The 56,416-nt window shown below is 59.0% G+C and carries 58 protein-coding genes and 2 pseudogenes (2 of these 60 only partly in view); 22 read left to right on the top strand and 38 right to left on the bottom strand.

The window, feature by feature from the left end:
- Nucleotides 1-382 carry the 3' end of an MBL fold metallo-hydrolase gene (locus tag IFT84_RS16530; RefSeq protein ID WP_192121328.1) on the top strand. Its footprint begins 485 nt before the window's first position, so the window shows 382 of its 867 coding nt (coding positions 486-867); its start codon lies beyond the left edge, outside the window; the stop codon is at nt 380-382.
- Between the two features lie 70 nt (nt 383-452).
- Nucleotides 453-1,343 carry an SIS domain-containing protein gene (locus IFT84_RS16535; protein ID WP_192121330.1) on the top strand — a complete coding sequence of 297 codons (891 nt, stop codon included), beginning with the start codon at nt 453-455 and terminating at the stop codon, nt 1,341-1,343.
- 32 nt (nt 1,344-1,375) lie between these two features.
- On the opposite strand, the gene IFT84_RS16540 is transcribed toward IFT84_RS16535, so the two are convergent.
- Nucleotides 1,376-2,677, bottom strand: a complete 1,302-nt coding sequence (locus tag IFT84_RS16540; protein WP_192121332.1) for an MFS transporter — start codon at nt 2,675-2,677, stop codon at nt 1,376-1,378.
- 326 nt (nt 2,678-3,003) lie between these two features.
- On the opposite strand from IFT84_RS16540, the gene IFT84_RS16545 reads away from it, so the two are divergent.
- Nucleotides 3,004-4,053 carry an ornithine cyclodeaminase gene (locus IFT84_RS16545; protein ID WP_192121334.1) on the top strand — a complete coding sequence of 350 codons (1,050 nt, stop codon included), beginning with the start codon at nt 3,004-3,006 and terminating at the stop codon, nt 4,051-4,053.
- A 16-nt stretch (nt 4,054-4,069) separates the two neighbouring features.
- Nucleotides 4,070-4,999, top strand: coding sequence for a citrulline utilization hydrolase CtlX (gene ctlX / locus IFT84_RS16550; RefSeq protein WP_192121336.1), 930 nt, complete (start codon nt 4,070-4,072; stop codon nt 4,997-4,999).
- A gap of 43 nt (nt 5,000-5,042) precedes the next feature.
- Here ctlX and IFT84_RS16555 read toward each other — a convergent pair whose 3' ends face one another.
- From IFT84_RS16555 to IFT84_RS16630, 16 genes are all read right to left on the bottom strand, one after another.
- The gene (locus IFT84_RS16555; RefSeq protein ID WP_192121338.1) at nt 5,043-6,017 is read right to left on the bottom strand and encodes an arginase family protein; all 975 of its coding nucleotides are present in this window, start codon (nt 6,015-6,017) and stop codon (nt 5,043-5,045) included.
- Nucleotides 6,018-6,074: 57 nt separating this feature from the next.
- Complete coding sequence (locus tag IFT84_RS16560; protein ID WP_192121340.1) at nt 6,075-6,767, bottom strand: ABC transporter permease; 693 nt, start codon at nt 6,765-6,767, stop codon at nt 6,075-6,077.
- Entirely contained in the window at nt 6,764-7,465 is a 702-nt protein-coding gene (locus IFT84_RS16565) for an ABC transporter permease subunit (protein ID WP_206757417.1), read from the bottom strand. The genes IFT84_RS16560 and IFT84_RS16565 overlap by 4 nt, the downstream gene beginning before the upstream one ends.
- Nucleotides 7,458-8,225, bottom strand: a complete 768-nt coding sequence (locus IFT84_RS16570) for a transporter substrate-binding domain-containing protein (RefSeq protein ID WP_197975584.1) — start codon at nt 8,223-8,225, stop codon at nt 7,458-7,460. The genes IFT84_RS16565 and IFT84_RS16570 overlap by 8 nt, the downstream gene beginning before the upstream one ends.
- 65 nt (nt 8,226-8,290) lie before the next feature.
- Nucleotides 8,291-9,061, bottom strand: coding sequence for an ABC transporter ATP-binding protein (locus IFT84_RS16575; RefSeq protein ID WP_192121344.1), 771 nt, complete (start codon nt 9,059-9,061; stop codon nt 8,291-8,293).
- Between the two features lie 176 nt (nt 9,062-9,237).
- Nucleotides 9,238-10,164: a LysR substrate-binding domain-containing protein gene (locus tag IFT84_RS16580; protein ID WP_192121346.1), complete on the bottom strand. Its 927-nt coding sequence runs from the start codon at nt 10,162-10,164 to the stop codon at nt 9,238-9,240.
- Between the two features lie 199 nt (nt 10,165-10,363).
- Nucleotides 10,364-11,218 carry an ABC transporter permease subunit gene (locus IFT84_RS16585; protein ID WP_192121348.1) on the bottom strand — a complete coding sequence of 285 codons (855 nt, stop codon included), beginning with the start codon at nt 11,216-11,218 and terminating at the stop codon, nt 10,364-10,366.
- Nucleotides 11,215-12,006 carry a taurine ABC transporter ATP-binding protein gene (locus tag IFT84_RS16590; RefSeq protein ID WP_192121350.1) on the bottom strand — a complete coding sequence of 264 codons (792 nt, stop codon included), beginning with the start codon at nt 12,004-12,006 and terminating at the stop codon, nt 11,215-11,217. The genes IFT84_RS16585 and IFT84_RS16590 overlap by 4 nt, the downstream gene beginning before the upstream one ends.
- A 65-nt stretch (nt 12,007-12,071) precedes the next feature.
- A complete protein-coding gene (gene tauA / locus IFT84_RS16595) occupies nt 12,072-13,082 on the bottom strand; it encodes a taurine ABC transporter substrate-binding protein (protein ID WP_192121352.1) in 1,011 nt (336 codons plus the stop codon).
- A 244-nt stretch (nt 13,083-13,326) separates the two neighbouring features.
- A complete protein-coding gene (locus tag IFT84_RS16600) occupies nt 13,327-14,616 on the bottom strand; it encodes an NAD(P)/FAD-dependent oxidoreductase (protein ID WP_192121354.1) in 1,290 nt (429 codons plus the stop codon).
- The gene (locus IFT84_RS16605; protein ID WP_197975585.1) at nt 14,609-15,358 is read right to left on the bottom strand and encodes an ABC transporter ATP-binding protein; all 750 of its coding nucleotides are present in this window, start codon (nt 15,356-15,358) and stop codon (nt 14,609-14,611) included. Before IFT84_RS16605 ends, IFT84_RS16600 begins: the two co-directional genes overlap by 8 nt.
- Nucleotides 15,282-16,112: an ABC transporter ATP-binding protein gene (locus IFT84_RS16610; protein ID WP_192121356.1), complete on the bottom strand. Its 831-nt coding sequence runs from the start codon at nt 16,110-16,112 to the stop codon at nt 15,282-15,284. The genes IFT84_RS16605 and IFT84_RS16610 overlap by 77 nt, the downstream gene beginning before the upstream one ends.
- The gene (locus IFT84_RS16615; RefSeq protein WP_192121358.1) at nt 16,109-17,104 is read right to left on the bottom strand and encodes a branched-chain amino acid ABC transporter permease; all 996 of its coding nucleotides are present in this window, start codon (nt 17,102-17,104) and stop codon (nt 16,109-16,111) included. Before IFT84_RS16615 ends, IFT84_RS16610 begins: the two co-directional genes overlap by 4 nt.
- Entirely contained in the window at nt 17,104-18,054 is a 951-nt protein-coding gene (locus IFT84_RS16620) for a branched-chain amino acid ABC transporter permease (RefSeq protein ID WP_192121360.1), read from the bottom strand. Before IFT84_RS16620 ends, IFT84_RS16615 begins: the two co-directional genes overlap by 1 nt.
- 122 nt (nt 18,055-18,176) lie before the next feature.
- Nucleotides 18,177-19,286 carry a branched-chain amino acid ABC transporter substrate-binding protein gene (locus IFT84_RS16625; protein WP_192121362.1) on the bottom strand — a complete coding sequence of 370 codons (1,110 nt, stop codon included), beginning with the start codon at nt 19,284-19,286 and terminating at the stop codon, nt 18,177-18,179.
- Between the two features lie 204 nt (nt 19,287-19,490).
- Complete coding sequence (locus tag IFT84_RS16630; RefSeq protein WP_192121364.1) at nt 19,491-20,297, bottom strand: FCD domain-containing protein; 807 nt, start codon at nt 20,295-20,297, stop codon at nt 19,491-19,493.
- Nucleotides 20,298-20,429: 132 nt separating this feature from the next.
- Here IFT84_RS16630 and IFT84_RS16635 point away from each other — a divergent pair, with 132 nt between their 5' ends.
- The gene (locus IFT84_RS16635; RefSeq protein WP_192121366.1) at nt 20,430-21,197 is read left to right on the top strand and encodes a pyrroline-5-carboxylate reductase family protein; all 768 of its coding nucleotides are present in this window, start codon (nt 20,430-20,432) and stop codon (nt 21,195-21,197) included.
- On the opposite strand, the gene IFT84_RS16640 is transcribed toward IFT84_RS16635, so the two are convergent.
- The 10 genes from IFT84_RS16640 to IFT84_RS16685 all read right to left on the bottom strand — a co-directional run bounded on the left by IFT84_RS16640 (nt 21,167) and on the right by IFT84_RS16685 (nt 30,742).
- Nucleotides 21,167-21,922, bottom strand: coding sequence for an SDR family oxidoreductase (locus IFT84_RS16640; RefSeq protein WP_192121368.1), 756 nt, complete (start codon nt 21,920-21,922; stop codon nt 21,167-21,169). The two genes, IFT84_RS16635 and IFT84_RS16640, sit on opposite strands and share 31 nt — an antisense overlap.
- A 56-nt stretch (nt 21,923-21,978) precedes the next feature.
- Nucleotides 21,979-22,917: a 3-hydroxyacyl-CoA dehydrogenase NAD-binding domain-containing protein gene (locus IFT84_RS16645; protein ID WP_192121370.1), complete on the bottom strand. Its 939-nt coding sequence runs from the start codon at nt 22,915-22,917 to the stop codon at nt 21,979-21,981.
- A gap of 4 nt (nt 22,918-22,921) precedes the next feature.
- On the bottom strand, nt 22,922-23,785 hold the full coding sequence (locus tag IFT84_RS16650) for a hypothetical protein (protein ID WP_192121372.1): 864 nt from the start codon (nt 23,783-23,785) through the stop codon (nt 22,922-22,924).
- A 158-nt stretch (nt 23,786-23,943) separates the two neighbouring features.
- Nucleotides 23,944-24,267, bottom strand: coding sequence for an NIPSNAP family protein (locus IFT84_RS16655; protein ID WP_192121374.1), 324 nt, complete (start codon nt 24,265-24,267; stop codon nt 23,944-23,946).
- Between the two features lie 96 nt (nt 24,268-24,363).
- Nucleotides 24,364-26,115 carry a cobalamin-dependent protein gene (locus tag IFT84_RS16660; RefSeq protein ID WP_192121376.1) on the bottom strand — a complete coding sequence of 584 codons (1,752 nt, stop codon included), beginning with the start codon at nt 26,113-26,115 and terminating at the stop codon, nt 24,364-24,366.
- Entirely contained in the window at nt 26,102-26,908 is an 807-nt protein-coding gene (locus tag IFT84_RS16665) for an alpha/beta fold hydrolase (protein ID WP_192121378.1), read from the bottom strand. The genes IFT84_RS16660 and IFT84_RS16665 overlap by 14 nt, the downstream gene beginning before the upstream one ends.
- Nucleotides 26,908-27,699 (bottom strand): aspartate dehydrogenase domain-containing protein, encoded by a 792-nt coding sequence (locus IFT84_RS16670; protein WP_192121380.1) that lies wholly within the window; start codon nt 27,697-27,699, stop codon nt 26,908-26,910. The genes IFT84_RS16665 and IFT84_RS16670 overlap by 1 nt, the downstream gene beginning before the upstream one ends.
- A gap of 3 nt (nt 27,700-27,702) precedes the next feature.
- Nucleotides 27,703-28,239: a cupin domain-containing protein gene (locus IFT84_RS16675; RefSeq protein WP_192121382.1), complete on the bottom strand. Its 537-nt coding sequence runs from the start codon at nt 28,237-28,239 to the stop codon at nt 27,703-27,705.
- Between the two features lie 43 nt (nt 28,240-28,282).
- Nucleotides 28,283-29,884, bottom strand: coding sequence for an FAD-dependent oxidoreductase (locus IFT84_RS16680; protein WP_192121384.1), 1,602 nt, complete (start codon nt 29,882-29,884; stop codon nt 28,283-28,285).
- Between the two features lie 126 nt (nt 29,885-30,010).
- Nucleotides 30,011-30,742 (bottom strand): GntR family transcriptional regulator, encoded by a 732-nt coding sequence (locus IFT84_RS16685; protein ID WP_192121386.1) that lies wholly within the window; start codon nt 30,740-30,742, stop codon nt 30,011-30,013.
- Nucleotides 30,743-30,902: 160 nt separating this feature from the next.
- Between IFT84_RS16685 and IFT84_RS16690 the strand changes: the two genes are divergently transcribed.
- The 4 genes from IFT84_RS16690 (at nt 30,903) to IFT84_RS21640 (ending at nt 34,370) form a co-directional block, all read left to right on the top strand.
- On the top strand, nt 30,903-31,877 hold the full coding sequence (locus tag IFT84_RS16690; RefSeq protein WP_192121388.1) for a thiamine pyrophosphate-dependent dehydrogenase E1 component subunit alpha: 975 nt from the start codon (nt 30,903-30,905) through the stop codon (nt 31,875-31,877).
- The gene (locus tag IFT84_RS16695) at nt 31,874-32,851 is read left to right on the top strand and encodes an alpha-ketoacid dehydrogenase subunit beta (protein ID WP_192121390.1); all 978 of its coding nucleotides are present in this window, start codon (nt 31,874-31,876) and stop codon (nt 32,849-32,851) included. Before IFT84_RS16690 ends, IFT84_RS16695 begins: the two co-directional genes overlap by 4 nt.
- Nucleotides 32,852-32,927: 76 nt before the next feature.
- Nucleotides 32,928-34,229: an alpha/beta fold hydrolase gene (locus tag IFT84_RS16700; RefSeq protein WP_192121392.1), complete on the top strand. Its 1,302-nt coding sequence runs from the start codon at nt 32,928-32,930 to the stop codon at nt 34,227-34,229.
- 9 nt (nt 34,230-34,238) lie between these two features.
- Complete coding sequence (locus IFT84_RS21640; protein WP_274603615.1) at nt 34,239-34,370, top strand: hypothetical protein; 132 nt, start codon at nt 34,239-34,241, stop codon at nt 34,368-34,370.
- 3 nt (nt 34,371-34,373) lie between these two features.
- On the opposite strand, the pseudogene IFT84_RS16705 reads toward IFT84_RS21640, so the two are convergent.
- A pseudogene (locus tag IFT84_RS16705) lies at nt 34,374-34,702 on the bottom strand (integrase core domain-containing protein); the annotation flags it as partial.
- 393 nt (nt 34,703-35,095) lie between these two features.
- Nucleotides 35,096-35,980, bottom strand: a complete 885-nt coding sequence (locus IFT84_RS16710; RefSeq protein ID WP_192121394.1) for a LysR family transcriptional regulator — start codon at nt 35,978-35,980, stop codon at nt 35,096-35,098.
- A 252-nt stretch (nt 35,981-36,232) separates the two neighbouring features.
- Between IFT84_RS16710 and IFT84_RS16715 the strand changes: the two genes are divergently transcribed.
- The 5 genes from IFT84_RS16715 to otnC all read left to right on the top strand — a co-directional run bounded on the left by IFT84_RS16715 (nt 36,233) and on the right by otnC (nt 41,738).
- On the top strand, nt 36,233-37,648 hold the full coding sequence (locus tag IFT84_RS16715) for an SAF domain-containing protein (RefSeq protein ID WP_192121396.1): 1,416 nt from the start codon (nt 36,233-36,235) through the stop codon (nt 37,646-37,648).
- A gap of 97 nt (nt 37,649-37,745) precedes the next feature.
- Nucleotides 37,746-39,086 (top strand): CitMHS family transporter, encoded by a 1,341-nt coding sequence (locus tag IFT84_RS16720; protein ID WP_197975586.1) that lies wholly within the window; start codon nt 37,746-37,748, stop codon nt 39,084-39,086.
- Between the two features lie 66 nt (nt 39,087-39,152).
- A complete protein-coding gene (locus IFT84_RS16725) occupies nt 39,153-39,824 on the top strand; it encodes an arylsulfatase (RefSeq protein WP_192121398.1) in 672 nt (223 codons plus the stop codon).
- A 4-nt stretch (nt 39,825-39,828) separates the two neighbouring features.
- Nucleotides 39,829-41,106, top strand: coding sequence for a 3-oxo-tetronate kinase (otnK, locus tag IFT84_RS16730; RefSeq protein ID WP_192121400.1), 1,278 nt, complete (start codon nt 39,829-39,831; stop codon nt 41,104-41,106).
- Complete coding sequence (gene otnC, locus IFT84_RS16735) at nt 41,103-41,738, top strand: 3-oxo-tetronate 4-phosphate decarboxylase (protein ID WP_192121402.1); 636 nt, start codon at nt 41,103-41,105, stop codon at nt 41,736-41,738. Before otnK ends, otnC begins: the two co-directional genes overlap by 4 nt.
- Nucleotides 41,739-41,773: 35 nt before the next feature.
- Here otnC and IFT84_RS16740 read toward each other — a convergent pair whose 3' ends face one another.
- Nucleotides 41,774-41,941 (bottom strand): hypothetical protein, encoded by a 168-nt coding sequence (locus IFT84_RS16740; RefSeq protein ID WP_192121404.1) that lies wholly within the window; start codon nt 41,939-41,941, stop codon nt 41,774-41,776.
- Between the two features lie 37 nt (nt 41,942-41,978).
- Nucleotides 41,979-43,093, bottom strand: a pseudogene (locus tag IFT84_RS16745) (NADH:flavin oxidoreductase).
- Nucleotides 43,094-43,189: 96 nt separating this feature from the next.
- On the opposite strand from IFT84_RS16745, the gene IFT84_RS16750 reads away from it, so the two are divergent.
- Nucleotides 43,190-43,555 carry a winged helix-turn-helix transcriptional regulator gene (locus IFT84_RS16750; RefSeq protein WP_192121406.1) on the top strand — a complete coding sequence of 122 codons (366 nt, stop codon included), beginning with the start codon at nt 43,190-43,192 and terminating at the stop codon, nt 43,553-43,555.
- A gap of 128 nt (nt 43,556-43,683) precedes the next feature.
- Here the strand turns inward: IFT84_RS16750 and IFT84_RS16755 are convergent, their stop codons facing one another.
- Nucleotides 43,684-44,076, bottom strand: coding sequence for a winged helix-turn-helix transcriptional regulator (locus IFT84_RS16755; protein WP_192121408.1), 393 nt, complete (start codon nt 44,074-44,076; stop codon nt 43,684-43,686).
- 81 nt (nt 44,077-44,157) lie between these two features.
- On the opposite strand from IFT84_RS16755, the gene IFT84_RS16760 reads away from it, so the two are divergent.
- Entirely contained in the window at nt 44,158-44,889 is a 732-nt protein-coding gene (locus IFT84_RS16760; RefSeq protein ID WP_192121410.1) for an SDR family NAD(P)-dependent oxidoreductase, read from the top strand.
- A gap of 199 nt (nt 44,890-45,088) precedes the next feature.
- On the opposite strand, the gene IFT84_RS16765 is transcribed toward IFT84_RS16760, so the two are convergent.
- Nucleotides 45,089-46,099 (bottom strand): zinc-dependent alcohol dehydrogenase family protein, encoded by a 1,011-nt coding sequence (locus IFT84_RS16765; protein WP_192121412.1) that lies wholly within the window; start codon nt 46,097-46,099, stop codon nt 45,089-45,091.
- Nucleotides 46,100-46,247: 148 nt separating this feature from the next.
- Here IFT84_RS16765 and IFT84_RS16770 point away from each other — a divergent pair, with 148 nt between their 5' ends.
- On the top strand, nt 46,248-47,144 hold the full coding sequence (locus tag IFT84_RS16770; protein ID WP_192121414.1) for a LysR family transcriptional regulator: 897 nt from the start codon (nt 46,248-46,250) through the stop codon (nt 47,142-47,144).
- A gap of 139 nt (nt 47,145-47,283) precedes the next feature.
- Here IFT84_RS16770 and IFT84_RS16775 read toward each other — a convergent pair whose 3' ends face one another.
- Both IFT84_RS16775 and IFT84_RS16780 read right to left on the bottom strand, forming a co-directional pair.
- Complete coding sequence (locus IFT84_RS16775; RefSeq protein ID WP_192121416.1) at nt 47,284-47,583, bottom strand: putative quinol monooxygenase; 300 nt, start codon at nt 47,581-47,583, stop codon at nt 47,284-47,286.
- A gap of 58 nt (nt 47,584-47,641) precedes the next feature.
- Entirely contained in the window at nt 47,642-48,658 is a 1,017-nt protein-coding gene (locus IFT84_RS16780; protein WP_192121418.1) for an NADP-dependent oxidoreductase, read from the bottom strand.
- 102 nt (nt 48,659-48,760) lie between these two features.
- On the opposite strand from IFT84_RS16780, the gene IFT84_RS16785 reads away from it, so the two are divergent.
- Nucleotides 48,761-49,651, top strand: a complete 891-nt coding sequence (locus tag IFT84_RS16785; protein WP_244651250.1) for a LysR family transcriptional regulator — start codon at nt 48,761-48,763, stop codon at nt 49,649-49,651.
- A 177-nt stretch (nt 49,652-49,828) separates the two neighbouring features.
- Here the strand turns inward: IFT84_RS16785 and IFT84_RS16790 are convergent, their stop codons facing one another.
- The 3 genes from IFT84_RS16790 to IFT84_RS16800 form a co-directional block, all read right to left on the bottom strand.
- Nucleotides 49,829-50,497 carry an NAD(P)-dependent oxidoreductase gene (locus IFT84_RS16790; RefSeq protein ID WP_192121423.1) on the bottom strand — a complete coding sequence of 223 codons (669 nt, stop codon included), beginning with the start codon at nt 50,495-50,497 and terminating at the stop codon, nt 49,829-49,831.
- Between the two features lie 69 nt (nt 50,498-50,566).
- Nucleotides 50,567-51,040 (bottom strand): SRPBCC family protein, encoded by a 474-nt coding sequence (locus IFT84_RS16795; protein WP_192121425.1) that lies wholly within the window; start codon nt 51,038-51,040, stop codon nt 50,567-50,569.
- Nucleotides 51,041-51,077: 37 nt separating this feature from the next.
- A complete protein-coding gene (locus IFT84_RS16800) occupies nt 51,078-51,947 on the bottom strand; it encodes an SDR family oxidoreductase (protein ID WP_192121426.1) in 870 nt (289 codons plus the stop codon).
- A 104-nt stretch (nt 51,948-52,051) separates the two neighbouring features.
- Here IFT84_RS16800 and IFT84_RS16805 point away from each other — a divergent pair, with 104 nt between their 5' ends.
- From IFT84_RS16805 to IFT84_RS16820, 4 genes are all read left to right on the top strand, one after another.
- The gene (locus IFT84_RS16805; protein ID WP_192121428.1) at nt 52,052-52,942 is read left to right on the top strand and encodes a LysR family transcriptional regulator; all 891 of its coding nucleotides are present in this window, start codon (nt 52,052-52,054) and stop codon (nt 52,940-52,942) included.
- Between the two features lie 499 nt (nt 52,943-53,441).
- Nucleotides 53,442-54,389, top strand: a complete 948-nt coding sequence (locus tag IFT84_RS16810; protein WP_192121430.1) for a substrate-binding domain-containing protein — start codon at nt 53,442-53,444, stop codon at nt 54,387-54,389.
- A gap of 75 nt (nt 54,390-54,464) precedes the next feature.
- Entirely contained in the window at nt 54,465-55,964 is a 1,500-nt protein-coding gene (locus IFT84_RS16815) for a sugar ABC transporter ATP-binding protein (protein WP_192121432.1), read from the top strand.
- Nucleotides 55,954-56,416 carry the 5' end (the start) of an ABC transporter permease gene (locus IFT84_RS16820; protein WP_192121434.1) on the top strand. It continues 500 nt past the right edge of the window, so only the first 463 of its 963 coding nucleotides appear in the window; the start codon lies at nt 55,954-55,956; its stop codon lies beyond the right edge, outside the window. The genes IFT84_RS16815 and IFT84_RS16820 overlap by 11 nt, the downstream gene beginning before the upstream one ends.

The raw sequence follows: 56,416 nt of genomic DNA on the forward strand, positions 1-56,416 counted from the left end.
CGATGGCGACGGCAATCATCGCTTTCTAGGCTATTGTGTTCAAAGCGCTGCCGTCACTCTCTGGCATTCCGGCGATTGTATTCCTTTCGATGGTCTCATCGACGAGGTCGGCCTGCTCCACCCCGATATCGCCCTGTTGCCGGTCAATGGGCGCAGACCGGAGCTTTCGATGAATGGCGTTCCGGGCAATTTCACGCTGGACGAAGCGGTTCACGTTGCAAGCTCCGTGGGCGCGGGTGCTCTTGTTGCGCATCATTACGGACTGTTCGAGTTCAACACGCTTGCCCCTGACATTATCGATCTTCGATCACAATCGCAGACAGCGCCGCGTCTTGTGCGCGCACGGCACGCGATTGTCCTTCATGTATCCAATCCAGACTGATTGAAAATCCATTCCGAAACTCGAGCCGATGCTGTAACATAAGCGGGTAAGGCTGAAGGATACTGACTTTATGGACATGGATACGCGCACGGAAAGCCGGGGCCTCGGTGGCAGCAACATCATTGAGATCATCCGCAACCTGCGGCCTGACCTGCGCAAATCGGACAGAAAAGTAGCCGATGTCGTGCTGGACGACCCGCGCCGTATTCTTAACGCTACGGTCGGGGAAACGGCCGCCATGGCAGAGGTCAGCCAGCCGACGGTGTTACGCTTCGCCACCGCCATTGGCTGTTCGGGCTTTCCCGATTTCAAGATCCGCCTGGCCCAAAGCCTCGCATTTGGCACCCCGGCCACCCACTCGGTGCTGCTGGACACGGACAGCCCGGACATTGTGACTGAAAAGATCTTCGACTACACGATGACCAGCCTGGACTGGGCACGCACGCGGCTGGACAGGGAGTCTCTCAACAAGGCCATCGACATCCTGACCAACGCCAAGTCGATAGTCTTTTTCGGCTTCGGCGCGTCTGGTATTGTTGCCCGGGACGCGCAACAGAAGTTTCCCCTGTTTGGTGTTCCCTGCGCGGCGGAACTGGATTCGCACCAGCAGGTCATGGTGGCCTCTATGATGAAGCCGGGCGAAGTTGCCTTCGTCATATCCAACACCGGCACCACGCGCTCCATCATCGAGATTGCCCGGATCGCCCGCGACAACGGAGCCACAATCATTTGCCTGACCGGCTCAGACTCGCCGCTGACCAGCTATTGCGATGTTTCACTGATTGTCGAAACACTTGAAAATACCAACATGTACACGCCGACCATCTCGCGCATCGCTGCGCTCGTCATCATCGATATCCTCTCCACCAGCGTCGCCATGCGCCGCCCCGCCGACTACCAGTCGCGCATTCATCAAATGAAACGCCAGTTGACCGATATGCGGCGGATGCAGCCGCTGTGACACGAGGGCTGCCCCACTGTTCGCTCCGCTCGTTAGCGCAGAGTCCGACCCTGTCGATCCTTCGCCTGCGCCTTTCCGACGAGCAGCACGGAAAGCAGCGTGATGAAGCTGAAGCCTGCGGTAATCAACGCAACCGGCCAGACGGAGCCCTGCCAGGCGATGAGCGCAGTCGCAACCAACGGCAGCGGTCCGACAAGCAGCGCCCCGGTCACTTCACGCGCGAATGCGATGGCGCTGTAGCGCACATGCGCGGGAAAAATATCGCAGTAGAACGAGGGTTGCACACCGAAGGTTGACCGGGCGCCAATGGCATGGCCGATGATGATCAGCACCACCGCCGTCCACGGCGTACCCGCGCCCAACATCTGGAAGTAAACAAGCGAATACAGTGTGGCGAACGCTGCTCCGATGGCCATGACCGGTCGGCGGCCAAATCGATCCGAGAGCGCGCCAAACAGAATGCAGGTCACCGCACCAAAAACACTGGAAAGCATGACCCCCGTCAAAATAACGTCCCGGGGAAAACCGAGTTTGGCCGTTGCGTAAGACAGGGTGAATGTCTGGAAAACATAGGACAGATTCGGCGCAAGATTGGCACCCATGGCAGCCAGAACCGTGCGCGGGTGATCGCGCAGCAGTTCAACAATCGGCATACGCGTTTCCTTACGCTCCGTTTTGATCTTCACGAACTCCGGCGATTCCGGCACGCGATTGCGGATGTAAACGCCCAAGGCCAGAACCCCACCGCTGAGCAGGAATGGAATTCTCCAACCCCAGGCCATAAATTGCTCGTTCGGCATAAGGGAAAACAGCGCAAAAACGCCCGCCGCCAGGATTGTCGCGACATCAACCGCTGCCGCCGGAATACTGGCATAGAACCCCCGACGGTTGGGAGCCGCCTCCGCAGCCATGACGATGGCGCCAGCATATTCTGCACCGGCACCGAGACCCTGAATGAGACGCAGCACGACCAGCAGGATCGGTGCCCAGATACCCACCTGACTGTAGGTCGGAAGCAGGCCGATCAGCGTCGTCGTCACCCCCATCAGCATCAGCGTCAACAGAAGCACGGGTTTGCGGCCGACGCGATCTCCCATCCACCCAAAGAAGATACCCCCGACGGGGCGTGCGAGAAAGCCGACCGAGTAAGTGGCGAAAGCCGCAATCGTCCCCGTCACCGGGTCGAACTGGGGAAAAAACAGCGTGTTGAAAATCAAGGCTGCAGCCGTTGCGTACAGGATAAAGTCATACCACTCCACAACCGTGCCCACGGTGCTTGCCAGAATGGTGCTGGTCAGTTGCCGGCTTTTTTCCGGCTCGCTTGCAAGTGTCAACGTCCCTACTCCTCAAGAAATATTGCTGCCGTGACCCATCACGACACGCCCCCCACAAACCGCCCGGTGCAATCACTGCTGTTGGCAGCGATCTCAAGACCGACTGCAAACTACCCGTTGTTTCGGCAATGTCCATAGTGAGCGCTAACATTTTTGAGCGATTTCGGTAGACGCTACTTCAAGAGCGATAGTTTAGCGACTTGTCTGAATTGCACAAATAATTTACGCAAATTGCTTTGATAACCGAATGAATTTGAAAAACTTGCAAGTATCAACGAACAATTGGGAAGGTACGATAGGTTTATTCAAACCTGGAGAATACGCCCGTGCTTGCACCAAAACCGTCCAGCAAAGCTTTTGTACCCTTCGTCAGCGTTGGAAACATGATGCGGCTCGTCCATCGGATCGGTATCGAGACCATGCTGGTTGAGCTGACCGATTCTATCGAGGCAGATTTCCGCCGTTGGGAGTTGTTCGACAAGACGGCCCGCGTGGCGTCGCACTCCACCGATGGCGTCATTGAACTGATGCCCACCTCCGATGGTCAAACCTACGGGTTCAAATACGTCAACGGCCACCCAAAAAACATGGGTCAGGGCCTGCAGACCGTTACGGCCTTCGGCCTTCTGGCGGATGTGGCCACCGGCTACCCCATCCTGTTGACCGAAATGACCATGCTGACGGCGCTCAGAACGGCGGCCACCTCCGCCATGGCTGCCCGCTATCTGGCACCGGCTGGCGCAACGACCATGGCGATGATTGGGAACGGCGCACAGGCAGAATTTCAGGCGCTGGCCATGAAAGCCGTTGTCGGCATCACCACGGTTCGCCTGTATGATATCGATCCTGTGGCCACGGAGAAGACACGGGTCAACCTTGCCGATACCGACTTGAACGTCATCGTTTGCTCCACGGCGCAGTCGGCAATTGAAGGGGCAGACATCATCACCACCTGCACCGCCGACAAACAGTATGCCACGATCCTGACTGACAATATGATTGGCGCGGGCGTGCATATCAACGCCATCGGCGGCGACTGCCCCGGCAAGACTGAACTTCATCCCGATATTCTGCTGCGCTCGGATACCTTTGTTGAATATCCGCCGCAGACATGGATCGAAGGTGAAATTCAGCAGATGCCGAAAGACTATCCGGTAACGGAACTCTGGACCGTCATCACCGGTCAGGCCGAAGGTCGGCGGTCGCAGGACCAGATCACGCTGTTTGACAGTGTCGGTTTCGCAGTCGAGGATTTTTCGGCGCTTCGCTATGTGCACGAGAAGCTGGCGGGCACGGGCCTCTATGAGGATCTGGATATCATCGCCGATCCGGATGAGCCCCGCGACCTGTTCGGCATGTTGCAGCGCGCCAAGTGATTGATGGTTGAGTGAAATGAAAATGCGTTATTCCATCCAGTCCCCGTCTGCGGTCGTCATGGTCCGTCCGCACCACTTTACCGTCAACACCGAAACCGCTATCGACAACAGTTTTCAGGTTGCGACCGATCACGGTGAAGATTTATCCGCCAAGGCCTTTGACGAAATCACGCTGGCGGCAGAGACGCTGCGCAGCCATGGGGTCACCGTCCATCTTTTCGACGACGAAACGACCAGCACGCCGGACTCGGTGTTTCCCAACAACTGGTTTTCCACCCATGCCGGTGGCCATCTGGCGATCTACCCGATGAAGGCGGAAAGCCGCCGCCGGGAACGCCGCAGCGATGTTATCGAGATGCTGAAGGCGCGCTACCGTGTGCAGGATGTCATTGATTATTCCGGGCTGGAGCCTGACGGGCTATTTCTGGAGGGAACGGGCGCCATGGTGCTCGATCATATCGACCGGGTGGCCTATGCTGTCCGTTCTGATCGCACCGACCCCATCGCTCTGGAACGGTTTTGCACCCATTTCAATTTTGAGCCTATGGTGTTTGAAGCCCGCGATGCCAGCGGTTTGCCAATTTACCATACGAACGTATTGATGTGCATCGGCACCAATTTCGCCATGGTCGGCACGGGAATGATCACAGATTCGAAGCGCCGGGCCGAAGTCGTTGGGCGACTGGCGCGCGTTGGCCGTTCCATCGTCGAACTCAGCAACGATCAGATCGCACAATTTGCAGGCAATGCCTTGGAGCTCCAGGGTCGTGATGGCCGCATTCTGGCCCTGTCCACCACCGCGCTCGCCTCGCTGAGCGCAGAACAACGCTCCGTGATCGAAGACAGCGCCAAACTCGTGCCGCTTGACATCACAACCATCGAGCGGGCTGGCGGTTCGGTGCGCTGCACGCTGGCCGGTATTCACCTGACGCCACGGTCAGAATGATCCATCAATCAAAAGGCCCGCCTCGCGGCGGGCCTCTCCATCCTCAGCCTTGCGGCACCGCTGCCTGCCGCACCAGCACGCCGAGCGCCGTGGTGATCAGTCGGGCGAAGGTCAGTGCGCCGATCTCGCTGACATCACGCTCCGGCATGAACTCCACAAAATCCATCGCCGCGATGCGCCCCTTCGATGCGGCGCCTTTGATCAGGTCTACTGCCTGATAATAGCTGAGGCCGCCCGGGGCACGACCAATGACGCCCGGTATCAACGCAGGGTCGAGCGCGTCCGCGTCAATGCAGATAATGACATTGCTGCCGTCAGGGATCAGATCGATGACGGACTGCACGCCTTGTTTGTGCAACTCATAGGCGGTGACAAAGGTTACGCCCCACGCAACGGCGTCTTCGTAATCGGTCGTAGCAGCCGAGCCGATGCCTCTGGCACCAACCTGAATGATGCGTTCCACGTGCTCCATTTCGGAAGCGCGGCGCATGGTGGACGACAAGCCTTGCCGTTCGCCCATATGCACTTCCCGCCAGTCGATATGCGCGTCAATTTGCAGAATGGTGAACTTTTTACCGCCCGATGCCGCGCCAAGCGCCTCGATCATGGGAATGGGAATGGAATCATCGCCACCCAGAAGCACCGGCACCGCGCCACGGCGAACCATGGTGGACACCGCATCGGCAATTTTCTGGCGGTTGGCCGCGCCATCTGTTTCGTCGAAAGACAAGTCGCCGCAGTCGACGGGGCGCAGGTCCGGGTCTGGAAAGACTGGCCCGCCGTGGTCGAAATCATGCCGATCCACATTCGCAGTGAGCGAACCGGTTGCCCGCCGCAGCGCGTCGGGCGCATTCCGGCAATAGGCTCCAACGGATGCGTAGGGCGTGGCACAGGGTGCGCCGAGCAGCGCCACGGGTGCGGTCAGTGTTTCCAGATCGGAGCAGCTTTTCAGACCCAGAAAAGTGGTGGTATCGGCGGCGGCTCCAAACAGCGCACCGAGATCAGCGTTCGTACCCATAGTGGTCTCCTTCCTTTCGCTTGGGCGTCCAAGCGACTTGACGATGTTGCGAAAAACTCAGCCGATGCGGCTTTGAAGATAGCCGGCCCATCGCTTTTGAACGAGCTGAAACCCTGACACGAGAACAAAGGTCAAGGTCAGGTAGATGGCAGCGGCGGTCATGTACGGCTCAAACTGGATGTAGTCGTTCAACGAAATCTGGCGGGCAACGCCTGTGACTTCCAGCAGCGTCACCGTGCTTGCCAGCGACGTGGCATGCAGCATCATGATCATCTCATTGCCGTACAACGGCAGAGAGCGGGTGAGCATAGCGGGGATGAGAATGCGTCTGGCCTGCGTCCAGCCAGACATGCCGTAGGCACGGGCCGCCTCGATTTCGCCCACGGGAATGGTGCGAAGTCCACCGGCGAAAATCTCGGTCGTGTAGGCCGCCGTATTCAGCACGAACGCCGCCAGCACACAGACCATGGGGCTGGACAACCAGGGCCAGATAACACTGTCGCGGATCAGGCTGAATTGGGCCAGCCCGAAGTAAATGAGAAACAACTGAATGAGCAGGGGTGTACCGCGAAACACAAGCGTATAGGCCAAAACCGTATACTGAACGACACGGTTGTTGCTGTTGCGCAGAAACGCCAGCGGCAGTGCAAGGAAAAACGAGATACCAAGCGACGCGAATGTCAGGAGCAGCGTAAGTTTGGTGCCCTCCAGATAGCGTGGCAGATTGTCTGCAATGATATCCCAGTTCATGGCGACAGCTTTCGATCACCGGCGGTGGAGCGACGGCCCGCGAAGGACAATGCCGCCAGCGACAGGAGCGTGATCATCAGGTAAAAACCTGCTGCAATAAGATAGAATGTGAATGGCTTTCCGGTTGCCTCGGCCGCGCCCTTGGCGCGAAACATGACATCCTGCAAGCCGATCAACGAGACAAGCGCGGTGGCTTTGGCCAGAACCAGCCAGTTATTGGTAAAACCGGGCAGCGCCAGTCGGAACATTTGTGGCAACATGATGCGAAAGAACAGGCGCCGCCGCGTGAGCCCATAGGCTATGGCCGCCTCGATCTGCCCTTTCGGAATGTTTTGCAAAGCTGTTCTAAATGTTTCCGTCATATAGGCCCCGAAAATGAGGCCAAGCGTCGCGATGCCAGCACCAATGGGTGAAAATGCGACGTGCATGTCCCAACCCATGGTTTCCATGATCTGGTTAAGAAACGCGGGCAGGCTGTAAAACACCAGCAGCATCATCACGAGGTCCGGAATACCACGGACGATGAAAGTATAGAGCCCGGCAAGGATGCGCAACGCACGGCTGTCCGACAGCTTGGCAAAGGCTGCTGCCAGCCCCAGTATCGTCGCCAGCACCAGCGACGACGCGGCAACCAGCAGGGTGATCCACCCTGCTGCGAAGATTGCCGTGGCAAACTCCAGAACCATTCCGTTATTCACCGAAATACTTGTCGTTCAGCGCCTTCAGCGTGCCGTTGTCACGAATGGTCGCGAGACCCTGATTGATCTGCTCAACCAGCTTGGTGTTGCGCTTGTTGATGGCAATCGCCACGCCCTCACCAAATTCAGGGGCATCCTTGCCGGTGAGGGCCGGGCCGACCAACTCGTAATCCTTGCCGGAATCGCCCTTCAGAAAGCTGTGGGTGATCTGCGCCTGATAGCTCAAATGCAGGTCCGCGCGACCGGCAGCCAGTTCAAGGTACGGCGCACTGCCGCTATCGTATCGCTTGATGGTGGCCTGCGGATAATGTGCGGTAACGTAAGCGTCCATCGGCGTGCCGGTCTGCACGGCAATGGTCTTGCCCTTCAACCCCTCATCCGTGAACGTGTAATCTGTGCCTTTCTTGCCCACGAAGCGGAAGATCGGATGATCATAGATATCGCTGAACGCAATTACCTTGCGGCGCTTTTCGGTTACGGTCAGCTGCGAAATCAACGCATCGTATTTGCCATCGATCAGGCCGGGGATCATGCCATCCCACGCCGCGTTGGCAATATCGCAATCCAGCTTGGCGGCATCGCAGACGGCCTGCATCAGCTCGACATCGTAACCGACGAGCTTGCCGGACGAGTCGACTGATTCAAACGGGGGAAACGTTGCATCCGTTGCAATCTTCAACGGCTCGGCGGCGGCCATGGAGGTGATGAGTGCGCCCGAGACGGCAAGCGCGGCAAACAGGGATGTCATTGGTAATCTCATGGGTATGTTCCTCTGGGAGTTGGCTCTTGTTTTTATGGGGGTATTGTCTGGCTTGCCGATTGCCGCTAATGCGCCAGCCGGCCTGCCAGAAATTGTTGCAGGCGCGGACTTTGCGCCTGTGTAAAGATCGCGTCCGGTGTGCCTTGTTCTTCCACGCGCCCTTCGTGCAGGTACATGACGCGCGATGAGGCGTGCCGGGCAAAGCCCATTTCGTGGGTCACGACAATCATGGTGCGGCCTTCCTCGGCCAGCGTTTGCATGACTTTCAGCACTTCGCTCACCAGTTCAGGGTCAAGCGCGGACGTCGGCTCGTCAAACAGCATCACATCCGGGTTCATGCTCAAGGCACGGGCAATGGCAACGCGCTGCTGTTGCCCGCCGGACAAATGTGCGGGGTATTTGTGCAGCACCTTCTGATCGAGGCCGACCTTGGCAAGATTGGCTTTCGCGCGCTCTGTCGCTTCCTGCCGGGACAGGCCCAGCACGCTCATGGGCGCTTCCATCACATTTGCCAGCACACTCATGTGCGACCAGAGACAAAAATTCTGAAACACCATGGCCAGCTTGCTGCGTACCCGTTGAAGCTGACGGCGGTCGGTCGGTCGCAAGGCGCCGTCACGGTCCCTGGCGGTGGTCAAAAGCTCGCCATCAATGGAGACCGAACCGGACGTTGGCCGCTCCAGAAAATTGATGCAGCGCAGAAACGTGCTTTTACCCGAGCCGCTGGCACCGATAATGCTGATCACATCACCCGCATGCGCTTCCAGAGAAATCCCTTTCAGAACCTCCAGATCGCCATAGGATTTATGGATATCGACGGCAGCCAGTTTTTGCATGTGTTCGCCTCAGACAGGTTTAATCCCGTTCGTGATGTGTGCCCCCATGGTGACGCAGGATTGATAAACGGGCAAATGACAAATCCTCAGCTCATTCATGACGCCAGATCATGTATCGCGTGGATAAGGTGCCGTCGCGGTGATTTCGCTACGGTCAAGGTTGAACGCACATCAATTCACGATGAGGGGAGCGTATCCCATGATGCTTCCCGGCCAAAACTGGCCAACAGCCAGTGCAGAAACAGCCGAACCCCCGGACGATTGATGCTGGCCGTGTTGCAACTGACATGCCAGCCACCAAACGCATCGATGGAAAAGGAGAAGGGCTTGATGAGTATTCCCCGTTTAAGGTCGCTGGAAGACAGGGTATCGCTGACCAGGGCCACCCCTGTGCCGTGTACCGCCAGATCAATGGCCATGCCCAGATCGCTGCAATACAGATGACGGGTGTGTTGATCGTAGTTCGAAGCCCCGGCTTCGTTAAACCAGCGACGCCATTCCGAACCGTCATCCCAGTGCAACAGGGTCGCGGCCTTGAGATCTGACAGTTGTGAAATTGTCCGACCCAACCGCTCGAACAGCAGTGGGCTGCACATGGGCCCGATGTTGACATGCGCCAGCAGCGTGGACCATCGATCCGCCCAGCCGCCCGAACCGAAGGAGATGCCGACGTCAATGTCGGTCAATTCATGAACGCGCTGGTTTTCGACAAGCCGGACATGACATTCGATGGCGGAATGGTCTTCACAGAAGTCGTAGAGGTTTTTCGCCAGCCACGTATTGGCGAACATGGGTGGACAGGCGATATCGAGGCGACCCTGCACCTGCTCGGCATCTGTCAGGCGAAGAGCGCTGGCCAGAATATCCTGCATGGCGGACGTGACCGTTTTGGCAAAAACCCGCCCGGCATCCGTCAGCACCACGCCTCGGCCAGACTTGATGAACAAGCTGCAACCGAGCGACTCCTCCAGCCGCCGGATCTGATGGCTGACGGCACTGTCGGTCAGGTTGAGCTCACTCGCTGCCTTGGTAAAACTCTGGTGGCGCGCCGCTGCCTCGAAGGTTCTCAAGGTCGGCAGTGGCAAATTTCGAATGCTAGCCAATGTATCTTCAGCCTGTCATCTGGCGTGTACCGTCACGGCAGGGCGTAACCCTCGCCGGACTGACTGTAAAGCGAACCGACCGCTTTAACACTGGCTTTGTCATACATTGTGGAGGCAAAGGTCCGCATCACCGAATGCTCTAACCTCTTGTTTTGTCGCATTGTCCGAACGGTCAAGCGATCCCGCTTTACGTGGAAATCTACGTCCGCCCCTTCCACGGCACAAGCAGGGCTTCGACCAGCTTGACGGCGGCACCGAAGGCAAAGGCGCAGACGGCGATCAGTGCAATGCCGACAAACACCACATCCGTTGCCAGAAACTGCGATGCCGACATGATCATGTAGCCGATGCCGCGATTGGAAGCGATCAGTTCGGCCGCCACAAGCGTGCTCCAGCCAACACCAAGCGCGATGCGAACGCCGGTCAGTATCTCGGGCAGCGCCGTCGGCAATACGATGTGAAAGAACAGTTGCAACCGGCTGGCACCCAGTGAGCGTGCCGCATTGACCCGTTCAATCGGCAGCGCCTTCACTCCTGCCTGCGCGGACAGACAGATGGGCGCAAACATGGCCAGGATCAGGAGGGTGATTTTTGAGGTCTCGCCAATGCCCAGCCAGATGATCATCAGCGGCAGATAGGCAAGCGGCGGTAGCGGCCAGTAGAATTCGATGGGCACATCAAGAATGCCCTTGGCCCACCGGCTGAGGCCCATCAACAGGCCCACCGGAATGGCAACCACAATCGCAAATCCGGCTGCCGTCAGAATGCGAAACAGGCTGGCATAGATATGTTCTCCGAGCGACGCGCCTGCATACCCATCGCGCGCAATCGCGCCAAATTGCGTCAGCACGTCCTGCGGGGTTGGCAGAAACAGGCGCGGCACGACGCCCAGCCGCGTTACCGCCCACCACAGGCAGACAATGGCGATGGCAGTGGCAAGGCTGATCAACAGCGTGGGGCGGCCACTGATGCCAAAGCCCCGCATTGCGACAATCTTCGGCCCTGCCTCCGGCAGCGCTGTTACGACCGTTGAGGGCTGGCTGATCTCACTCATTGTGTCACACTCCTCAACTCATGGGCCCCATGCAGCAGCGCGCGGATTTCCTCGCGCAGGCTGTTGAATTCTGCCGAGGTCTTGATGGCCCGGGAATCACCGGTTTGCGCAAAGCGGCGCACGAAATCCAGATCGAACCGGGCGACGATCCGCCCCGGCCGTGGCGACATCACGATCACATGCGTGCCGAGGAACAACGCTTCCTCCACCGAATGGGTGATAAAGAAGACCCGTTTTCCTGTTCTGGCCCAGACCGACACGAGAAACTCCTGCATCTGCTCGCGCGTCAGGCTGTCCAGCGCACCGAATGGCTCGTCCATCAGCAGCGTATCGGGATCGGCGGCCAGTGCACGGGCAATTCCCACGCGCTGCCGCATCCCGCCCGACAGTTCATAGGGAAACGCCCGGGCAAAATCGCTGAGGCCCACGACGTCCAGCAGGTCTTCGCATCGCCTGGTCTGCTCCGCCCGCGATACGCCGGAAAATTTTAAACCGAGCGCGACGTTGTCGATGACGTTTTTCCACGGCAACAGCGTGTCTTTCTGGAACACGACCCCCCGGTCGGCGCCCGGCTCTGCGACCGGTCGGCCATTGAGCGCAATCGTCCCGCTGGACAGCGGCAGAAACCCGGCAATGGCATTCAGCAGGGTTGATTTTCCGCAGCCAGACGCCCCAAGCGCCACGACAAATCCGCTATCGGGAATGTCGAGCGAGACACGATCCAGCGCATGGACGGTACGGCCATCATCCGTTTTGAAGGTAACACTTGCATGATCTATTGTCAGCATAATCCGCTTTCAGGGGTTGAAGCGCCTGCCGTTAACACGTGGGCAGACGCTTCCGCTTCTCTCACTTACTTGGCAGCGGTCAGTGCATCCGCCGTAACGAAGGCGGCGTAGCTTGGCAGCACTTCGGTAATTTTGCCCTGATCTTTCAAGAACTGCGCCGTATCTTTCAGGATCTTGGCAGCCCCTGAGGCCTCGCCGCCGCCCAGCCAACTGGCCGAGGCCTGTACGTCCGGCGTCAGCAGGTTGAGATTGGTGAGCGCCGAAGCCTGCTGTTCCGCTGTGCCGCCAAGAAGCTTGGCCAATGCCTTGGCATTGTCGCTGTCCGGTCCCCAGGCCGACTTCTCCTTCGCAAATGAAGCGTAGTATGTGTTGATAACGCCTGCGTATTGCTTCAGAAATTCCGGGTTCTCGTCGCTGAACTTGGCAGCGGCAACCCAGGCCGAAAATGTTGGCGAGCCTTTTTCTGCAACCTCCTTGGAGGTGATCAGCACCTTGCCATTTTTTTTCAGTTCGGTCAGGGCCGGATCCCAGACAAAGCCACCATCAATATCGCCCCGGTTGAACCCGGCTACGATTTCAGGTTGTGGAATGGCGAAAACCTGTACGTCCCGTTCGCTAAGGCCCTGTGCCTTGATCAGCGCCAGCAACTGATAGTGATCAGTCGAAACGGGTGCTGCGGCCAGCTTCTTGCCCTTAAGATCACCGAGACTGTTGATGCCGGAGCCATTGCGCACAACCAGCGCCTCGTCGATGCCGGAGATGGACGACAGGTAGAACGCCTTGACGTCGAGACCGCGCGATGTCGCGGCAGCAAACGGGCTGGAGCCGACATAACCGATCTGCACGTCGCCGGACGCAATAGCGGCAAAGATTTCTGCGCCGGAATTGAACTTACGAAAATCGATGTCGTAGCCGGTAACCTTGGCAAATTCTCCGTTGGCGATGGCGACCGAGGAGGGAAGCGCATCGGTCTGATAGGCCACAACCACCTTCTTATCGGCAGCACTGACCGCCACAACAGCCGACAGGCTGGACAGGCCGAACACTGCCGCACCCAAAATTGCTTTAAAAGTCATTGTATCCCTCTGGCCGGATATCACCGGCCCCCCGTTGTTTCCACCGTTGAAGAATAGGCGGAAAGCCGATTTCTCAAACAGCAACAAATCTCTTAATTTTGAGGGGTTGGGAGATAGACTTTGTTGTTTTGGCGAGGGACGCAAAGCTTTCCGACTTCGCGCGCGGATATCGAGATTTTTTCATGCCGCCGGTTTCCTGCAAGGCCGCGCGTATCAGGACGATCCGCATTGCCGTTGTGCCGGACTATTTCCCGCGGTCCAGCAGCCGATGCACAGGGTGCATCCGGTTGGCGAGGCCTGCGGTTATCCCATGAAACCGTATGGGCTGCATATCGGTTACAGGCAGAGGCATATCGCCGTCCATCCGGCGGCCCGCGACCCAGCGGCCAATCTCCTGGCCCAGTGACAAAGACAGCGCCACACCGCGACCGGAATAGACCCCGCCGAAGACAAGGCCGGGCGCCAGCCGGTACAGGCGCGGACGGCGGTCGGGAACGATGGCAAATGTTCCATGCCAGTATTCCTGCACGGTCAAAGGCGTCCGCAATGCGGGAAATGCCTTGCGGAGCAAGCGTTCCACCTTGGCACGCCCCCGGTCCGCCTCGTTGTGCCACAGTGTATGGGTGGCACCGCTTACCAACCGATAATCCCGGTCATAATGGAAATACCGGAGATCGTTGCGCATGTCGGACACAGCCGGGTTGCCGATGAGGATCTGAGCACGCACCTCCTCCGACAAGGGCTCGGTTGCCGCCTGAAACACCCGGAATGGGATCAGGGTTCGCTTCAGTCCCGGCCACAGGTCGCCGCTCAAGGCATTGGTTGCCAGGACCACCTCGTCGGCGGTCACGCTTCCCGCCTCGCTATGCACCCGCCAGCCAGCATCCGTTTTCTCGATCCGCAGGGCCCGCGTGTTCTCAAATATGGTCGCACCTTCCTGCTCCAAGGCGTGCGCCAGGCCGATTGTCAGGGCAAACGGATTAATGTGGCCGGAGTTTTCCACCATCCAGCCGCCAAGATAGGGGCTACCGATGCGCGTGGACACCGCATCGCGATCAAGCCAGGACACCGCCGCGCCAAACGCTTGCCATTCCTCGTAAAACTGCCGGGCACGTTTCAGGGTCGTGTCCGTATGGGCAGGCTGTATCCATCCGTTTTGCACCTGATGCGCATCGATCCCGAACCGCTGCATCAGCCCGAAGGCCACACCCGCTGCGTCGGCAACCATGCAGTTGTACCGGCCACCAACGGTGCGGCCATACACTGCCTCGAACTCGGACGGCGATGCCTTGGAATGGTGGGAGATCACCAGACCATTGTTGCGCCCGGAGGACGCCGAGCCGATCTCGTTGCCTTCCAGCATGATGACGTTCGCGCCACTGTCGCGCGCACCAAGTGCGGCGGCCATGCCGGTGAAGCCACCGCCGACCACGAGAACATCCGTTTTGAGGTCCCCGGCAAGGCGGGGTGCGGTTTTGCGCTGCGCTGCCGTCTTGCGCCAGAGATGCGGGGTTTTCCAGTCATCGTTAACCATGAAGCAAGGTCTCCGATGCGCCGCCGAGAAAATGCTCGCTGATGGCTGCGTGCTCGGCCAGCTCCTGCGCAGGGCCGTGCAGTCTCACGGTGCCGTTGTTCAGCAGATAGGCGTAGTCGCCGCACTCCAGCGCCAGTTGGACATTCTGCTCCACCAGCAGGATCGAAATGCCGGATTTGGACAGGTCCAGCACAATGTGAAAAATCTGCTGGACGATCTTGGGGGCCAGCCCGAGCGATGGCTCATCCAGCATCAGCAGTCTCGGCTCGGCCATCAGCGCGCGCCCAATCGCCAGCATCTGCTGCTGACCGCCCGACATGCGGCTTGCCATGCCGTTGCGACGCTCTTTCAGAATGGGAAACAGGTCGAAGACGTCGCTGCGCAGCGCCTCGAAGCTTTTGCCTGCCCGGCCCACATGGGCCGCAACAAGGTTCTCCTCCACCGTCAGACGCTGGAAGATCTGGCGTCCCTCCGGGCAATGGGCAAGGCCCATGCGCACCACCTGTTCCGGGCGTGCCCCGGTGATGTCGTTGCCGTCAAACAGGATCGTGCCGGATGTGGGGCGCGCGACACCGGAAATGGAGTTGAGGAGCGTGGTCTTGCCTGCGCCGTTCGGCCCCAGCACCACGACGATCTCGTGTTCGTCGATTTCGAGATCGATCGTCTTAAGAACGCCGACGCGCCCGTATCCCGAGCTGAGCCCGGCGATCTTCAGCAGCGGCCTTGATGTCGTCGATGTCATTGGCTGTTCCCAGATAGGCGGTTTGAACGTCGGTACTGGCCTGCACCTCAGCGGGCGTTCCCTCAAAAAGCAGTTTGCCGTGATGCATCACGACGATGCGGTCGCAGAGCGACATGACCAGATCCATGTCATGCTCCACAATGATCATCACCCTTTCGGGGGACTTGAGAGCCGCAAGCCGGCTGGTCAGTTCGGCTGTTTCATGGTGGTTCAACCCGGCGGCGGGCTCATCTAGCAGCAGCACACGCGGATTGGTTACCAGTGCGCGGGCTATTTCCAGCATCCGCTGGCGACCATAGGGAAGGCTTCCGGCTTCAGCCTCCGCGTAGCCCTGCAGATTGAAAAAAGACAGAAGCTCCATACAGGCAGCGCGGCGGCGCGCTTCACGCTCCGTGGCAAACGGCGGCCACAGAATTTCCTTCCACGCCTGCCCAACGGCCTGCGGATAGTAGCAGACCTCCAGATTTTCCAGCACCGTCATCTGGTCGAACAAACGAATGTTCTGGTAGGTCCGGGCAACGCCCTGATTGGCAACCTCAAATTTCTGAAGACCGCAAAGATTGGACCCATCCAGATGGATAGCACCTGAGGACACGGTGTAGGAGCCAGCCGTCATGTTGATCAGCGTGGATTTACCAGCCCCGTTCGGGCCAATAATGCCATGGATCAGGCCGGGGGCAAAAGACGTGGACACGTCATCGATGGCGACATTGCTGCCATAGTGCTTTCTCAAATTCTGGAATGTCAGCGTCATCGTGAAAACAGCCTCCGGATGAGTTTGTCCGGTCCGAATGTGCGCGGTATCATTCCCCCCGGTCGCAGGATGATCAGCACGATCATCAACAGGCCAAGGAACAGCACGCGCCACTCGGCAAATTCACGCAGCACCTCCGGCATGAGAATGAGGATGGCCGCGCCGACGATAACCCCCAGAATGTTGCCGATACCGCCCACGACGATCATCAGAACGATCAACACCGATTCCTGCAACGCGAAGCTTTCAGGGCTGACGAAGCGCTGCGAGGCCGCGAAAATGACGCCTGCAATCGAACCAATCATGGCTGAGGTCGCAAACGCGGTCAGCTTGGCCACCGTGGTGTTGATGCCGATACCGCGGGCCGCATCCTGATCTTCGCGGATGGCGGCCCACGCCTTTCCCAAAATAGACCGTTCCATACGCCAGACGAGCGTGCCGATGACGACGACACAGACAAGCAGGAGCCAGTATATCTCCACTGGCCTTGCCAGTTCGATGCCAGCGACAGACGCCTTGTCCAGCCGGGCAATGCCCTTGGGACCGCCCGTCAGCCAGTCGACATTGTTGACGATGATGCGGATGATCTCGCCGAAACCAAGCGTGACAATTGCCAGATAATCACCCCGCAGCTTCAAAACGGGAATGCCGAGCAGAATACCGGCCATCAAACCCAGACCGGCGGCGATGACGACAATCAGCAGGAATGGCAGGTGAAGGTCGAGCTGGGGACTGGCCAGCAATGCATAGGTATAGGCGCCGACCGCATAGAAGGCGACGAAGCCAAGATCGAGCAGACCGGCATAGCCCACGACAATGTTGAGGCCAATGCCGAGCAGAATATAGATCAGCAGACCATTGACGACCCGAACATAGTAGTTGGGCAGAAACGGTGTGGCGACGAGAAGGGCAAGCGCCGCCAGAACCACCAGCCAGGCCAGAACCTTACTGCCACCGGTCGACACCGGAACGGAAGTATCGATAGAGGACATCAGAATTCCCTCTTATACACCATGCTCTCCTCCGACACCGGCTCGCCGAGAATGCCGGCGGGGCGAACGAGCAGAACAAGGATGAGAATGGCGAAGGCCAGAACGTCGCGATACTCGGTGCCAAGCAAGCCACCGGTCAGCGCTGGAAGCAGGGCGGTGCCCGCGACCTCCACAAATGCCAGAATGAAGGCACCGAGCATGGCACCGGGAATGGAGCCGATGCCGCCGAGAATAGCGGCGGTAAACGCCTTCAGCCCGATGACGGCGCCCATCGTCGGCGACATGATACCGTAGTAGCTGGCGTAGAGAATGCCGCCCGCCGCACCCAGAACCGGCCCTGCGAAGAACACGAGCGAAATGGCGAGATTGACATTGATGCCCAGCAGCTGCGCCGTCGGCCGACTTTCAGACACGGCGCGCACGATAATGCCCGCACGGCTTCGGTTAACCAGTGTGTAGAGGGCAACCATCAAGACAAGGGCGGCGATCAGAATGCCGATCTGCACCGAGGTTACCGTACCGCCCAGAACGTCGAAGCGGGTGGATGGAAAAAAGCTTGGAAAGCCGATGGGTTGCGGACCGGCGACAATCTGCACCGCTGTGACCAGCGACAGCGACACCCCGAGCGACGACAGCATGGGCGCAAGCCGGTTGGAATGGCGCAAAGGCTTGTAGGCCAGACGCTCCACCCCGACCCCGATCAGACCGACCACGATGACGGCAGCAAAAAACACCAGCGCGAGAATGACGACACCGGCATTGCCGATATCGCCAATCAGCAGCGTCAGAATAACAAAAGCAGCATAAGCGCCCAGCATGAACATTTCGCCATGGGCGAAGTTGATCATGCGAAGCACACCGTAGACCATCGTATAACCGAGCGCGATCAGGGCATAGATCGAGCCGATGGTCAGGGCGTTGAAAACCTGTTGGATGATAGTTCCAAGCATTGTGGACCCTGTCCGTATACGCCCTTGGGGCATGGATAGGATGCGCGGCCGTCATGACACCATGAACCGCAGCCGCGCGATGGCAGCGGCACCCCCAAGGGGGTGCCGGGAGCATCTCAGCCCTATTTGGAACCCGCAAGCACGAACTTGTCGCCTTCCACCCGGTAAAGGTAGGAGGGTGCGACCTTCAGTTCACCCACGTCATCAAATTCCAGCGTGCCGATGGCCGTATCGGCCTTCACGGCGTGCAGCGCGTCGTTCATGTCTTCGCGCGTCAGGTCCTTTGTGGATTTCAGGACCGATTCCAGCAACTGGCCCTGAACATAACCATAGATGGAATAGGGGCCGGGTTCCTGACCGTATTTGTCCTTGTAAGCTTTCGCAAATTCGGCAATGGCAGGCGACGCGTCGGTTGGCGGTGCCTGAATGGCAACCAGCGTACCCTGCACATTGGCCTCACCGGCCTGCGCGATGAGATCGGGCGTATAGCCACCGTCGGGAATGAGAAGCGTTGCTTTCACGCCTTGTTCGTGCAGTTGCTTGGCAAACAGGGCGAGCTGAGGCATGACAGCGCCGAGATAGATGACATCCGGATTCTTCGTCTTGACCTGTGCCAGCACAGCGGAGAAATCCACGTCTGTGGGCGATACCGAAAGCGTATCAAGAACCTTGCCGCCACCTTCGGTGAAATTCTTGCCGAAGATCTCTGAAATGCCCTGACCGAAAACCTGCTTGTCGTTGACGATGACAGCAGTTTTGGCAGACAGTTTCTGCAAGGCGTATTCTGCGGGTAGCAATGCACCGGCAAAATCGTTGGCAACCGGACGCACCATGAATTTGTAGCCCTGCTGCGTGAGCGAAGGGTTCGATCCAAAGGTCATGGTCGGAAACGAGCAATCCTCATAGATGGGCAGCGTCGACTGGGCCACACCGGAATTGAAATTGACGATACCGAGCAGTACGTCGTCATTGTCACAGAATTTCTGCGCCACAAGCGTGCCCTGGCGCGGGTCGGCCTGGTCATCCTCCTGCTGGATTTTCACGGTCACGCCGTTGACACCGCCAGCGGCATTCAGCTTGTCGATATAGAGCTTGAAACCGTTGTGCCAGGTTGTCCCGAAAAACGCCTGAGGGCCTGAAATCGGCCCTGCCAGACCAATGGTGATATCTCTGGCCGCAGCCGGTGCGGCAATAACTGCTGCGCCCAGCGCCAGCGATGCGATGAACTTCATTGTGTTCCCCTTTTCTATCCAATCGCGGTCGGTAGGCCGTTCCGGTCTCTTGCCGATGACCCATGGAACCAGACAAAGACAAGGCTGTCAAGAAAGTGTCGACACTATTGCGTTCAATTTATCGATGGCGTAATCAAAACCATGCTGCTGTGCGGCAGACGGCCGATTGCGGGCGCGACCAGCGGGCTTGCGGGGGTTCCAGAATCAGACAGCGCGCCGTCTGGCGCGCTTGGTATCGGCCACCGGAGGCGAATAAACCTTCAGCAGCGCGTCTTTAAGCGCCTGCTGCGTAGCGGAGACTGTCAACTCAATATGCTGACGCAACAAACGCATTCCACCCTCCGCGTCACGAGCGATCGCCGCATCGACGATGGCCGAATGCGAGGCCACCTGACTGAGATCGTGACTGCGGTGCTCGATTTGTATGCGCCGGATGAACCGGATTCGGGCATTAATGGCCGCCAGTTGATTAATAAGCTCCGGATTGCCCGAAAGTTCGGCAATCAGCAGGTGAAATCCTTCGTCTTCGGCCAGAATTGTATCGGCAGGCTGCTCGCGATAGCCATCGACGATGGCGCTCCAGTAGAGCCTGAGGCGCTCGATCTGGTCGTCCTCCGCGCGCTCGCACATCAGGCGAAAGGCAGCGCATTCGATGATCGACCGCAGTTCATACAGATCGATCAACCCTTCTGTGCTGAGACTGCGAACGAAAAAACCACGGTTTGGCGTCAGCGAAACGAACCCTTCGGATGCAAGCCGGTTCAAGGCTTCGCGAATCGGCGTTCGGGAAACACCGAAGGTTTTCGCCAGTTGAACCTCGTTGATTCGCTCCTCCGGCTTCAATTTGAACTCAACCAGAAGCTTGCGAATCGTATTGTACGCGCGTTCGCTGCTATCGGCAGAGCGACGGGTTTCGGTATCGCCGTCTGTTGGGGCGTCGTCAGTGGCGGTAAAAAAGCTTTGTTCGTTCATGGCAGACCCGTCCGGCGCATCGACGTGTATTGTCGACACCTGTTTGTGCATCCTTGTTTACGAAGTTGAGCGCGTTTGCAACACCCAGAGCATGTCCAGTCGAAGCGGGATCGCTTCGGCTTCGGTCAATGCGGTAAAACAAAAGTATAGAAGGTTGGAGGAGAGGTTTACATGACTGTTGGTTTTTTGGGCGTCGGGCATCTGGCGTCAGCTCTCGTTGCCGGGCTCATGCGCGCCGGGGTGCCTGCGCACACCCTTCTGCTCTCGCCGCGTGGACGCGCATCACAGCTTTCCAGCCTTTACGGTATAGACGTTGCCGAGAGTAATGCGGAACTGGTGCGCCGGTGTGATACGATTGTTCTGGCTGTTCGGCCACAGGATGCGGCCCGTGCGGTATCCGTTCAGCCCTGGCGTGATGATCAGGTGGTGATTTCGGTGTGCGCAGGCGTCCCGCTTGCAAGCCTCCCCGTCGCACCGGCGCGGCTGGTGCGCGCCATGCCGTTGACCGCCGCGGAGATCGCTGCCAGCCCCACCGTGTTCTTTCCCGATATCGGACAAGCCCGCCAACTCATCGAAAAGCTCGGGCCTGCCCTGGCCTTGCGTAGTGAGACGGAGTTCGAAATCGCCACCGTTAACGCCGCCATCTACGGCTGGGCGCAGACGCTCATTCGCCAGAGTGTGGAGTGGTGCGTGGCGCAGGGCACGGATGCGGCCATGACACGCCAACTGGTGGCGCAGACATTCGTCGCCGCAGGCCGCTTGATTGCCGAGCGGGATGAGCCGATGGACGATATGTTGACCGAACTGGTTACGCCGGGCGGCATTACGGAACTCGGTCTCACCGTTCTCAATGCTGGTCAACAGCCCGCAGTGTGGACGAAGGCTTGTGAAGCGGTACTGGCGCGGCTTCAGGAGCCCGCGTCGGGTGCTGGCGGGTAGACATAGCTGCCGGTTGCCTGCTCGCTGGGTGACAGGATCAGCTCGGCGATATCTGCATGATCGGGAAGCTTGAGGGCTGCAAGCAGAACGGAGGCGATATCGGCGGGCTGCAACGGCCGCTGATGCGTGTACATCTTTTCCCGCAGGTTTTTTACATCACCGTCGAACGCTTGCGTGTAAAACTCTGTCTCCACCCGTCCGGGCGCAATCTCGGTCAACCGAACGCCGGTTCCGGCGAGATCGTAGCGCAGAACCCGGCCCGCTTGCGATAATCCGGCTTTGGCAGCGGCATAGGCGGTGGTGCCGGGAAACACGGAAGACGCGGCGGTGGTGGTCAGATTGAAGATGTGGCCGCAGCGACGCGCAATCATACCCGGTGCCAGCAGGCGAATAAGGTGCAGCGGCGCGGTCAGGTTCAGCGCGATGACCTCGCTCGTCTCCTCTGCCGTTTGCTCGTAGAGCGGTTTGACCGTCGCCAGACCTCCGGCATTGTTGACCAGAATATCAATATCGACCGATGCCAGCGCGTGATGGATCTGCGCGTGGTCGCGCACATCGGCCACCAGCGGTTTCAGCCGGGGGCCGAGCCTTTCCGCCAGCGCGTCGAGCGCGTCCGCGTGGCGGCCGAGGGCGTAGACCGTCAGTCCCTCCTCAACCAGTCCTTCAGCAATGGCGGCACCGATTCCCTTTGAGCCACCCGTAACGAGTGCCGTGCGGTATTTCATGAAATCACCCTTTGCTGAATGGAGAGCATTTTCGCGTTAAACCGACATGCTCTGGTTCACAATGCGCCGTGCTGGCGGATGGTTTGCAAAATCGCCACCAGTCCGGCATCACGTTCGTCCTTAAGCTGGTTCTGAGTGCGGGTTCCAACGGCTGCGGCGGTGGAGGCGGTAACGGCGGCAACCGTTGGCGCGTCGAGCGTTGCGTCCGAAAGTGTGTCCCAGATGGCCTGATAGGTCGGTCCATATTTCGTCAGAAAGTCTTCCATACCGCTGGCATTCAGTTGGTTGGAAATGAACGCCCCTTGCAGCGTCCATTTCGGACCCGGACCGTAGATAAAGGCACGGTCGACATCCTCGACCGAGGCGACGCCATCGCGCACAAGGGCAACGGCCTCCCGCCACATGGCCCCCATCAGCCGCAATGCCAGATGACCGGTGATCTCGCGGTTCATGACAACAGGCTTCTTGCCCATGGTCTCATAGAGATGGCGCGCGGTTTCCAGCGCGGACGGCTCTGTCTTTGCTCCCCCGACAATCTCAACCAGCGGCATCAGATGCACGGGGTTGAAGGGATGACCCAGCACGATGCGGGCGGGAAAGCGGCACGCGCTCTGCATGTCGGACACCAGAAGGGCCGATGATGACGACGCGATGACGACATCGGCGGCCACATGCCGTTCGATCTCGCACAGAAGCTCGCGCTTCAGGCCGATATCCTCGGGGCCGTTTTCCTGCACGAAGTCGACATCGGCCAGAGCGTCTCCCATGTCGGAAAAAAACCGGATGGGTCCCGGCGTGACACCGGGAAACAGCGCATCGAGATCGGCAGTCAGTTGCACTGACGCGGCCTGAAACGCCGCTTCGCTGGCCGGGTCAGGGTCGTAGGCATGCACGGTATGCCCCGCATGGGCAAAGGCAGCCGCCCAGCGCTGGCCGATGACGCCGAAGCCGACAATCCCGACAACCGCGACAGGGCCGATTGTTGTGCGATCCATAGCCTTATCCTTTTCCATCGACAGCGGTTCGAAATGCCGTGTTCAGGTCATTCCACGGAATCAGCAGATCTATCCACGCACCGATGCGACCGGCAACGATGATGGCCTCGTCTACCACCGCCCGGAAATCGAGCGGCTCGTGCATGGCGTCTTCCAGCCGGAACAGCAAAGCCGGGGTCTGGTCCATGTGGCAGAAATCGCGCAGGCGTGTCGCGGTCTTATTCAGCGCCAGTGCCGCCGCAACCCGGAGCGCAGCCTCATCCTGCTTTCCGCGTGCCGCGCGCACCCACCACAGAAACTCGTGCAACACACGCGCTTCCCCTTCGGCAGCAAAGACCGGCCCCGCCGGGTGCATGATGGCGCGCGATGCCGTAAGCTTCGAAATATCGGCTGGGCAGGCCGCCCACAGCGCCTGGCGGGCCGCGACAATGTCGTCGGGCAGAACCGGCTGAGGTTCAGATCGCTCCGGTGCCTGCCCCTCCAGGGACAGTTGCCCGCACAGCGTGCGCTGACCCTGCTCGCCCTTGAGTTTGGCGGCCAGCGCGGTGATGCCCTCGATCGGTGCGTCGAGCTTGCCGAGCAGCGTGACTTGCGCTGTCTCAGCCTGCAAGGGCGCAAAGGTGATTTCCAGAAACTGGCGCACGGGCCAGTACAGGAAGGCCCCTGCGGGCGCATCCAGCACATCGGTTGCGCCCTCCACATCCTCGACAAAGGGCGCGTGCCAGTAGATGTGACTGCCAGCAATCTTGGGCGTATGCAACTGAAGTTGCAGCGGAAGGCTGCGCAGAAGCGCACTGCGCGTGCGCTCTGCAGGTCCCGTCAACTGAATGGGCCAGCTTTGCCCATCGGCAGAAAAAACAAGATGCATCTTAAGCATTTCCAGTAAAAGTGCGAAGCGGTTTTACGCCCGGACAATGCGCGCAGTCATGAGCATTTCCAGTAAAAGTGCGGAGCGGTTCACCGTCCGGGCAGTGCGTGGAAAAAGGCGAGTTTAATCCCGGTGAACACCTGTTCGCCGGGATGAATTCAACGTTCCGGATTGAAGAACGACACCGGCTTCAGGATCTGGTTTCGCATGTCCAGCAGATAATCGGTCTCGATGACGGTACGGCGATAGCCCTGCCATTCCGGATCGGCCTCCATACGGTCGCGTCGCGCCTCCCTGTCGGCAAGGCTGTCATATTTCCACAAATGCACGGTGCGGGAGAGATCGCCGATATGGGTCTGGAAGAAGCCAAAAGGCTCGCCCAGATAGTGCCGCTGCATGGGCAAACCAATGTCCTCATACAATTTCAGGAAGCTGGGAAGCATATTCGGCTTGGCAGTGTAGGTCCGATGGTCGAAAATCATTGTCCTGTCCTTCCGTTTCTCAGTTGCAGTCATAATCCAATACAAAAGTGTCGACACTTACAAGGGCGTCAGGAAATTTGTTTTCTGACAGTGGAGCTATGAAACCTTTTCGCGTTGAATAGCGCTGCGCAGGGCTGCCAGCATTTCATCCAGATCGGCGCAGGGGCGGCATCCCAGTGCCACAATGTCACTGCGCACGTCCACGGGCAGGCCGGAATTGGAATCCGCAGGAATTTCGTTCAGCCGGCCACCGATGAGCAAGGGCAGATCGAGCCCCTGCGCAGTCATCACCGCTTTCACCGCTTTGGCGTAGGAAAGCGCTACGCCGTTATAGGTGCTGACAGCAATAACCGTCGCCCCGCTGGCTTTCGCAGCCATCACCAGCGTTTCCGGATCGATTGCAACACCGGCATCCACGACCTCGGCCCCCAGCCCCTCAAGCGCCTGCTCAACGAGATATTTGCCGTGCTCGTGCACATCCGTGGTGCCGATGCAGACCCTCGGTTTGTCCGGGCTTTGCAAAGGCGACTGTCTGGCGACCCAGTCGGCTGCCTTGTGATTAAGCTCGCGCGCCCATTCCGCATGGATCAGCGGCTGGCGTCCCCGTGGTGTTTGCGGTCCGGGTCCGTACAGCGTTTCCATGGTTTTCGGCCCCATCCGCCGGATCGCCAGCATGGTGGCGGCGCAGTCCTGCGTATCCACGCCGCGCTCTGCCAGCCCCGTCAGCACGCAAGCCGCGAACCGCTTTCCGCCCTTCACCAGCACATCGGCCATGGCTTCGATTTTTGCCCAATCCAGAACGGGCGCGTAGAACGGCGCGTGGGATGCTAAGCGATGGGCGAAGGTCTGCGCATCGATGATCTCGTCGATATCGGGAATACGCTGATTTTCGGTGACCGGCACCGGATTGATGGCATGGCCTGCGGGCCACCGGCCAAGCGACAGAATATCCGCCAGAAGATAGCTGGCCAGACTGGCATAATTGGCAGCAGGGGTTGATTGATAGGCCACCGTGTTGCCGAAGATCATCGTGCCCGGCGTATCGCTGACGCGAACCAGCGCCGCATGGAATGCGGCGCGCGACAGGGGATCGCTGAAATGGTGGCCATAGCAGTGCGAGACCCGCGCACCGATGAGGGTTTCGATGATATGCTTTTCGATAATCACCATGCCGAGTGCACAGGCCATGTCGATGAACAAGCCCGCAAACCCGTCGTCCAGATTCGAATGGACGAGAATCGTCTCGTCCTGCGCGGCGATCAGGCCAAGTGCGGTGACCGTCGCTTCCGTCGTTTTTACATCATCGTCCCAGTAGGGCAGACGGAAGGTGAAGTATTGGCCGAGATTGCCGATCGCGGTTGCCCCGGCGGCCAGCGCACCGCAGGTGTTTTCCACCGCCCCCGGCAAGCCCAGCATAAAGTCACCGAAATGCGCGGCGGCAGGCGCAGCGTTCGTAATGCGGGCAAAATCCTCCGGTCCGCGCAGCACGATTCCCGTCCCGCGCGAGGCTTTGTCCCGCATGGCCAGCGGATAGCCCATCGACCAGTCGAGCGTGATGCCAAAACGGTCCACGGTCACACCGCTTTGGGCGCATTGTCCGTGTACGGTGCGAATTGCCTCGACCGTGCGGCCAACGTCGCGAAAGCCGATATGGGCATGTTGCATCACCCGGCCTTGCGCCGCAGACATCCGTTTCCACTCCGCCTCGCTGGACACGCCCTTTTCTGCCAGAAACAGACAATTGCCCAGATGCCAATCGCGCTTCATCGCACGGCCAGCCGCCAGCAGGTCCTGCCCCGGGGTCAAACGCGGATCAGTCAGCGCGGCACCTGCATCAATCCTCATCATGGCCAATCTCCTCCACAAAGCGCCTGACAGTATCGGCAAACGGCTGAGGCCGTGCCAGCGGATGAAAATGCGCGCCTTCAAGCCGCGTGAACCGGGCGCCGGCAACCGCATCCGCAATGGCAGCGGACAGAGCGGGCGGGGTCAGAATATCCTGGTTCGCCGCAATCACATGGACAGGCGCATGCAACCGCTTCAGATCCTCCAGCCGGTCATGATCGAGCAGCATTCTCAACCGCGCCGCTGTCACAGGCAAAGGCTTCAGCGCGACGGCCGCCTTGGCGACCGCCTCGGACAACTGTTCAGCCTGTTGCGTCAGAAAGATTTCCTCATGGCCGAGCACATGGGTCAGACGTTGATAGGCTTCCGTCAACCCCTTTTCGATGAGGTCAATGCGGGCCAGAAACAGGTTGCGGAAGCGCTCATCCGCCCGCGCCCAGGAACTGCTGATCGTGTAGCTCAAGCCGATATCGGGATGGTCGAGCGCCAATGTCTGTGCAACCGCGCCTCCGGTGGAATGACCAACGACATGGACGGCGCGATTGTGCAACCGAACGATGCCTGCAACATCGGCAGCGATGCGGCCAATGGAATAGGTGCCGGTTGGGCGATCACTGCGCCCGGCGCCGCGGTGATCCACCACGATCAGAACGAAGTCGTCCTGAAGCACATCGACCACGCCGCGCCAGAAGCGCCCGTCGCCGCCCAGACCCGGTATCAGCACCAGTGCCGGGCCATGCTGGCCGTACACATCATAATAAATCCGGCATCCGTCGTCGGCGGTATAGAGCGCCATTACAGCCCTGCCTTTCCGGCCAGAACCGTGCGGATAGCGGCTGCGAGGCTGTGTGCCGTCATCGCCGACGTCTTGGGATTGTCGGCAGAAGCCGCATTGGCAAAGCGGAACTGAGCGGTTCCGGCAGCGCTTTCGATCTCAAGCTCATGGATATTGGTGTCGATGGCGGGATCGGCGATGACGACCACGGTAACAAGCGCAGGACTAGCCGTGAGCGTGGCCGCATAGGCGGCATTCAGGTTTTTCGGGTAGCGCTGCGCGGCCGCGCGCGGCGAGCCCTCAAACAGCACGACCGGTGCATCGGGCCGAGACAGGCCGAGTGCGGTGAGTTCCGCCTGCCATGCCGCCACGGGCTTGCGCTGGATATACCGCACGCGCGTGTCCTCAAGCGGAGCCACGGCGGCGAGATAATCCAGGCCGCCAATAGCCCCCGAGGGAATGATGATGCGCGTGGTAGACGAGGCCGTGGCACGGGCGATGTCTGCTTCTATCGTCTCATCAGCCAGTGCGCCGATGGATGCGACAATAACGGGGATACCTGAACGCAGCAGCGCGGGCACGTAGGCCGCAACGCTGGCCTGTCCGGCTGCCTCGATCACCACCAAGGGGCGACAGGTGGCCATCTCCTGCGCAGACGTGACCACCGTCATCCCATCCGGCACAGATGTGCGGGACATGTCACGCAGCAGAACCACCCAGGAGACAGTCTCGTCTTTCAGGGCAGCGACAGTCTCACGCGCCAGCGCACCGTAGCCGATCAGCCCGACAATGGCAGGGTCTCGCCGCGTCATGGGTCAGCCGCCTTGGCTCGTCGGGTCGAATTTATCCGGCAAGTCGGTTCCGAAGACGGTTTGCCGCTCGATCTCCAGAACATTGTCTGGCCGGGGAAAATTGGAGGGAACACGGTCTCCGGCCTTGCGTGGCTTGCCGATCAGCCGGAAAAAATCCTCCAGCCCGTTCGGGACGATCAGCCAGACCCAGCGAAGCGTCGTCTCGCCATCATTGATAAACATATGGCGCACGTTGCGCGGAAGGAAAATGGCGCTGTCAGGCCCCATCGGGTACTCCGTCCCGTCGATGACGGCGCGGCCATGACCTTCGATCACATACACCGCCTCTTCATTGCGGTCATGCGTATGCTCGCGCACATAGCCGCCGGGGGCGACCGACTGCGTGCCCATGCCGAACGGATTTTCCATGCCGACAATGTGGGGGGCCAGCGCCACATCCACATGACCGTTGGCCGGAACCGGCTGCCAATAGCTTTCGCGTGTCTCCGGCCCGCCGATATAAACGCCATGGGCCTGTGTGTGAGGACTGTCGTTCGTCATGGTGCTTCTTTCCTTGTTACCGCTGGCGGAAAGTAAACCCGCTCTACTGGTTCTGTCTCAAAATCGTTTCTGCCGAAATGTAACCCCAGGTCAGGTTGGGACCGAGCGTTGTTCCCGCACCGACCGCCCGCGTTCCAATCGGGTTTGCCATGGCAAGCCCGGCTGCATAGAGACCGGACACGATGGAGCCATCTTCGCGCAGCACCTGCCCGGAGGCATTGGTGCGTGCACCGCCCTTGGTGCCGATGATCGAGCGATTGACGGACAGGCCTACATAGGGGGGCTTGTCAATCGGGTACAGGCGCGCCACGCCGCCGTCCTTCTTCTGCTCCCATGCCGGTTCGCCGCGGTGAAAATCTTCGTCACGGCCTTTGGCGCACAGGGCGTTCCAGCGGGCAATCGAGTCCTTCAGCTTTTGGGCGGGAAGGCTGAGCAACGCGGCAAGCTCTTCAATCGTGTCGGCTTTCTTCACCCAGTCGCGCTCATAGGAGGCATACCAGCGAAACGCTGGCGAGGATTGCAGGAACCGATGGTCCCCGACCAGATAGCACGGCAAATGAACCGGCGCGCCGTCAGCGTCGCGCGCGTCCAGTGCCTCGCCGATGTTGAAGGTCGCCTCACTGATGAAGCGTTCTGCATGGCGATTGACGACGATGGAATGCGGCTCGTAGAGGAAGTTGATCGGCAGACCATACCGCTTGCCCTCGTAGCGGGTGGGCAGGCAGACATAGACATTGGCCTGATCCATCCGCTCGAGATGGGCACCCACGGAGGCCGCCAGCTTCTGGCCATCGCCTTCATTGCTCGAAGGGGTGCCTATCCGGTCCAGAGGGCCGGGAAAATGCTTTTCCCGCATCTCTTTGTCCCACTCAAAGCCCCCGGACGCGATCACGACCCCCCGCTTGGCGGTGATGGTCTGGCGCTGGCCGTTGTGTTCGGTTTCCACCGCCGTCACCCGTCCGGCATCGTCCTGCACCAGTGCGACGGCGCGGGTCGACAGGCGAAAGGTTACACCGGCATCGAGACAACCCCGGATCAGGCCGGTCATCAGTGCAGTGCCCTGCCCACCGGAGTTGGTCAGCCACCGCCACAGCAATTTCGGCCACACTTTCAGCCCGGCGCGCACCGGATGATGGTAGATGTCGAGGTCGACACTTTCCTGATAAGTGAAAATATGCGGCAAGGTGGAGCGCCGGATCCGCTTGGCGTACTTGCCCACCAGCCTGCGGCTGAGTGGCATGGGCGATACCATTCGCCCATATTTCTTGCCGCCGGGAGCCTCCACATAGGGGTCCGGCTCATCGATCAGGCGAAAATCAATCGGCGTATTGTCCGAGAGGAAACGCAGCATCGCCGGGGCATTCTCGACAAAAGCGCGGTGGCGTGCGCCCTCCGCCTCATGCCAGTCATCGGGCTGTACGGCCCGCAGATACGCAATGGCATCCTCCTTGCTGTCTGTTACCCCCGCCTCAAGCGCAATATGGTTCGCCGGTATCCAGACGCCGGAGCCGGACATGGCCGAGGTGCCGCCCAGCCACTCGCTTTTCTCCAGCGCGATAACCTTGAGCCCACCTCTTGCTGCGCGCAAGGCTGCCGAACAGGCAGCAGACCCGGTTCCGATAACGACAACATCAAAGGCGTCCATTGGCTCGTCCCCACGATTTTTCAGCACTATAGGACGATCTTGGCAAATCTGTCTACGTATGTGTCGACACTTTTATGACGTGAAATCTGACAGGTGGGTTTTACGGTGTGGAAAGCGTGGCAAATCCTACCGCTGCGCCTTTTGGCGGCGTTCTGTCCCCTGTGCTTCGATCATATCCAGAAGCGTATCGGCAGCGAAGTTGATGTCAATGACGACGGCACTTGCGAGGCGCTCGGGATCGCGCGAATGCAGCGCGCGCACCATGGTGTGATGGTTGTTGATCCCCTGATCCATCTGGCCGAAGCTCGGGTAAATGACGTTCAAGTATGAACTGTTCATCATCCAGCGTTTTTCGATCATGCGCACCAGTTCGCTCATCCCGCTGGCACGGTAGATGGCAAAGTGGAACTCCCAGTTCAGTTCCATGACAGACGCATAATCCTTGCGCTCGTTTGCCGCCACCATCAGGTCGTTGATGCGGGAGATGTGGGCTATATCCTCGTCGGTAATGCGCAAGGCCGCCTCCCGCGCCGCCAGCGCTTCCAGCGCGGTGCGGATTTTCGTCAGTTCGACAATGCGTTCGCTCGTCAGTGTCGGCAGATACACCGATCCGTTGGACCGCATTTCCAGAATGCCTTCGGCCGCGAGATTGTAGAGCGCTTCCCGCGCCGGTGTCAGGCTGACATCCAGCGCAGCCGCCACGGCCCGGATCGTCAGTTTCTGGCCCGGTTTAAAACGGCCCGCCATGATGGCACTGGCCAGTTGCGTGCGAACCTGCTGGCCAAGAGTTTCGCTCCGGCCAATCGGCGCCATGTCTACCCCGGCCAGCGAACCCTCCGCCCCCTTTTTCTCGTTCATTCTGCCTCTCGCCGCTCGTCCGTTCTCTGTCGTTGTATACAGGAGAAATGGTGGCCCGTGCAGTCCACCATCTGAGGTCCGTGACGTTCTCGATGAAAAACGCGTTGCAGACCAATGCTCAATTTGATATTTGTTATAACAAATTGAGGGTGAGGCTGAAATGAAAAACACGCCATCGACGGACGAACTGAAGGATATGCATCACAAAATGGTGGTGACGCGCGAGTTGGAGGAAGTGCTGGGCGTCTATGCCAAGGAGGGCAAGACGCGCGGGCCGATCCACCGGTGTGATGGTCAGGAAGCTGTGGGCGTCGGGGCCTGCGCCGCCTTGCGCACCGATGATTATGTCTGCACCACCCATCGCGGCCACCACGTTTATGTGGGCAAGGGTTTGACAGCCCACGGCATCGTGGCCGAAATCTTTGGGCGGGAAACCGGCTATTGCAAAGGCCGGGGCGGCCATATGCTGCTAGGGGACGTGACCACCGGCATGCTGGGCGGAAATGCCATTGTGGGCGCGGGCATTCCTGCCGCCACCGGCATGGCGCTTTCCATTCAGATTCTGAAGCAGGACCGGGTCGCCATGGTTGTCTTCGGCGACGGCGCGGCCCAGACCGGCATCTGCCACGAGGCCATGAACATGGCGGGCCTGTGGAAACTGCCGGTCATCTTCGTTCTGGAAAACAATGAATACGGGCTGACCGTGCGCCACGACGTGCAATCCCCGGTTGCGGATTTGAGCATCCGGGCCGCCGGTTATGCCATGCCGGGTGAAATTGTTGATGGAAACGATGTCGAGGCCGTCTATCGTGCCGTGGCGCTTGCGAGTGAACGGGCACGCCGCGGCGAAGGCCCCTCGCTGATCGAGGCAAAAACCTACCGTATCAAGGGGTTTTCAACCTCAGATATGGGCGGCTATCAATCGGAAGAGGAAATGGCACCCTGGCTGGCCCGCGATCCGATCCAGCGCTCGGCTGAAAAACTTGTTGCGCTCGTCGGTGCCGACACGGTTGCCGCTATTGAGGCTGCCGCCCGTGCCGAGGTTGCGTCCGCGTTTGAAACTGCCTTGTCGGACCCCTTCCCTGTCTTTGAAACACATGCCCCTTCGGCCGCCTATTCGGAGTTCACGCCATGACCTTGATGCGCTATGCAGAAGCGTTGAATGCCGCCCTGCGGGAGGAAATGCAGCGCGACCCGACCGTGTTCATGTTTGGCGAGGATATTGGCCGCTATGGCGGCGTGTTCAAGGTTTCCAAGGGGTTGCGCGACGAGTTCGGCGATGCGCGCGTGCGCGACACGCCGATTTCCGAACAGGCGATGACCGCCATGGCGGTGACGGCGGCCATGTCCGGCACGCGTCCAATTCTTGAAATCATGTATGCCGATTTTCTGCCGCTGACACTGGATGCGCTCGTCAATCAGGCCTCCGTTTTCACCTATCTCTGGGAAGGTCAGGTTGAGATTCCCTTTGTCTTGCGCACGCAAGGCGGCGGCGGCGTGGGCACGGGTGCCCAGCACGCAAAAAGCTTGGACGCCATGGTCTGCCATATTCCCGGCCTCAAGGTGGTGGCCCCGGCAACTCCTGCCGATGCCAAGGGTCTGCTGAAATCGGCCATTCGCGATAGCCAGCCGGTCGTATTTCTGGAGCACAAGCTGCTTTACAACACGCGCGGCGAGGTGCCGGACGGCGACGATGTGCTGGTGCCGATCGGCAAGGCGCGAACCGTGCTGGAGGGTCGGCATGTCTCTATCTTCGCATCGTCCAAAATGGTGATCGAAGCCGAGAATGCCGCCAAATTGCTGGCACAGGACGGGATCGAGGCCGAGGTGATCGATCTGCGCACGCTTCGCCCGCTGGATCTGGAATCCATTCGCCGGTCCATCGCCAAAACCCATCATGCTGTCGTGGTCAATGAAGGGTGGACCTTCTGCGGTTACGCATCCGAGCTGTCGGCCACCATTATGGAATATTGTTTCGACGATCTGGATGCGCCCGTCCAGCGCGTTGCCATGCCGGACATGGCCATTCCTTATTCCGAGCCGCTGGAAATGGCCGTTTTGCCAAATGCCATCAAGATTGCCGCAGCGGCCAGAAAAGCTATCGCCTAACGCATAATCCGACCGGAGTAAAACGAGGATCGACACGATTATGCGTCAAAACCAAGAGTGAGAGCCGGAGACCAATATGGCAACGCCGATAACCGCAGGTGCCGTCGCTGGCGAATATATGGAAACGCTCGTCATCGTGGAATGGCGGGTCGGCGTGGGCGACGCCGTCAATAAGGGCGATGTGCTGCTGACGATCGAAACCGCCAAGGCCGCCGTAGACGTGGAAGCGCCCGATACAGGCGTGATCAGCGCAATTTTTGCCAGCGCGGAAAGCGAAGTTCCCGCTGCCGCCGTTCTCTGCCTCATCGGCAAGGACGTGACGGATGTGAGCTATGGTGACGCGCCTGCAAAAGCGGCGGAGAACGCGGCTTCCGCGCCTCAACCATACCCTGTCGCTCCGCTTGCAACGGAGCAAGCGCCGCGCACCCCGGCGGGTGGGCGGATCATCGCCAGCCCTGCCGCACGGCGGGCCGCCCGTGCGGCCGGTATCGACCTTGCCACGGTATCGCCCACCAGCGTCTCCGGTCGCATCAAGCTGCGCGATGTGGCCAGCGCCACGTACCAGACCGCGCCGCTGCAAGCGCCAAACCTGTCTATGGGCCTGCCGCCTGATGAACGGGGTCTGTTGAAGGTGCACCGCAGCGGGCCACCGGATGGGGCGCCAATCTTTTTTCTGCACGGCTTTGCCAGCGATTCATCCTCCTGGTATCCGCTGGATCGCCAGTTGGCGAAGGACCACCCGGTCTACCGCATGGATTTGCCCAACCATGGCAGCTCTCCCAAACGCCAGATCAAGGATTTCACCGCACTGGTCAAGGACGTGCGGGATGCCTTTGACGCCCTTGATCTTGAGGGTGCGCATGTTATCGGCCATTCGCTGGGTGGTGCGCTGGCGCTGGCGCTGGCCGACACCCGCGCACCCCGCATTGCATCGCTCACCCTGTTTGCGCCGGGGGGCCTTGGCCCCAAAATCAACAGCGACTTCATCGATGGTATTGCCGCAGCCTCCCGGCCTGCAAGTCTGGAAGCCTGGCTGAAAGTCATGGTTTCCGATCAACGCCTGATTGATCCGGCCTTCGTCAATGCGGCGTTTGCAGCACGGACACAGGCGGAGCTTAGGTCGGCACAGGTGCATATGGGCAAAACCCTGTTTGCCGATCAGACCCAGAGCTTCAACCTCGTGTCGGCGCTGCACCGGCTGGAATGCCCGACGCGGATCGTCTGGGGCCGCAAAGACCGGATTCTGGACTGGCATGACGCGCTTCAGGCACCGGGCCATATCGGCCTGCATCTGCTGGAAGGCGTCGGCCATGTCCCGCATCTCGAAGCCCCGGATATTTCACGCGCCATCATCCGGTCGCTGATCAAATCTGTTTGAGCGCCTCTGATGTCGCATATGCTCGTTGTCGTCGGCTGTGGATCTATGGGCTTTGCCATGATGCGCGGCTGGCTGCAGGAGACACCGGGTCTGACCGTTCACGTGGTGGGGCCGACGCCGGAATACGCGCCGCTGACCTAGCCCACTCAACGTTGATAGAGCATGAGTCAGTGACGAGAAGAGAGTTTCATTCAAGAGTTCGTCTCGCAGCCGTCCATTGAAGCTTTGATGAAGGCGTTCTGGATCGCCTTGCAACGCCTCTCAATGATCTGGTTTTATTCACGAGCAACACGCAGACCGGAATACGAGGTATCGGCGACCAGTGCCAAGCTTTCTCTGGTACAACCGTCGACAACCGTCAAAATTCGAAACCTGCAGCCATCGGTCAATTGATCCAATACAAAGTCCAGCAACCAACGATCATTGGCGGCAATGGCGATCAGCATCGGTGCGCTTGTGCCTATAGACCGCTTATGTCAACGGCATGACTTGTAACGTCACCGTCTACGGCGAGGACGGTTCTTGGTCGTCTCCTGTACCGGCATGGACAGCATGATGACCGCCGTGGGACCATATGCGTTCCCTCCAGGGTGCTCCGTGCATTTCGAAAGCCTTATCGCCATTACCGATAATATCTCGCCGGAACAAACTTGTGTATCTTTTACCCGTAAGATCCGCCTGCTGCCTTGATTCATAGTTGTCGCGTAGTCAAAAAATGTAGATTTTGCTTGGCCCAATATTTCCTGTTGTGCAACTCGTTCACGGCGCTGCTTAAAATATTGTCAAGGGATACGAACCAGAGGGCCCCCATTTAAACTGAATAAAAAGCGATTACGTTTCGCACGAAAGCCTGCCCTAAGGTGAGTTCAATTCCTTGCTCTGCTTCCATCGTTCAATCGTCCACCCACAAAACTCAAAAATCTTCCGATCAGCGGCGGCTCGGCGTGCTTGTCTTTCCAAATCATCCAAAGCGAGCGTGAAAATGGTCGCCCGTCCTTGTAAAAAAGCGGCATGCGGAAGAGTGGCCGAGTTTCGTCGAAGAATTTCGGCGATAAGAAAATACCGTAACCAAGTCCGTTGGCGATCATCTCCAGGCAGGTATCACCGTGGTTCGCTTGCATCCCGATCTTGGGTGGTTGACGAAAATGGCCGGACCACCAGTCGTCCAGCATTCTGGTTGCGAAAGGGTCGCTTAGATAGGAGATTTGTGGCCTTTCCGGTAAGTCTTCGAGGCGGAGACGTTCGCTATTGACGAGGCAAGCCTGCTCGCTGCCAATTTGCAGGCGGCTAAAATTGCCTGAAATGTCGCCGCAGATGAAGCCGACCTGGATGTCACCGCGCTCTACCTTGTCTACGATTTCCGAACTGACGCCAGTCGAGACGCTAAAATCGACGCCTGGATGCGCGCCCTTATAAGCACGCAAATGCGGAGGCAGGGTATAACGGACAAAAGAATTTGTCATTCCGAGCCGGATCGTGCCCGTGCGATGGTCCTGAAACGTCAGAAGCGTCCGCTGCATCTCGGCCATATGGGCGAGCGCCTTCTCTGCTTCCCGCGCCACATATTCACCCTGCGGCGTAAACGTGATGCCTTTCGACGTGCGCTCCACCAGACGTGTGCCTAGTTCGCGCTCGATTAGTTGCAAGCGTTTGGATAGGGCGGGTTGCGTCATCGCAAGACGATCGGCTGCATGCGTTATGTTTGCCGTGCGGCGCAGTTCCACAACGACCTTCCAGCTGCGTGTATCCATCCCCTCCTCCCGAAACAGGTACTGCCATTCCTTTTGAGAATAGCCAGACATGAAAGATCGCAATTTTACAGGCCGGTCAAGCTCTCCTATGACAGATCAATGAAGTCGCTGCATGGCGAACGGGATGGAAATTGCGCAGCCGGCCGATGTCGGATCGTGCGGAGGAAAGAAGGCAACGTCGTATATTTCGACACGGAAACGCAGGGATGCGGCCCGTGACGGCGGAGCTTTGCAATCAGCGGAGTTGAAACAGTGATCTATCATCATCTCTACAAGAAATTTGCGAAGAAGGATGTCGTTCGCGTCGGTGTGATCGGGGCCGGCAATTATGGCACGGCGATCGTGACGCAGGATCCGCATACGCCGATGATGACGGTGGTGGCGGTGGCCGATATTTCGGTCGAAGCGGCCAAGGGCGCCTATGAGAAGGCTGGTATCGATCCGTCGACTGTCGTTTATTGCCGGACAACCAAGGAGGCGCAGCAGGAAATCGCAGGCGGGAAGCGCATCTATACCGACCGCTGCGAGCTGATCGCCGAGATCGCCGCCGTCGATATCGTCTGTGAGGCGACGGGCATACCGGAAGCCAGTGCGGACTATGCCTCGAAGGCGATCGAAAACGGCAAACATGTCGCGATGATCACCAAGGATTGCGACGTCACCATCGGCCCCATCCTGAAGAAAAAAGCTGACGAGGCAGGTGTCGTCTATACCCCGGTCGACGGTGACCAGCATGGCCTGCTGATCCAGTTCTACGAATGGGCAAAATCAATCGGCCTGACGGTGCTGAGCGGCGGCAAGGCAACTGATGGCGAGTTCATTTACGATGAAGCGCACGGCACAGTGACCATCAAGACGGACAAGAAGATCCACGCGCCTTATGTGGAAACGGTCACAATTGCACCGGAAGATAGCAAATATCTCGGCATGATCCCAAAAGGTCAGGCGGCGGAATATGTCGCCCGGCGCCGTGAAATCCTCGCCGGCCTGCCGCAGCCGGGATCCTATGACCTGTGCGAAACGACGGTAGCTGCCAATTATACCGGTCTTGCGCCAGCGGTCGACACGCTGGTGCATGCGCCGCTCAGGATCACCGAGATACCCATCGCCTATTGCGAAACCGATAATGGCGGCATTTTCGGCACCCGCGGCGTCATCGATCTGGCAACATGCCTGCGCGCGCCGACCGAGGGCGGTCTAGGTGGTGGCGTCTTCCTCGTCGTTCGCTGCGACAACGCCTATTCGAACCACATTCTAACGACCAAGGGCCAGATCGCCAATTATGACGACACCGCAGCGGTCATCTACCGACCCTATCACCTATGCGGAGTGGAAACGTCGAGTTCAATTTTGGTCGCCGGCCTGCTTGGGATCAACACAGGCTCGGACGACTACCAGCCGCGCTACGATCTGGTGAAAGTCGCGGCACACGACATCAAGGCTGGCGAGGTTTTCGGCAATGACCATAGCCCGCAGACGACGGCGCGCATCGTGCCGGCCATACCCATTGCGTCCGGCAATGCCGCTTGCGCGCATCTGCTAACCGGCAACAGGGCGTCCATCGACATTCCTGCGGGCACGACGATCACATACGACATGGTCGAGGAGCCTGTCGGTTCGACACTCTGGAGGTTGCGGCGCCTGCAGGATGAGACTTTCCTGGCATGATGACCGGGAAAGTGGGGAGCAGAAACAACACTGCACACTGCTTTGGGAGAGAGGCATGTTACTAACGATAATTGCGTGGTCCACGGTCATCCTGTTTATGGCGCTGATCCTGACCAAGAAAATGCATCCGTTCACCGCGATCGTGCTGATCCCGGTTCTAATGGCGGTTGTAGGGGCACTGCTGGGGCTGTACCAGGCACCGACTGCAAAGACGCTCGAGATCCCGGTTGGGGATGTAACGATCTGGGATCAGGTCACCGTCCTAGGCGCCTGGGTTAAACAGGGGCTGACGAAAACTTCGGGCACGGCTTTCCTGTTGTTCTTCGCCATCATGTTCTTTTCGTTGATGCTCAATGTCGGCGTCTTCGATCCCCTGACGAAAAAGGTTATTCAGCTGTCGAAGGGCGATCCACTGAAAGTATTGGTCGGCACCAGCATTCTGGCGACTGTCGTTTCCTTGAGCGGTGACGGCACGACGACGACCCTGATCTGCTGCACGGCCTTTATCCCTGTCTACAAGCGACTCAATCTCAAGATGATGCACCTGGCGGTGCTCCTTATTCTCCAAAACACCATCTTGAACCTTCTGCCATGGAGCGGGCCAACCGCACGTGTCATTGCCGTGATTGACGATATCGACGTCCAGGCCCTTCTGAATGCACTTCTGCCCGGCATGATCCTGGCAAGCCTCTTCGTCACGGCCGGCGCGTATTTCCTGGGGCTTTCGGAGCGGCGGCGTCTCGGTGTCCAGCATCTGAGCAATGCCGATATCGAGGAGATTTTCGCCTCCACGGCAGGTCCCGATGACGCCCTGAAACGCCCACATCTGGCGCCGATCAACGCGGTACTGACAGTCGCGTCGCTTGTCTTGCTGATCGCGGGCATTTTCGAGCCGGTCTTCATCTTCCTGGTCGGGACGGTTCTGGCCCTGGTGATCAACTACAAGACACTGCAGGAGCAGAAGGAAAGGATCTACGCCAATTCCGGTGAGGTTCTGGCGACGGTCATCATGGTCATCGGTGCCGGCGTATTCATGGGATTGTTCACCAATTCAGGCATGTCCGATGCGCTGGCCAGCAGCATGGTCAACGTTATTCCGCCGCAGCTCGGCGGTTTCTGGGGCTTGATCGTGGTTCTGATCTCGGCACCGGGCGGTTTCTTCCTGTCGAACGACGCCTTCTTCTACGGCGTGCTGCCGGTCCTGGTCGAAGCTGGCAAGGTCTATGGCTTCACCCCGTTCGAAGTCGGCTTCGCGTCGCTGCTCGGACAAGCCTTCCATATGCTCAGCCCGCTTACCGCCTTCATCTACTTGCTGCTCAGCATGACTGGCCTCGACATGGGCGAATGGCAGCGCGCCTGCTTCAAATGGTGCCTCGCGATTTTCTTCATCTTCATCGCGACCGCCGTCGTGATGGGCGTGGTGCCGCTCTACCGGTGAAACACCGACATCCGATCGGGACAAGGCCTATCAGCCCCGATCGGTTCAAACGTGATGAGAGACAACATGAGCAAATCCAATCGCATCGTTCTCCTGCATGCCACGCCGGTAGCCATGGCTCCGGTCATGGAGGCCTTTGCCAAAATCTGGCCGGGCGCGGAAAAGGTCAATCTGCTCGATGATAGCCTCAGTATCGACCGTGCCCGACAGGACGAACTTTCGGATGGTCTGGCGAATCGGTTTGTGGCCTTCGGTCATTATGCCTACAGCATCGGCGCAATTGGGATCCTTGCGACATGCTCGGCCTTCGGTCCGCCACTGGACCGGCTGGCGACCGAACTGCCGGTACCTGTTCTCAAGCCCAACGAGGAGATGTTCCGCGCGGCGATTTTGCGCGGCAACCGGATCGGCATGCTCGCGACCTTTGCCCCTGCCGTCACGACGATGCGGGACGAGTTCGATGCCTTCGTGGCGGAAGTAGGCTCCAGCGCGACCCTCGAAGTAATCGTTGTTGAGGATGCGATCGAGCACCTGATGCAGGGCGATGCGGAGACGCATAATAGGTTGGTCGCCGCACAGGCGTCCAGATTTACCGGTTACGATGCCATCATGCTCGCGCATTTCTCGACCGCACGGGCAGCTGATCTGGTGCAGGCGGCCGCGGATATTCCGGTGCTTGCCGCACCTGAAAGTGCCGTTTTGCGGATGAGACAGTTGATTGAAAGCAAGGAGCGGTAAGTTCATGCTGCTGGGCGTTATTGCAGACGATTTCACAGGCGCGGGCGATATTGCCAACACGCTTGCCAGGGGTCTTCCCGGCGAGGGCGGGCTGGCGGTGACGCAATATTTCGGCGTGCCCAAAACATCGGCAGCCGCGTCGGTCGAGGCTGGCGTCATTTCGTTGAAGACGCGGTCCGCCCCGGTCGAAAAAGCCGTGGCGCAATCGCTGGCGGCGCTCGAATGGTTGCAAGCGCAGGGTTGCGAGCAATTCATCTTCAAATACTGCTCGACGTTCGATTCGACGCCGGAAGGGAATATTGGGCCGGTCGGCGAAGCCCTCGCCAAGGCGCTCGGTGTACAGGGCGTCGTCGCATGTCCGGCATTTCCGACCGTCGGGCGGACCGTGCATCAGGGGCATTTGTTCGTCCATGACCAGATGCTGAGCGAATCCAGCATGCGGCATCATCCTCTAACGCCAATGACCGACTCCAACTTGCGCCGTTGGCTGGCACGACAAACGAAATCGCCAGTCGGCCTCGTTTCGACTTCAACCGTACGCTCGGGCGTGGACTCGGTCCGCAAGGCTTTGGATGCCGCCGCTGCACAGGGCCAGACGCTGGTCATTTGCGATGCGTCTATCGACGAGGATCTTGTGACGCTGGGGATGGCGGCGGCCGGTGCGCCGCTTCTGACGGGCGGCTCCGGCATTGCCGTCGGGCTGCCTTCGAACTTCATTCGCAGCGGTCGCTCTAAGGGAAGGTTAACGCCTTTCTCCGGTATCGAAGGACCAGCTGCAATCCTCGCCGGCAGCTGCTCGTTTGCCACCCGCCGTCAGATCGCCATTCATGCCCAGTACCATCCGGTCCTTGCCTTGGATATCGACGCGGTCATGGCCGGCACGTTTGGAACGGAAGAGGTTGTAGATTTCATCGAGCGACATGCGGAACAAGCGCCACTGGTTTATTCGTCCGATGATCCAGCCGAAGTCGAGCTGCTGCAGTCGCGATACGGACGGGAAAAGCTGGCCCAAAGGCTGGATGGACTGTTCGCCGACGTGGCGCGGGTGCTGGTAGAAAAAGGCATACGTCGTCTGGTGGTGGCTGGTGGAGAAACCTCCGGTGCCGTGGCCCAAGCTCTCGATCTCGATGCGCTGACGATCGGGCCGGAAATCGATCCCGGCGTACCGATCCTTGCCGGGGCGGATGGTCGTATTGCACTGGCGCTTAAATCCGGCAATTTCGGCGCGCCGGACTTTTTCGAAAAAGCGTTGAAGCTGCTACAGGATGGAGCGGACCATTGAACGAAGACATTCTTCGCGCAGATATCGTCAGATATGGCGCGCTGCTTTACACGCGTGGCCTGGCCCACGGCAGTGCGGGCAATCTCTCAGTGCGACTCGATGACGGCGCGATCCTCGTGACGCCAACCAACTCGTCGCTTGGTTTTCTCAAGCCCGAACAGATATCGAAGGTCTCGGCCAAAGGCACGCATATCGCCGGCGATCCGCCCTCCAAGGAAGCCTTCTTCCACCTCGCCGTCTACGACGAACGACCGGCAGCCAATGCCATCGTTCACCTGCATTCGACACACGCAGTTGCGGTCTCCTGTCTCTGCCATAAGGACAGTTTCGATGTCCTGCCGCCGCTGACGGCCTATCAGATCATGCGGATCGGCCGCCTGCCTCTGGTGCCCTATTATCGGCCGGGTGATCGCAAGCTTGCCGATGCGGTGCGTGGACTTGCTGGCGAACACAAGGCCATGCTGCTTGCCAACCACGGCCCGATCGTATCCGGCAAGTCGCTTCAGGACGCCATCCACGCCTATGAGGAGCTGGAGGAAACCGCCAAGCTGTTTTTCCTCGTCCAAAGCCGCCCTGTGTCGCTGCTGACCTGCGAGGCGATTGCCGAGCTTAACGACGTTTTCCCCAGCTAACCACGGGGACGACCAGCGTACCGGCATTTCTGGCTTTAGGTCTCGTCCGTTGCGCCTAAATCGCTACGCAAGACGCCAAGATAATGAGCTTTCGGGAATTCGCGACGATAACCGGTGAGGGCATGCTGCAAAGCATTGTATCTGCCATCCTCCGGCATGACTGCGAACACCGTGATGGCGGTAAAGACCTTTTCCTCAAACAACTTTGGTCAGTCCGCCACCACGGAAAAAAACCGTAGCTTATACCAGTTCCGCAAGTGCGGCAGCATTGAAGCCCTTTAGCCCTGCCCAGTCACCCAACCGGACTTTCTCGACCCAGGCCGGATCGCTGATCAGAGCGCGGCCGACGGCAATGAGATCAAACTCGTCACGCTCCATCCGTTCGACAAGCTTTTGCAGTCCAACGCTGGTCGAGCCTTCGCCGCTGAATGCGCCCATAACGTCGCCTGACAAGCCGACCGAGCCAACGCTGATCGTGGCGGCGCCGGTCAGTTTTTTGGCCCAGCCGGCGAAGTGAGCCCTTCCACACCGTCAATTTCGGGAAACTCCGGCTCCCAGAAGCGGCGTTGCGAGCAGTGCAGCACATCGACACCCACATCGACCAAAGGCTGCAGCCAATCGGCCATCAGGTCGGGCGTCTCGGCAATGCGCGCGCCATAGTCCTGTGGCTTCCACTGGCTGATGCGCAAAATGATCGGGAAGCCTGGCCCGACACTGGCGCGCACCGCTGCGACGAGCTCTGCGGCAAAGCGAGACCGTTCGCGGATGGTGGCACCGCCGTAGCGGTCGCTGCGTAGGTTGGTGCCGCTCCAGAAGAATTGATCAATCAAATAGCCATGGGCACCATGGAGCTCGATCGTGTCGAAGCCCAGCCGCTTCGCGTCGGCGGCCGCCTTTGCAAATGCGGCAATTGTTTCGGCGATGTCCGCGTCATTCATCGCTTTGCCGCGCGCAAGACCAGGGGCATCGAGCGCCGATGGACTTTCCACCTCTACGTCGGGGACCCAATCGGTCAGAAAACTCTTGACTCCACCGGTGTGCCAAAGCTGCGGCCCCATGCGACCGCCAGCCTTATGGACGGCTTCAATTACGCCCTTCCAACCGGCAAGCGGCTGTTCGCCGTAGAAGAATGGAATGCCCGGATCATTGCGGGAGGCGGGCCGGTCGATCACGGTGCCCTCCGAAAGGATCAGTCCGGCACCGCCCTCGGCCCGCCGCCTGTAGTAGGCGGCATGGGCCGGGCCAGGGATGCCGGTGGGCGCGAAGCTGCGCGTCATCGGGGCCATGACAATGCGGTTTGCCAGCTCCATCGAGCCGATGCGGAAGGGACGGAACAAAACCTCTGTAGACGTCATAGGAAAGCCTTCTCGTTGATTTGCGAGAAAGGTATACATTTGCTACTAGGTCGCAAGAACGCACTTGCAGTCGCCTAAGTATCGCCGAGGAAACCCATGCCCGTCTGCCAGCACTTTGATGAGAACTGTCCCAGCCGCTCGCTGTTCGACAACATCGCCGACAAATGGTCGATGATGGTGATCAGCGTACTGGAATCCGGGCCGATGCGCTTCAACGCCATAAGACGGCAGTTGGAGGGTGTTACACAGAAGGCGCTGACGCAATGCTTGCGGCGGCTGGAATGCAACGGCCTTATTTCCCGCCGGGTGATCATGGGCTCACCAATCGGGGTGGAATACGCGATCACGCCGCTTGGCCACTCGCTTTTGGGTCCTTTTCAGGCGCTTCATGCCTGGACCTTGGAGCATCTGGATGAGGTGGAGCAAGCGCGCCAAGCTTTCGATGGTCGCAACGCCGCGTAATCTGACGCCCCGTCTAGAAGGTGAACTATTCGACATCTGAAAACCACAGAGACTGGTCTCGCAACGTCTGTTTCGTCACCAACAAGAGCCATTGAACAGACGCGCCGGAAACGCACACCGCGAAGCCGTCAATGACGATTCGCTGTGTTGTCATAGCGAAGCGTGGCTGCCTCGACCTTTTCGCCGTTCGTCGCTGCCCATGCACACAGTGCTTCAAAGGGCTCCCGCAGCGAATGGCCTAGCGGAGTAATTGCATATTCCACGCCGATCGGCTGCGTCGGTAGCACGGTTCTCGTGACAAGACCGTTCCGCTCAAGTCTCTTCAGGGCATCGGACAGAGCCTTGTGCGTGATCCCGTCAAGACGCCGTTTGATTTCATTGAAGCGCGAGGGTTTGGGGCAGATTACCGTCAGTATCAGAATCGTCCATTTGTCGGCGATCTTGTCGAGCACCGGGCGAACCAAGGGCATGTCGCAAAGCGCGCGGTAAGAGAGGGCTTCCCGGTCGGTATACTCGTCCATATCTAGGCTATTCCAGGTGCGTAATTGATATCAGATATCCATCGTATATCATCCCGAGACCATTCAGTGAAAGGAATTATGATGGCTCGAATGAACAACAAGGTGGCTTTGGTCGTCGGTGGCGCCAAGGGGATTGGTTTGGCAATTGCGGAGCGACTTTCTGCCGAAGGGTCGAAGGTCGTCATCACCAGTCGTAGAAGTGACGACGCAGAAAAGGCAGCCGAAGGCATCGGCAACGGCGCAGTCGGCATTGCCGCTGACGCAAGTTCTCCGGAAGATATGCTAGATGTGGTCGAACAGGTGCGCAAAGCGCACGGCCGTATTGACGCGCTCGTACTGAATGCAGGTCTTTCCGAGCCTTCGCAGATCGCCGAGATCACGCCGGAGCACTTTGATCGCCACTTCGACGTCAACGTCCGAGGAATGGTGTTCGGCTTTCAGGCAGCCCTTCCCGCAATGACAGACGGCGGCTCGGTCGTGCTTGTCGGTTCCATTGCCGGAAACGCGGGCTACCCGGGCTACGGAACCTACTGCGCAACCAAAGCAGCGGTTCGCTCCTACGCCAGAACATGGACAGCAGAACTTGCATCCAAAGGTATCCGGGTCAACGTCGTTGCACCTGGCCCGACGGATACAGACATGATGGCTTCCGTCGCGCAAGATACTCGGGCGGCAATTGTCGCACCGATTCCGATGGGTCGTATGGCGCGACCGTCGGAAGTCGCTGCGGCCGTCTTGTTCTTGTTGAGCGATGACGCAAGCTACATCACGGGCGCTGAACTCTGCGTCGATGGCGGCTTGCGGCAAGTCTAAGCGCCACAAAACGCTGTACCCGATCTCGAATAGCTCGGGTACAGCCTCGACCGCCTCTCAGGCTTCCGGCGGCCCGTACAGGAACGCCACTGTAACATCGCGCCACCCGAAACCAACACCTGCGACGCCACCCCTCTTTGCAAATTGATGACTTTTGATAATCGGGTGCAAGCCCTCCGCATGGTGTGATCAGAAATATCTATCCTGCCATGTCGATGACGATCTTCCCAAATGCCCCTCGGCCCAGATGGTCGAAGGCTGATGGAAGATCGGCCATGGAGTAGCAGGAATCGACAACAGGGATGATACGTGTCTGGTCGACCGCTCTAACGAAGCTCTCCAGCGCCGTTCTGCTCCCGGTTCCAATGCCGTGAACTGTTATATCCTTGAGCATCAGCGGCATAGCCGGGGCACTGATGTCCCAGCCGTCGAGCGCACCGATTTGACAGACATGGCCGCCTACTGTCGTAACCTGGATAGATTGCCCAAGATGTTTGCCGCCGATAACCTCCAGGGCGACGTCTACGCCTCGGTCAGACGTCAACTGGTAGACGCTCTCCATCCAGTCGGTATTGGCGTCGATGAAGTGGTCTGCACCTTGAGCCTTCGCGCGGTCCTCGTATTCCGGTTGACCGCAGACAATCACTCTTGCCCCGTTCGCTTTCGCGATCTGCATACCGAACAAAGCAACGCCGCCGGTGCTCGGGATCAGCACCGTATCGCCAGCTCGAACTCTCGCCCGCTCGACCAGCGCAAACCAGGCCGTGAGGCCAGCCACTGGGAGCGTACAAGCCTGCCGGGCGGTTAATGTCTCAGGTGCTAAGACAAACCAGTCTTCCGGCATCGAGACATACTCAGCCAGCACACCCGGATAAAAGCCACCGAGGGTCTGATAGGCAGGCGTCCGGGCAGTTCCTGCGCGCAGACCGTCGACCCAGTCGGGCGTTGCCGTCGAAATTACGTTTGATCCCAATCTGAACCGGGAAGCGCCTTCCCCGAGAGCGACGACCTCTCCGGCGAGGTCAGAGCCGGGCGTGAACGGGAACGTGAGAGGAAGTCCGCGTCCTGTCTCGACGACCATCTTGTCACGATAATTCAGCGCGACCGCGTTCACTTTTATCAAGACCTCTTTGGGACGAGGTGTTGGCACCTCGACATTGTTTAGTCTGAGGTACTGTCTGCCAACTGCATCAATTTCCCAGCGCTTCATCGTTGCATCTCCGCTCGTTCCAAGAGGCGAATGCGGTCCAGACATTGTGCCGGCCTATTCATCCGTCTCCTGACACTGTTATGCAGCATGGCGATTGTGCCTGAATATGGTATAAATTCGGCACGAAGTATTGCTCTTGAGGATCACAATGGACGGGACGGAATTTTCCCAGCTCACGGCGTTCGTCGCAGTTTGCGACGAACGGGCATTTGGACGGGCTGCAAAACGGCTGGCGATATCGCCTTCGGCGCTGAGCCGCATCATCCGCACGTTAGAGAGCCGTCTGGGCATACGCCTCCTCAATCGAACTACGCGCAGTGTCGGGCTCACTGAAGCGGGAAGCATCCTCTATGATCGCATCAAGCCGATGATAAGAGGGATGGATGAGGCTGTGTCGGCGGTCGGAGCTTATCAGAGTGAGCCAAAGGGCCTCGTTCGTGTCAATCTGCCAAGCATCGCCGCGCAGATCGCGGTCCTGCCAAGACTACAGCAGTTCCGTCTTGCCTATCCTGAGGTTCGCCTCGATCTTGTGATTGACAACGATATCACGGATGTCGTTGCAGAAAATTTTGATGCAGGCGTTCGGATCGGTGGGCAAATCAGCCGCGATATGATCGCGGTGCGCATTACGCGCGATCTGCGAATGGCAGTTGTCGGCGCACCCTCCTATTTTTGCAGTCGGCCGCCGCCTCAGGCTCCAGCCGACCTGAAGGACCACCTCTGCCTCACTTACAAATGGAAAAGCACGGGAGCCCTCTACCCGTGGCGGTTCGACGGTGTCGATGGGGTCCTTGATGTTGATGTCGAAAACGTACTGACCGTAAACGATACAGAGCTACTGCTTTTGGCGGCGCGTCAGGGGCTTGGACTGGCCTACCTGATTGAGGATATCGTGAAGCCCTCTATCGAGCGCAAGGAACTCGTGCGGGTTCTCGAACCGTTTTGCAAAGTCTTTCCCGGTTTCTACCTCTATTATTCGGAACGCTCTCATATGGCCGCATCTGTTCGGGCATTCATCGACTTTATGAAAGTGAGAGACGGTTAAACGACCGGCCGACGCGAAGATTGGTTCGGCAGCAGGCTAGAAAAAGCCGGGCAGCCACCGTGCAGCACACGATAGCCAGCTAGACGGCGGGTCAGCCATTATGCAAGTCAAGTGTGGGGTACGATCATAGTTGCGTCCATCAGTCCATGAGGCCACGTTTGTTCGAAGCGTCATATTTTTCAATATTACCCCACATTCGGCCTTGCCATCGGGTGACGAACGCTACCGTGTCGGCCGCCTCCAAATGAGCACTGAGCGACGGCTGATCTTCCCATCGCTCGACGACAAGCAACCGACCGGCCTGAGGATCCTCTACGGCGGCGCTGTAGAAGAGGTTGCCGCTCCGGCGACGCGTAGCCGTTGCAAGAGCGCTGAACTCGTTGCAAAACTGCGCGAGCTCGGAGGGCTCGACCTGAACGTATCCTGTTACGATCAGCATGATGCTTCCTTTTCACCGTTGGCTCATCCGCTGCGCGGCGGCAATCCGGGCGTTCCAATCACGCAGCGACAAGCACAATCTTGCCCTGGACGTTGCCGCGAGAGGCGCGCTCATGGGCGGCGGATGCGTCTGCCAGCGGATAGGTACTGTCCACGATGACGCGAATGGTGCCATTTTCCAGCAAGCGACCAGCCTCTGCCAGCTGCGCACCGCTTGAGCGAACCTGTGTCGACGAGACAGTGATGTGACGCCTCGCCGCTTCATCGTGGCCGGAAAATCCGAGAGGATTCACGAGATAGAGCGCTCCGCCGTCCTTCAGGACTGTCAACCACCGTTCCATATCGGCACCGCCGACGGCATCGACAACGAGATCAACGTCGTCTACGACTGTTTCAGCAGCCGTCTTGGTATAGTCGATGAACACGTCTGCGCCCAGTTCGCGCAGAAGCGCTTCATGCTTGCCGGATGCGACGGCGATGACGCGCGCGCCTTTCCATTTGGCCACCTGAACCGCCAGATGTCCGACGCCGCCTCCGGCACCATTCACCAAAACCGTTTTGCCGTTGAGGGCGATCGGTTCATGGCGGAACGGCTGGAACGGATTTGCGGCGTCATGGCCAAGGTCGACCAAAAACTGCCAGGCGGTCAGCAGCGACATGGGAGCGCCGGCTGCCTGGACGTGATCGATACCAGCGGGCTTTAGCGCCACTTCAGAAGCAGGAATCCCGACATATTCGGCATAAGCGCTGCTACCTTTCATAAGATCTTCGGGGAAACGTACCATCGCATAGACTTCGTCCCCAACCCCCAACCCCGAAACACTGTCGCCGACCGCTGCGACCACGCCGGACACATCGGTGCCCAAGATCAGGGGGAACACAGGATCGGGCTGCCATTCTGGCGGCAGCGCGCGATAGCCGTCACGCAGATACAAATCCGGCGGGTTGAGACTTGCTGCATGAACCCGGACCAGCACTTCGCCAGAGGCAGGTGTGGGTCGAGGTGCATCTTCGTAGCGCAAGACCTCCGGACCGCCAAATCCGTGTAACAGCACGGCTTTCATCATCTCAGTCAACACAATCTCCTTTAAGCTCTCGTTTCGATGCCAGAAATAGAACCTCTGATTGCGGTTGATAATGCCGGCGGCATTCGGTTTAATAATGCCATGAAGGAACAAATGGTCTTTGAACGTCTGACCGGGTTGATCGCCTTTGCCCGTGCGGGGTCCCTTGGCAGCTATACAGCGGCCGCACGCTCCCTATCCGTGTCGCCCTCCGCGATCAGCAAAAGTGTCCAGCGGCTTGAACGACATCTCGGTGTTTTGCTTTTCAACCGCACGACACGATCGCTGACGCTCACGCCGGAGGGGCGCGATCTGCATGAACGTGCGCTTCGGCTGCTGCGGGATGCCGAAGAGATCGAACAGTTGGCCAAAGCCACGCAGGCTGAGCCGTCCGGCACCCTGCGTATTGCCGCATCGCTGCCGATTGGCCTGCACGTGATCGCGCCTGCTCTTGGACGGTTTCGCGAACTTTATCCCAAGGTGACGATCGACCTGCGGCTGAGCGATCATATTGTCGACCTCATCGAAGAGAGCATCGACGTGGCTGTGCGGATCGGTGAGCTCCCGGATTCACGTCTCATATCGCGCCGGCTCTCGCCGCATCAGCTTTGCTGCTACGCGGCACCCGGCTATCTGGCCAAACACGATGCTCCAACGCATCCTGACGAGCTGACGGCGCATGAAACGATCAATCTACGCTATCAAAGCACGGGCAAGATGTTTCGCTGGCCCTTCCGTATCGGCGATCGCGAAATTGAGGTCGTGCCGCCCTCCAGTATTATCGTGGATACGAGTGAAGGTGTCATGGCAACGATCGCAGCAGGCGCTGGCATAGGAATGGGCACTAGCTTCGTTGCCAATGCGTGGGTCAAAAGCGGAAGGCTCGTCCCGGTGCTGTCCGATTTCGCCGTCGAGCGCGATAACATTACGGCACTCTGGCCCGAAAGCCGGCGCGCCAACCCGACTGTTCGCGCTTTCCTCAATATGCTGATCGATCTGTGCTGATCTGATTTTGTTGATTAAGACATCAGGGCTGATATCTACCGCGCTCGGATGGCCGATTATATCGCCGTAAATGCCGACACATCTTGGCAAGGGTGCCACCGGCTAGACTGGCCTTGCGAGCAGATAAGGCTCTGCCTTCAGTATCGCGACGTCTATGCGGCTGGTGCCAGCGTTGTCTCACCAAGTAATCAGCGGTGACTTGCGCAGCCATGCATCGCTGTTGACCTGATCGAGAATGAACGTTGCCACGTCTTTCCGCGAAATCGAGCCGCCGTGAACGTTGCTCAGATCCGTCAGTGCCCGGACCGTGTTAACCTCAGGCTTGTTCACGAGGATTGAGGGACGGACGATGGTCCAATTGAGTTTGCTGTCCTTGATGATGGCCTCCTGCCGGTTCTTGTCCGCGTAGACATTGCGCAGGATCAGCGGGAAAATGAGCTTATCGAACAGGAAGCCGCCGTGTCCTGCGCTGTCGCCAGCGCCGATCCCGGTGATCGCGATCAGCCGAGACACCCGCTCGGCTTTCATCGCATTGACGAGCGCAACAGTTGCCGTTGAGAGAAGCGTGACTTCACGGAATGGGCTTGCGGGGGTGCCGAGTGCGCTGATCACGGCGTCCCGACCTTTGATGGCCTGGCGCAGTGCCTTCTCGTCCCGGGCATCCCCGATCACAAGCTTTGCCCCCGTCAAATCGGTGGCCTTTTCCGGTGAGCGAACGAGGACGGTAACGTCATAGCCGCGGCTTACAGCCTGGCTGACGATATGCCGGCCGGTCGGTCCAGTCGCGCCAAGGACCAGAATTTTTGGTGCAGCGGCGAGATGCGTTTCAGTGGCGGAATTGGTCATTGTCTTGGTCCCTCAAATGGCCGGGCGCCTCGTCAAGAGGCCGCCCGTTTGGTTTCATTGCTGGGGTGATCAGAGATTGCCCTCTGCGAGCAGTTTTCGGGTCCGCTTCAGCGTCGACAGCAGCGCGGACTTGTAGCCCTTGTCGCTGTCGAACTGCGTTTGCTCGGCCTGCTCTTCGGGTCCGTTGGGCTCCTTGCCGCGCAGGCCGAGGTAGCAGTAGAATTTCAACTGTAACGCGCCGGCTTCGTCCTCGAACAACTCGTTGATGATGGCGCCTTCACGGGGGCCGGTGGCCTGGAAAAAGGTGACCTTGCTATGCGGCTCGAGCGTGATGATTTCGCGCAGCTCGGCGCCGGCAATGGTCGCCTCGCGCACAAAGTGGGTCGCGCTTTCCTCGACGACATCGCAGCGGGTGCAGAGACCGGGCGGGAGAAACAGGCGGGCATCGCGCGCCTTCAGCTCCAGGCCCTTCCAGATCTGCTCGCGGGTTAGCGTTGTTTCGCCTTCAGTGTTCACGGGAACGGTTGCGATCGAATAGATCATGGCGGTAGTCCTTGTTTTAGATGTAGGACGGCCTGCCTCAGGCAGAGGCAGCGGTTTCGGTAGCAAAGCCGCGATAGGAGCGGAGTGGGCGGCCGAGAAGCGTCGTCAGTCGCTCGACATCGCCACCTTCGGGCAGCATGCCATCAGTCAGAAAGCGCTCGCCCATCATGCGCATGTCGTATGCCATCCAAGGCGGCATAAATTGCTTGAGGTTCTGCTCGAAGGTTGCGGTATCCCCGCCGCCGTAGTTGATCGGGCGGGCCAGCACCTCCGACCAGATGGCGGCGATATCCGTTCCCGTCAAAGTGTCGGGACCGGTCAGATTGATGCGGCTGGTCGGAAGCGGCTGTGCAGCCTGTTCGCGGCGCAGCAGTTCCAAGGCGGCGATCTCAGCGATATCGCGCACATCGATCATGGCGAGCCCTTTGTCGCCGATGGGCATCGGATAAATGCCGTAGCCGGTGACCACGTTCATAATTGTCAGATCGTTCTGGATGAAGTAGGCCGGACGCAGGATGGTGGCGTTCATGCCCATCTGCTCGATCATCCGCTCGACGCCAAACTTAGCGGCGAAATGCGGCACGTTGACATAGACGTCAGGGTGGATGACAGAGAGATAGACGATGCGTTCGATGCCGGTGGAGCGGGCAATATTGAGCGCGATCAAAGCCTGTGTAAACTCGTCTGGTGCGACGGCGTTCAGCAGAAAGAGCGTCGACACACCGTCGAACGCATTGCGCAGCGAATCGACATCGAGAAAGTCACCTTTAACGACGGCGACGCCTGCCGGAAAGCGGGCCTTTGAAGGATCGCGAACGAGAGCACGAACATCCGCGCCGCGGTTGATAAGGTGCTGGATGACTTGGCCGCCGATATTGCCTGTGGCGCCGGTAACGAGAATGGTCATGGGAGTGTCTCCGGTTTGTTTGCTTGACACTGCGAATATGGATGGCTCAATGATGGTTCGATAGACCGTGATTTTGGACATGCCGTCTCACAGGTGGAACGCTTATGGATCTTCTCGCTCTTGCCGATTTCAACCTTGTGGCCCGTCATGGCGGGTTTGGCAAAGCAGCCCGCGCCACCGGACGGCCCAAAGCGACGCTGTCGCGACGGGTAACCGAGCTGGAGGCTGCGCTTGAGCTTCGATTGTTCGAGCGGGGTGCACGCAACCTCAAGCTTACGGAAGAAGGACGCGCCCTTCACGAGCGAACAGCCGCACTGCTGACCGAGCTGGACGAAACCGCAGCGGCGATTGCCTCAGGTGCCGAGACGCCGCGTGGCCGGTTGCGGATCAGCGCGCCGCTTCTGCTGTCGCAAACCGCCATGGGCAAGATCGCGGCAGGTTTTGCGCTGAAATATCCGGAAGTACGGCTGGAAATCACCACGGAGGATCGGGCGGTCGACATGATCGAGGAAGGATATGACCTGGTGATCCGGGTCAATCCGGATCCGGACGAAACCCTCGTCGGCCGCGCCTTTCTGCGTGACCGCCTGGTCGTGGTGGCAAGCCCCGATCTTCCCCGCCCTCTCGGCGACCTGCCGGCCCCGGGTGTCATACGCGGAACCGGCAAAAAGCAGACCTGGACCGCCATGACCTCGAACGGCGCGGTAAAAGTCCGGATCGAGCCCGTGCTTGCGCTGTCGTCGCTGATCATGATTCGGGACGCCGTAAGAGCAGGCGTCGGTGCTGCGCGTCTGCCGATATCGCTGGTGAGCCACGATCTGGCCAATGGCACATTGCAACTTTGGGGCGATATCGAGGGATCGGAGATCGCGCTTTGGGCGCTCTACCCCTCGCGGCGACTGCTGAGCGCCCGCGTGTCAGCTTTCCTTGAGTTTCTCAAGCAAGCGTTCCCAAATGGGACACCCGACGAGCTGGCGGCCTACATTGCGAAGTAGAACGCTGTCTGGCTACGGTCCACCAGAGCATCGCGCAGGATGGATGCGGAAAAGACGCTGCTTTGCGTCTTCCTATGGCGCCGTTGGCCTTATTCTCCAAAGCCGTCCGAATAGGGTCAGGAACGGCCATCGATCCAGTTCCAAATAACACTCACCATTTCCTGTAGTCCCTGATGGGCTTCCTTAAGCTGAAGTCCGAGAACTTTCGTGCTACGCGCTCCGCCTCCGCAATATCCCTATACTGGGCACTATGCAGCTCCTCGCTGACTTGTCTCCTCTATGCATGATCGGGGGTCGTGGGTCAGACGACGCTTTGGAGGCAAACTCGGATGGCCACGCCAATCGACAAGCGGCGCAACTAGCACAGCAGCCTCAAATTTACTCTTGTATTTTCTCTATTACATTTGTAAATATTGATTGCGGGCTATGCGCATTTACAGCATCGCCTCGTGTACCATTCGGGCGGGAGGAGATTTCGCCTGACACAAGGGAGAAGATCATGAAGAAACTTGCAGTATTGCTTGCATGCGCCACAGCGCTCGCTCTGCCCCTCGCTGCATCTGCCCAAGATGGGCAAGGCACCACTAAAAAAGACGCTTACCGCTTTGTAATTGTGCCGAAGGTTGTGCATCCCTGGTTTGACAAGGTTAACGATGGCGCGCAGGCTGCAGCCGCAGCTATCAAGGCGCAGACCGGCTCAAGCGTCGATGTCATCTATTCGGCTCCACAGGCCGCCGACGTCGTTCAGCAGAACCAGATCATTGACAGCGCACTTGCGACACAGCCCGACGGACTGGCGCTCGACCTCCTTGATCCCTCGGGCAACCGCGCGTCGCTCGAGGAAGCACAGAACCAGAAGATTCCGCTCGTGATCTTTGATTCCGTACCGCCGGAGGGCATGGCCATTCCGTATATCGGCTCGGATTTCTGCGAGCAGGCAAAGATTGCGGCCCGCCGCTTGGTGGAAGTTCTTGGCGGCGAAGGTGAAGTCGCCATCATGCAGGGCGTGCCGACCGCGCCGAACCACTCCATTCGCGCTGAATGCCACCGCCAGGTCTTCGCTGAGAATCCGGGTATCAAGGTCGTTGCCGAAGGCATCGACAATGACAGTATCGAGACTGCGCAACAGCAGGCAGCTGCCATCATGCAGGCGAATCCGAATCTCAAGGGCTGGGTTGCTTCCGACGCTGCTGGCCCGATCGGTATTGGCCAGGCTATCGTGGAAGCCGGCAAACAGGGCAAGGTTACGCTTGTCGGCCTAGACAATCTTCCGGAAATGCTCGACATGATCCGCGAAGGCGTTGCTGACAGCTCGTCGGCCTCGCAACCTGAACTTCAGGGCTACTGGTCGGTCATGCTTCTCTGGGCGCAGGCAACCGGTGCCAAGGTTCCAGGGTATCTCGACACCGGAAATGCCTTCCTCACGAAGGAAAACGTGGGCGGCTAATCCGGTCGAACCGAACTGTCTTGAGGTGCGGAAGTTCCGCGCCTCCTCCATCTCTTTTTGGCGCTGAGGTGCCCCATGGCTTATCTTGAAACCCGCGGCCTTGGTCGGGATTTTCCCGGCGTCACCGCGCTCAACGGGGTCGATCTTTCCATCGAACCCGGCCGGACGCACGTTCTCGCAGGCGAGAACGGTGCCGGCAAATCCACCTTGGTAAAGATCCTGACGGGCACCGATCAGGCCTCGCGCGGCGATATTCTTATCGACGGACGCAATCCTTCCGATGATCCAGCTCTTTACAAGAATGTCGCTTACGTTCCGCAGGAGCTCAATCTTTTCGCGCAGATGAGCGTCGCAGAGAACCTGTTCATGCCATTCAGCCGCACGGGCCACGGCGGGTTTCTCGTCAACCGCCGCGAGCTTGTTGAGGAAGCCCGCAGCTATCTCGAACGGTTCGGCATTGAGGCTGACCCGCGCGAGTTGGTCGCCAATATATCTGTCTCCGACCAGCAGCTCCTCCAGATCGCCCGCGCCTGCACCAACTCTGATATGAAGGTCCTCATCCTTGATGAGCCGACCTCTTCGCTGACGCGTATTGAGGTCGATCGCGTATTCAGGGTCATTCGTGACCTGCTCGACCGCGATCATGCCATCGTCTTCATCAGCCACAAGATGGACGAGGTCTTCTCGATCGGCGACGACTACACGGTCCTGCGCAATGGCGAAAAGATTGAGAACGGCAAGATCGCTGACATTTCCGAAGCGGACCTGATCCGCGCCATGTCAGGCCGCGACATTGCCTTCGACGAACACTTCCGCCCGCAAGGCCCTCTTACCGACACCATCATGACCGTGCGCGGACTTTCCGGTCCCCGCTTTCAGGACGTCAGCTTCGAACTTCGCGGCGGCGAAATTCTGGGCTTTGCCGGGCTCGTCGGCGCTGGCCGCTCTGAGGTCATGCAGACGATCTTCGGCTTCCTGAAAGCCAAGGCGGGCAACGTGACGGTTGAGGGCAAGCCGTGGGCGCTCAACGACACGGCCTCCTCCGTCGATGGCGGCATGCTCTATCTCTCGGAAGAACGCAAGCATCACGGCATCTTCCCGATGCTTTCTCTCCGTGAAAACATCGGGATTTCCATCTTCTCGCTGACCACGGGTAGCCTTGGCATCAGCGCCGGTCGGGAACGTGAGATCGTTCAGAGAATCATCGACGAGTACGGCATCCGCACGTCCGGCATGGGCAAGCGTATCTCACAGCTTTCCGGTGGCAACCAGCAAAAGGCTATCATCGGCCGGGCGATGGCGACACGGCCGCGAATACTGATCTTCGACGAGCCGACGAAAGGCATCGACATCCGCACCAAGACCGAGATTTACAAGATCATGAAAGGTCTGGCCGAGGAAGGCGTCGGCGTCATCCTTGTCTCCTCGGAACTTGACGAACTCAAAAAGTGCGCAAGCCGCATCATAACGATGCACCATGGCCGCATCACCGGTGCGTTCGATACCGCCGAAACGAACAATGAAACACTCGTAGGCGCCATTTTTGGCACGAAGGCAAAACTCGATGCAAACTAAACACTTGGCACTTCTGACGCGCAGCCCGCTTGCCGGCGTTTTCGTCGCTCTGGCCGTCATCTTTGCGCTTTCGGCGCTGATCTCGCCCTATTTCCTAACACCTTATAACCTGTCGGTTATCGCACGCGGCCTCGCCTTCGTTGGCCTCATTACAATCGCGCAGTCCATGCTGATGGTGCTTGGCGAGCTCGACCTTTCACTGGGCGTGATTGGTGGCCTATGCGGCGTCATCTCCGGCATTTTGATGATGCGCTTTGGAATAGAGCCATATTCCGCGATGTTTCTCGCCGTTCTGCTTGGCGCTTCGCTAGGCCTTCTCAACGGCCTGCTCGTCACGGTGCTACGACTTCACTCGCTGGTTCTCACCATCGGCACCGCCGGCATATTCGGTGGCGCGAACCTTGTTCTTACACGCGGCGTTGCCATTACCGGCATCCCCAAGGATGTACAGT

This window comes from Rhizobium sp. CFBP 8762 (assembly GCF_014841565.1).
Classification (GTDB): Bacteria; Pseudomonadota; Alphaproteobacteria; order Rhizobiales; family Rhizobiaceae; genus CFBP-8762.

Bases quoted from the DNA above. Each gene is read 5' to 3' on its own strand.
- IFT84_RS16590 (WP_192121350.1), bottom strand. From the start codon at position 12,006: ATGCTGACAATAGATCATGCAAGTGTTACCTTCAAAACGGATGATGGC.
- IFT84_RS16645 (WP_192121370.1), bottom strand. From the start codon at position 22,917: ATGGATCGCACAACAATCGGCCCTGTCGCGGTTGTCGGGATTGTCGGC.
- IFT84_RS16720 (WP_197975586.1), top strand. From the start codon at position 37,746: ATGGCGCTGATCCTGACCAAGAAAATGCATCCGTTCACCGCGATCGTG.
- IFT84_RS16775 (WP_192121416.1), bottom strand. From the start codon at position 47,583: ATGCTGATCGTAACAGGATACGTTCAGGTCGAGCCCTCCGAGCTCGCG.
- IFT84_RS16700 (WP_192121392.1), top strand. From the start codon at position 32,928: ATGGCAACGCCGATAACCGCAGGTGCCGTCGCTGGCGAATATATGGAA.
- IFT84_RS16535 (WP_192121330.1), top strand. From the start codon at position 453: ATGGACATGGATACGCGCACGGAAAGCCGGGGCCTCGGTGGCAGCAAC.
- IFT84_RS16650 (WP_192121372.1), bottom strand. From the start codon at position 23,785: ATGCATCTTGTTTTTTCTGCCGATGGGCAAAGCTGGCCCATTCAGTTG.
- IFT84_RS16625 (WP_192121362.1), bottom strand. From the start codon at position 19,286: ATGAAGTTCATCGCATCGCTGGCGCTGGGCGCAGCAGTTATTGCCGCA.
- IFT84_RS16655 (WP_192121374.1), bottom strand. From the start codon at position 24,267: ATGATTTTCGACCATCGGACCTACACTGCCAAGCCGAATATGCTTCCC.
- IFT84_RS16585 (WP_192121348.1), bottom strand. From the start codon at position 11,218: ATGAGTGAGATCAGCCAGCCCTCAACGGTCGTAACAGCGCTGCCGGAG.
- tauA (WP_192121352.1), bottom strand. From the start codon at position 13,082: ATGACTTTTAAAGCAATTTTGGGTGCGGCAGTGTTCGGCCTGTCCAGC.
- IFT84_RS16670 (WP_192121380.1), bottom strand. From the start codon at position 27,699: ATGACGCGGCGAGACCCTGCCATTGTCGGGCTGATCGGCTACGGTGCG.
- IFT84_RS16615 (WP_192121358.1), bottom strand. From the start codon at position 17,104: ATGTCCTCTATCGATACTTCCGTTCCGGTGTCGACCGGTGGCAGTAAG.
- ctlX (WP_192121336.1), top strand. From the start codon at position 4,070: ATGAAAATGCGTTATTCCATCCAGTCCCCGTCTGCGGTCGTCATGGTC.
- IFT84_RS16695 (WP_192121390.1), top strand. From the start codon at position 31,874: ATGACCTTGATGCGCTATGCAGAAGCGTTGAATGCCGCCCTGCGGGAG.
- otnK (WP_192121400.1), top strand. From the start codon at position 39,829: ATGCTGCTGGGCGTTATTGCAGACGATTTCACAGGCGCGGGCGATATT.
- IFT84_RS16760 (WP_192121410.1), top strand. From the start codon at position 44,158: ATGGCTCGAATGAACAACAAGGTGGCTTTGGTCGTCGGTGGCGCCAAG.
- IFT84_RS16815 (WP_192121432.1), top strand. From the start codon at position 54,465: ATGGCTTATCTTGAAACCCGCGGCCTTGGTCGGGATTTTCCCGGCGTC.
- IFT84_RS16710 (WP_192121394.1), bottom strand. From the start codon at position 35,980: ATGGATACACGCAGCTGGAAGGTCGTTGTGGAACTGCGCCGCACGGCA.
- IFT84_RS16690 (WP_192121388.1), top strand. From the start codon at position 30,903: ATGAAAAACACGCCATCGACGGACGAACTGAAGGATATGCATCACAAA.
- IFT84_RS16560 (WP_192121340.1), bottom strand. From the start codon at position 6,767: ATGAACTGGGATATCATTGCAGACAATCTGCCACGCTATCTGGAGGGC.
- IFT84_RS16785 (WP_244651250.1), top strand. From the start codon at position 48,761: ATGGTCTTTGAACGTCTGACCGGGTTGATCGCCTTTGCCCGTGCGGGG.
- IFT84_RS16640 (WP_192121368.1), bottom strand. From the start codon at position 21,922: ATGAAATACCGCACGGCACTCGTTACGGGTGGCTCAAAGGGAATCGGT.
- IFT84_RS16750 (WP_192121406.1), top strand. From the start codon at position 43,190: ATGCCCGTCTGCCAGCACTTTGATGAGAACTGTCCCAGCCGCTCGCTG.
- IFT84_RS16770 (WP_192121414.1), top strand. From the start codon at position 46,248: ATGGACGGGACGGAATTTTCCCAGCTCACGGCGTTCGTCGCAGTTTGC.
- IFT84_RS16755 (WP_192121408.1), bottom strand. From the start codon at position 44,076: ATGGACGAGTATACCGACCGGGAAGCCCTCTCTTACCGCGCGCTTTGC.
- IFT84_RS16600 (WP_192121354.1), bottom strand. From the start codon at position 14,616: ATGGTTAACGATGACTGGAAAACCCCGCATCTCTGGCGCAAGACGGCA.
- IFT84_RS16795 (WP_192121425.1), bottom strand. From the start codon at position 51,040: ATGATCTATTCGATCGCAACCGTTCCCGTGAACACTGAAGGCGAAACA.
- IFT84_RS16610 (WP_192121356.1), bottom strand. From the start codon at position 16,112: ATGACGCTGACATTCCAGAATTTGAGAAAGCACTATGGCAGCAATGTC.
- IFT84_RS16605 (WP_197975585.1), bottom strand. From the start codon at position 15,358: ATGACATCGACGACATCAAGGCCGCTGCTGAAGATCGCCGGGCTCAGC.
- IFT84_RS16685 (WP_192121386.1), bottom strand. From the start codon at position 30,742: ATGAACGAGAAAAAGGGGGCGGAGGGTTCGCTGGCCGGGGTAGACATG.
- IFT84_RS16810 (WP_192121430.1), top strand. From the start codon at position 53,442: ATGAAGAAACTTGCAGTATTGCTTGCATGCGCCACAGCGCTCGCTCTG.
- IFT84_RS16570 (WP_197975584.1), bottom strand. From the start codon at position 8,225: ATGAGATTACCAATGACATCCCTGTTTGCCGCGCTTGCCGTCTCGGGC.
- IFT84_RS16555 (WP_192121338.1), bottom strand. From the start codon at position 6,017: ATGGGTACGAACGCTGATCTCGGTGCGCTGTTTGGAGCCGCCGCCGAT.
- IFT84_RS16805 (WP_192121428.1), top strand. From the start codon at position 52,052: ATGGATCTTCTCGCTCTTGCCGATTTCAACCTTGTGGCCCGTCATGGC.
- IFT84_RS16790 (WP_192121423.1), bottom strand. From the start codon at position 50,497: ATGACCAATTCCGCCACTGAAACGCATCTCGCCGCTGCACCAAAAATT.
- IFT84_RS16725 (WP_192121398.1), top strand. From the start codon at position 39,153: ATGAGCAAATCCAATCGCATCGTTCTCCTGCATGCCACGCCGGTAGCC.
- IFT84_RS16575 (WP_192121344.1), bottom strand. From the start codon at position 9,061: ATGCAAAAACTGGCTGCCGTCGATATCCATAAATCCTATGGCGATCTG.
- IFT84_RS16675 (WP_192121382.1), bottom strand. From the start codon at position 28,239: ATGACGAACGACAGTCCTCACACACAGGCCCATGGCGTTTATATCGGC.
- IFT84_RS16680 (WP_192121384.1), bottom strand. From the start codon at position 29,884: ATGGACGCCTTTGATGTTGTCGTTATCGGAACCGGGTCTGCTGCCTGT.
- IFT84_RS16800 (WP_192121426.1), bottom strand. From the start codon at position 51,947: ATGACCATTCTCGTTACCGGCGCCACAGGCAATATCGGCGGCCAAGTC.
- IFT84_RS16635 (WP_192121366.1), top strand. From the start codon at position 20,430: ATGACTGTTGGTTTTTTGGGCGTCGGGCATCTGGCGTCAGCTCTCGTT.
- IFT84_RS21640 (WP_274603615.1), top strand. From the start codon at position 34,239: ATGTCGCATATGCTCGTTGTCGTCGGCTGTGGATCTATGGGCTTTGCC.
- IFT84_RS16765 (WP_192121412.1), bottom strand. From the start codon at position 46,099: ATGAAGCGCTGGGAAATTGATGCAGTTGGCAGACAGTACCTCAGACTA.
- IFT84_RS16620 (WP_192121360.1), bottom strand. From the start codon at position 18,054: ATGCTTGGAACTATCATCCAACAGGTTTTCAACGCCCTGACCATCGGC.
- IFT84_RS16665 (WP_192121378.1), bottom strand. From the start codon at position 26,908: ATGGCGCTCTATACCGCCGACGACGGATGCCGGATTTATTATGATGTG.
- IFT84_RS16660 (WP_192121376.1), bottom strand. From the start codon at position 26,115: ATGATGAGGATTGATGCAGGTGCCGCGCTGACTGATCCGCGTTTGACC.